The sequence below is a fragment of the Synechococcus sp. F70.1 genome, assembly GCF_047502745.1.
In the GTDB taxonomy this organism is placed as follows: domain Bacteria; phylum Cyanobacteriota; class Cyanobacteriia; order Thermostichales; family Thermostichaceae; genus Thermostichus.
Window position 1 is genome coordinate 1 of sequence record NZ_JANSJL010000078.1, and the last position, 45290, is coordinate 45290.

48 protein-coding genes and 1 tRNA gene are annotated in these 45290 nt (G+C 60.9%); 28 read left to right on the top strand and 21 right to left on the bottom strand.

The window, feature by feature from the left end:
• The 3 genes from NW860_RS07960 to NW860_RS07970 form a co-directional block, all read left to right on the top strand.
• Nucleotides 1-198, top strand: a 198-nt coding sequence (locus NW860_RS07960; protein ID WP_414513500.1) for a hypothetical protein, incomplete at its 5' end; no start/stop codon positions are given.
• 168 nt (nucleotides 199-366) lie between these two features.
• A complete protein-coding gene (gene rpsN / locus NW860_RS07965; protein ID WP_414361099.1) occupies nucleotides 367-672 on the top strand; it encodes a 30S ribosomal protein S14 in 306 nt (101 codons plus the stop codon).
• Between the two features lie 74 nt (nucleotides 673-746).
• Entirely contained in the window at nucleotides 747-1379 is a 633-nt protein-coding gene (locus tag NW860_RS07970; protein ID WP_414395020.1) for a ribonuclease D, read from the top strand.
• 15 nt (nucleotides 1380-1394) lie between these two features.
• On the opposite strand, the gene ald is transcribed toward NW860_RS07970, so the two are convergent.
• Nucleotides 1395-2486, bottom strand: a complete 1092-nt coding sequence (gene ald, locus NW860_RS07975) for an alanine dehydrogenase (protein WP_414406311.1) — start codon at nucleotides 2484-2486, stop codon at nucleotides 1395-1397.
• A 75-nt stretch (nucleotides 2487-2561) separates the two neighbouring features.
• Between ald and NW860_RS07980 the strand changes: the two genes are divergently transcribed.
• The gene (locus tag NW860_RS07980; protein ID WP_414513503.1) at nucleotides 2562-4445 is read left to right on the top strand and encodes an AMP-dependent synthetase/ligase; all 1884 of its coding nucleotides are present in this window, start codon (nucleotides 2562-2564) and stop codon (nucleotides 4443-4445) included.
• A 10-nt stretch (nucleotides 4446-4455) separates the two neighbouring features.
• Here NW860_RS07980 and NW860_RS07985 read toward each other — a convergent pair whose 3' ends face one another.
• Nucleotides 4456-4776, bottom strand: a complete 321-nt coding sequence (locus NW860_RS07985; protein ID WP_414513505.1) for a hypothetical protein — start codon at nucleotides 4774-4776, stop codon at nucleotides 4456-4458.
• Nucleotides 4777-4968: 192 nt separating this feature from the next.
• On the opposite strand from NW860_RS07985, the gene NW860_RS07990 reads away from it, so the two are divergent.
• Complete coding sequence (locus NW860_RS07990; RefSeq protein ID WP_414513507.1) at nucleotides 4969-6306, top strand: (Fe-S)-binding protein; 1338 nt, start codon at nucleotides 4969-4971, stop codon at nucleotides 6304-6306.
• Here NW860_RS07990 and NW860_RS07995 read toward each other — a convergent pair whose 3' ends face one another.
• Together NW860_RS07995 and dnaK are read right to left on the bottom strand one after the other, a co-directional pair.
• Nucleotides 6307-7251 carry a DnaJ C-terminal domain-containing protein gene (locus NW860_RS07995; RefSeq protein ID WP_414412439.1) on the bottom strand — a complete coding sequence of 315 codons (945 nt, stop codon included), beginning with the start codon at nucleotides 7249-7251 and terminating at the stop codon, nucleotides 6307-6309.
• A 140-nt stretch (nucleotides 7252-7391) separates the two neighbouring features.
• The gene (gene dnaK, locus NW860_RS08000) at nucleotides 7392-9284 is read right to left on the bottom strand and encodes a molecular chaperone DnaK (RefSeq protein WP_414409726.1); all 1893 of its coding nucleotides are present in this window, start codon (nucleotides 9282-9284) and stop codon (nucleotides 7392-7394) included.
• Between the two features lie 630 nt (nucleotides 9285-9914).
• Here dnaK and speA point away from each other — a divergent pair.
• Nucleotides 9915-11840, top strand: coding sequence for a biosynthetic arginine decarboxylase (gene speA / locus NW860_RS08005; RefSeq protein WP_414405228.1), 1926 nt, complete (start codon nucleotides 9915-9917; stop codon nucleotides 11838-11840).
• Nucleotides 11841-12087: 247 nt separating this feature from the next.
• Here the strand turns inward: speA and NW860_RS08010 are convergent, their stop codons facing one another.
• From NW860_RS08010 to NW860_RS08020, 3 genes are all read right to left on the bottom strand, one after another.
• Nucleotides 12088-12333, bottom strand: a complete 246-nt coding sequence (locus tag NW860_RS08010) for a GlsB/YeaQ/YmgE family stress response membrane protein (RefSeq protein WP_414513510.1) — start codon at nucleotides 12331-12333, stop codon at nucleotides 12088-12090.
• Between the two features lie 340 nt (nucleotides 12334-12673).
• Nucleotides 12674-13978 carry a metallophosphoesterase family protein gene (locus NW860_RS08015; protein WP_414405229.1) on the bottom strand — a complete coding sequence of 435 codons (1305 nt, stop codon included), beginning with the start codon at nucleotides 13976-13978 and terminating at the stop codon, nucleotides 12674-12676.
• Nucleotides 13979-14018: 40 nt separating this feature from the next.
• Entirely contained in the window at nucleotides 14019-14342 is a 324-nt protein-coding gene (locus tag NW860_RS08020; RefSeq protein ID WP_414412443.1) for an RNA recognition motif domain-containing protein, read from the bottom strand.
• A gap of 295 nt (nucleotides 14343-14637) precedes the next feature.
• Here NW860_RS08020 and NW860_RS08025 point away from each other — a divergent pair, with 295 nt between their 5' ends.
• The 4 genes from NW860_RS08025 to def all read left to right on the top strand — a co-directional run bounded on the left by NW860_RS08025 (nucleotide 14638) and on the right by def (nucleotide 16142).
• The gene (locus NW860_RS08025) at nucleotides 14638-14814 is read left to right on the top strand and encodes an NblA/ycf18 family protein (RefSeq protein WP_414395003.1); all 177 of its coding nucleotides are present in this window, start codon (nucleotides 14638-14640) and stop codon (nucleotides 14812-14814) included.
• A gap of 6 nt (nucleotides 14815-14820) precedes the next feature.
• Nucleotides 14821-15135, top strand: coding sequence for a DUF2499 domain-containing protein (locus tag NW860_RS08030; protein ID WP_414395001.1), 315 nt, complete (start codon nucleotides 14821-14823; stop codon nucleotides 15133-15135).
• A gap of 3 nt (nucleotides 15136-15138) precedes the next feature.
• Nucleotides 15139-15444: a DUF3593 domain-containing protein gene (locus NW860_RS08035; RefSeq protein ID WP_414412444.1), complete on the top strand. Its 306-nt coding sequence runs from the start codon at nucleotides 15139-15141 to the stop codon at nucleotides 15442-15444.
• A gap of 101 nt (nucleotides 15445-15545) precedes the next feature.
• Nucleotides 15546-16142, top strand: coding sequence for a peptide deformylase (def, locus tag NW860_RS08040; RefSeq protein WP_414409728.1), 597 nt, complete (start codon nucleotides 15546-15548; stop codon nucleotides 16140-16142).
• 1 nt (nucleotide 16143) lies between these two features.
• On the opposite strand, the gene NW860_RS08045 is transcribed toward def, so the two are convergent.
• Nucleotides 16144-16497, bottom strand: coding sequence for a hypothetical protein (locus tag NW860_RS08045; protein WP_414394997.1), 354 nt, complete (start codon nucleotides 16495-16497; stop codon nucleotides 16144-16146).
• Nucleotides 16498-16591: 94 nt separating this feature from the next.
• On the opposite strand from NW860_RS08045, the gene cbiD reads away from it, so the two are divergent.
• The 3 genes from cbiD to fmt all read left to right on the top strand — a co-directional run bounded on the left by cbiD (nucleotide 16592) and on the right by fmt (nucleotide 19511).
• Nucleotides 16592-17719 (top strand): cobalt-precorrin-5B (C(1))-methyltransferase CbiD, encoded by a 1128-nt coding sequence (cbiD, locus tag NW860_RS08050; RefSeq protein ID WP_414513514.1) that lies wholly within the window; start codon nucleotides 16592-16594, stop codon nucleotides 17717-17719.
• A gap of 64 nt (nucleotides 17720-17783) precedes the next feature.
• Nucleotides 17784-18494 carry a hypothetical protein gene (locus NW860_RS08055; RefSeq protein ID WP_414412367.1) on the top strand — a complete coding sequence of 237 codons (711 nt, stop codon included), beginning with the start codon at nucleotides 17784-17786 and terminating at the stop codon, nucleotides 18492-18494.
• 24 nt (nucleotides 18495-18518) lie between these two features.
• Entirely contained in the window at nucleotides 18519-19511 is a 993-nt protein-coding gene (gene fmt, locus NW860_RS08060; protein WP_414513516.1) for a methionyl-tRNA formyltransferase, read from the top strand.
• A gap of 17 nt (nucleotides 19512-19528) precedes the next feature.
• Here the strand turns inward: fmt and radC are convergent, their stop codons facing one another.
• Together radC and NW860_RS08070 are read right to left on the bottom strand one after the other, a co-directional pair.
• On the bottom strand, nucleotides 19529-20260 hold the full coding sequence (radC, locus tag NW860_RS08065) for a RadC family protein (RefSeq protein ID WP_414395154.1): 732 nt from the start codon (nucleotides 20258-20260) through the stop codon (nucleotides 19529-19531).
• A 303-nt stretch (nucleotides 20261-20563) separates the two neighbouring features.
• The gene (locus tag NW860_RS08070; protein WP_414394991.1) at nucleotides 20564-20722 is read right to left on the bottom strand and encodes a hypothetical protein; all 159 of its coding nucleotides are present in this window, start codon (nucleotides 20720-20722) and stop codon (nucleotides 20564-20566) included.
• A 180-nt stretch (nucleotides 20723-20902) separates the two neighbouring features.
• Between NW860_RS08070 and NW860_RS08075 the strand changes: the two genes are divergently transcribed.
• Complete coding sequence (locus NW860_RS08075) at nucleotides 20903-21340, top strand: pentapeptide repeat-containing protein (protein ID WP_414394990.1); 438 nt, start codon at nucleotides 20903-20905, stop codon at nucleotides 21338-21340.
• Nucleotides 21341-21545: 205 nt separating this feature from the next.
• Here the strand turns inward: NW860_RS08075 and NW860_RS08080 are convergent, their stop codons facing one another.
• Nucleotides 21546-22607, bottom strand: a complete 1062-nt coding sequence (locus tag NW860_RS08080; RefSeq protein WP_414513519.1) for a CIA30 family protein — start codon at nucleotides 22605-22607, stop codon at nucleotides 21546-21548.
• 147 nt (nucleotides 22608-22754) lie between these two features.
• Nucleotides 22755-23924, bottom strand: a complete 1170-nt coding sequence (locus NW860_RS08085) for a lipid-A-disaccharide synthase-related protein (protein WP_414513521.1) — start codon at nucleotides 23922-23924, stop codon at nucleotides 22755-22757.
• A 95-nt stretch (nucleotides 23925-24019) separates the two neighbouring features.
• On the opposite strand from NW860_RS08085, the gene NW860_RS08090 reads away from it, so the two are divergent.
• The 7 genes from NW860_RS08090 (at nucleotide 24020) to NW860_RS08120 (ending at nucleotide 31131) form a co-directional block, all read left to right on the top strand.
• A complete protein-coding gene (locus tag NW860_RS08090; RefSeq protein WP_414513523.1) occupies nucleotides 24020-24325 on the top strand; it encodes a hypothetical protein in 306 nt (101 codons plus the stop codon).
• 63 nt (nucleotides 24326-24388) lie between these two features.
• The gene (locus NW860_RS08095; RefSeq protein WP_414513525.1) at nucleotides 24389-25435 is read left to right on the top strand and encodes a thiamine phosphate synthase; all 1047 of its coding nucleotides are present in this window, start codon (nucleotides 24389-24391) and stop codon (nucleotides 25433-25435) included.
• A 154-nt stretch (nucleotides 25436-25589) separates the two neighbouring features.
• A complete protein-coding gene (locus NW860_RS08100; RefSeq protein WP_414405306.1) occupies nucleotides 25590-27113 on the top strand; it encodes an AAA family ATPase in 1524 nt (507 codons plus the stop codon).
• 131 nt (nucleotides 27114-27244) lie between these two features.
• Nucleotides 27245-29317 (top strand): NAD(P)/FAD-dependent oxidoreductase, encoded by a 2073-nt coding sequence (locus NW860_RS08105; RefSeq protein WP_414513527.1) that lies wholly within the window; start codon nucleotides 27245-27247, stop codon nucleotides 29315-29317.
• Nucleotides 29318-29386: 69 nt separating this feature from the next.
• Complete coding sequence (locus tag NW860_RS08110) at nucleotides 29387-29728, top strand: histidine triad nucleotide-binding protein (protein WP_414394984.1); 342 nt, start codon at nucleotides 29387-29389, stop codon at nucleotides 29726-29728.
• A gap of 292 nt (nucleotides 29729-30020) precedes the next feature.
• Entirely contained in the window at nucleotides 30021-30671 is a 651-nt protein-coding gene (locus tag NW860_RS08115) for a precorrin-8X methylmutase (protein ID WP_414395151.1), read from the top strand.
• Between the two features lie 148 nt (nucleotides 30672-30819).
• Entirely contained in the window at nucleotides 30820-31131 is a 312-nt protein-coding gene (locus tag NW860_RS08120; protein WP_414513529.1) for a hypothetical protein, read from the top strand.
• Nucleotides 31132-31134: 3 nt separating this feature from the next.
• Here the strand turns inward: NW860_RS08120 and NW860_RS08125 are convergent, their stop codons facing one another.
• Together NW860_RS08125 and hflX are read right to left on the bottom strand one after the other, a co-directional pair.
• Nucleotides 31135-32865 (bottom strand): diflavin flavoprotein, encoded by a 1731-nt coding sequence (locus NW860_RS08125; protein ID WP_414513531.1) that lies wholly within the window; start codon nucleotides 32863-32865, stop codon nucleotides 31135-31137.
• Nucleotides 32866-32975: 110 nt separating this feature from the next.
• Complete coding sequence (gene hflX, locus NW860_RS08130) at nucleotides 32976-34724, bottom strand: GTPase HflX (protein ID WP_414513533.1); 1749 nt, start codon at nucleotides 34722-34724, stop codon at nucleotides 32976-32978.
• Nucleotides 34725-34935: 211 nt separating this feature from the next.
• On the opposite strand from hflX, the gene NW860_RS08135 reads away from it, so the two are divergent.
• Nucleotides 34936-35196: a glycoside hydrolase 100 family protein gene (locus NW860_RS08135; RefSeq protein WP_414409739.1), complete on the top strand. Its 261-nt coding sequence runs from the start codon at nucleotides 34936-34938 to the stop codon at nucleotides 35194-35196.
• Nucleotides 35153-36427 (top strand): amidohydrolase family protein, encoded by a 1275-nt coding sequence (locus NW860_RS08140; protein WP_414513536.1) that lies wholly within the window; start codon nucleotides 35153-35155, stop codon nucleotides 36425-36427. Before NW860_RS08135 ends, NW860_RS08140 begins: the two co-directional genes overlap by 44 nt.
• Nucleotides 36428-36429: 2 nt before the next feature.
• Here NW860_RS08140 and NW860_RS08145 read toward each other — a convergent pair whose 3' ends face one another.
• Genes NW860_RS08145 through NW860_RS08160 form a run of 4 tightly spaced genes read right to left on the bottom strand, consistent with a single transcriptional unit; the run spans nucleotide 36430 to nucleotide 38699 of the window.
• Nucleotides 36430-36888, bottom strand: coding sequence for an FxLYD domain-containing protein (locus NW860_RS08145; protein WP_414405246.1), 459 nt, complete (start codon nucleotides 36886-36888; stop codon nucleotides 36430-36432).
• A gap of 25 nt (nucleotides 36889-36913) precedes the next feature.
• The gene (locus tag NW860_RS08150; RefSeq protein WP_414513538.1) at nucleotides 36914-37528 is read right to left on the bottom strand and encodes a 5-formyltetrahydrofolate cyclo-ligase; all 615 of its coding nucleotides are present in this window, start codon (nucleotides 37526-37528) and stop codon (nucleotides 36914-36916) included.
• Between the two features lie 13 nt (nucleotides 37529-37541).
• Nucleotides 37542-38015, bottom strand: coding sequence for an FKBP-type peptidyl-prolyl cis-trans isomerase (locus tag NW860_RS08155; protein ID WP_414513540.1), 474 nt, complete (start codon nucleotides 38013-38015; stop codon nucleotides 37542-37544).
• Between the two features lie 42 nt (nucleotides 38016-38057).
• On the bottom strand, nucleotides 38058-38699 hold the full coding sequence (locus NW860_RS08160) for a hypothetical protein (protein WP_414513542.1): 642 nt from the start codon (nucleotides 38697-38699) through the stop codon (nucleotides 38058-38060).
• A gap of 56 nt (nucleotides 38700-38755) precedes the next feature.
• Here NW860_RS08160 and cobJ point away from each other — a divergent pair, with 56 nt between their 5' ends.
• From cobJ to NW860_RS08180, 4 genes are all read left to right on the top strand, one after another.
• A complete protein-coding gene (gene cobJ / locus NW860_RS08165; RefSeq protein ID WP_414513544.1) occupies nucleotides 38756-40627 on the top strand; it encodes a precorrin-3B C(17)-methyltransferase in 1872 nt (623 codons plus the stop codon).
• Between the two features lie 186 nt (nucleotides 40628-40813).
• A tRNA-Cys gene (locus NW860_RS08170) sits at nucleotides 40814-40885 on the top strand.
• 30 nt (nucleotides 40886-40915) lie between these two features.
• Nucleotides 40916-42076, top strand: a complete 1161-nt coding sequence (locus NW860_RS08175; RefSeq protein WP_414405250.1) for a pyridoxal-phosphate-dependent aminotransferase family protein — start codon at nucleotides 40916-40918, stop codon at nucleotides 42074-42076.
• 142 nt (nucleotides 42077-42218) lie between these two features.
• Nucleotides 42219-42887: a PHP domain-containing protein gene (locus NW860_RS08180; protein WP_414513547.1), complete on the top strand. Its 669-nt coding sequence runs from the start codon at nucleotides 42219-42221 to the stop codon at nucleotides 42885-42887.
• A 10-nt stretch (nucleotides 42888-42897) separates the two neighbouring features.
• On the opposite strand, the gene NW860_RS08185 is transcribed toward NW860_RS08180, so the two are convergent.
• Nucleotides 42898-43947 carry a potassium channel family protein gene (locus NW860_RS08185; RefSeq protein WP_414513549.1) on the bottom strand — a complete coding sequence of 350 codons (1050 nt, stop codon included), beginning with the start codon at nucleotides 43945-43947 and terminating at the stop codon, nucleotides 42898-42900.
• A gap of 34 nt (nucleotides 43948-43981) precedes the next feature.
• On the opposite strand from NW860_RS08185, the gene NW860_RS08190 reads away from it, so the two are divergent.
• On the top strand, nucleotides 43982-44206 hold the full coding sequence (locus NW860_RS08190) for a DUF2997 domain-containing protein (RefSeq protein ID WP_414405253.1): 225 nt from the start codon (nucleotides 43982-43984) through the stop codon (nucleotides 44204-44206).
• 17 nt (nucleotides 44207-44223) lie between these two features.
• Here NW860_RS08190 and NW860_RS08195 read toward each other — a convergent pair whose 3' ends face one another.
• Both NW860_RS08195 and petE read right to left on the bottom strand, forming a co-directional pair.
• A complete protein-coding gene (locus NW860_RS08195; protein ID WP_414405254.1) occupies nucleotides 44224-44451 on the bottom strand; it encodes a hypothetical protein in 228 nt (75 codons plus the stop codon).
• Nucleotides 44452-44635: 184 nt separating this feature from the next.
• On the bottom strand, nucleotides 44636-45046 hold the full coding sequence (gene petE / locus NW860_RS08200; protein WP_414394956.1) for a plastocyanin: 411 nt from the start codon (nucleotides 45044-45046) through the stop codon (nucleotides 44636-44638).
• Between the last annotated feature and the right edge of the window lie 244 nt (nucleotides 45047-45290).

A 45290-nucleotide genomic window follows, 5' to 3' on the forward strand; every position in this document is an offset into this window, starting at 1 on the left:
GGCACACCGGCTAAAGACGGAGCCAACTTTAGCCCAGGCAAAACGCCTACTCAAGAAGATGTACCGGCTAGCCTACTCGCTCAGCCCATCTACGTCGAGGCAGAAGGTTGGTTATGCCACAAAGTGGCCAATTGTCCGGCGAATCAAAGACTAGAGGAGAACCTCGCCCGCAGTACTAGCTCCATCCCTGCTAGGTAATGGCGTAGCATCCGCCAGCGCTTCGTGGCCAGCAGCAGCGGTGGCTTGCAAGCACCACGCAGGCGGCAATACTAGCGTGCCCCTAACCCATAGGCAGGCTCCCCTTGCTGCCAGTTGCCTCTGCTCGTTATCCTAGTAGAGCTGAAAAATTGGGGAAACAGGTGAGCCGTGGCTAAAAAAAGCATGATCGAGCGGGAGAAAAAGCGCCAGCGCTTGGTTGAAAAGTATCGCGAAAAGCGCCAGCAATTGAAGGCAGCGCTGGCTGATCCCAACCTCGACCAGGCCACCCGCATGGAGCTGCATGCCCAACTGCAAAAGCTGCCGCGCTCCAGCTCGCCCACCCGCCTGCGTAACCGCTGCTGGAAAACGGGCCGTCCCCGCGGTTACTTCCGGGATTTTGGCCTCTGCCGCCACAGCCTGAGGGAGATGGCTCACCGCGGCCTGCTACCCGGCGTGGTCAAAGCCAGCTGGTAGCCCAGATGGGCTGGAGGCTGCTGGCAACTGCTCTGGAAAGGCAAGCACCTTCTCTGCCCTGAGGGGAGCTCCCCGTGGCCCTGAAGCCCTTCCAGATTTGCGACGACGATCTTACCTCCGACCTGGTCAAAGCCCTGGCCGGAGAAGCCTACCTGGCGGTGGACACAGAGACGATGGGCTTGATCCCGCAGCGGGATCGACTCTGTGTTGTGCAACTTGCCAACGCTGCCGGTGAGGTGGTGCTGCTGCGGTTTAGCCGCGGCGTCAGGCAGGCCCCTCTCCTAGCCAAGCTGCTGACGGATCCCGGCATCGAGAAGATTTTCCACTATGCCCGTTTTGACCTGGCCATGCTGCGCTACCACCTGGGGATCCAAGTCTGGCCGGTCTTCTGCACCAAGATTGCTAGCAAACTGGCTCGCACCTACACCAGCAAGCACAGCCTCAAAGATGTGGTGAGCGAGCTGTGCGGGGTCGAGTTGAACAAGGCAGCCCAGAGCTCCGACTGGGGAGCTGTCCATGCCCTCTCGGCGGAGCAGTTGGAGTACGCAGCCAACGACGTCCGCTACTTGATCCCGGTGCGCCACAAGTTGGCCCAGATGCTGCAGCGAGAGGAGCGCTGGGAACTGGCGCAGCGTTGCTTCCAGCACCTTCCCACCCTCGTCGAGCTGGATCTGCTGGGGTATAGCAACGTCTTCGAGCACCAGTAGTGGCAGCCTCTAAAGCTAGTTGGCCAAGTCGGGGAAAGTAGCCCGCACGGCGGGGTGGATGAGCTTGCCGGAGCGAATGTTAAGCCCTTTGGCCAAAGCTAGATCTTGTTCCAGGGCAGCGGCCAGGCCAAGGTTGGCCAGCTTGAGAATGTAGGGGAGCGTGGCATTGACCAAGGCTTGGGTTGAGGTCCAGGGGACAGCCCCTGGCATGTTGGGAACGCCGTAGTGCAACACGCCGTAGGCTTCGTAAACCGGCTGGGCATGGGTGGTGGCCCTAGTGGTGGCAATGCAGCCTCCCTGATCCACCGCGACGTCCACAATTAGGGATCGGGGCCGCATCTGGGCCACCAGCTCCTCCCTCACCAAAATTGGCGCCCGCCTGCCCGGCACTAACACCGCTCCCACCACGAGATCGGCCTTGCGAACGCACTCCTCGATGGTTTGGGGGGTGCTGTAGAGCAACTCCACTCGCGATCCAAAGATGAGCTCCAGCTCGTTGAGCCGCTGCAGGTTAATGTCCAAAATCTGCACCTGCGCTCCCAGGCCAACGGCCACTTTGGCCGCCTCTGTACCCACGGTTCCTCCGCCCAAAATCACCACTCGTCCCGGTGGCACACCTGGGATCCCGCCCAGCAGTACGCCTCGCCCCCCCGCTTGGCGGGTGAGGTAGTGGGCACCAAATTGCACCGAGAGCCGCCCGGCAATCATGCTCATGGGCATCAAAAGAGGCAGGGAGCCATCGGCCAGCTCCACTGTCTCGTAAGCCAGGCAGGTGGCCCCCGAACGCAGGAGGGCTTGGGTGAGCTCGCGGCTAGCCGCCAAGTGCAAGTAGGTAAATAGGATCAGATCCGGATGGAGCAGCGGATACTCTGCAGGCAGGGGCTCTTTCACCTTCACCACCAACTGCTGCTGGTAGATCTCCTCAGGAGTGGCAGCCAGCCTGGCCCCCGCCTTCTCATAGTCCTCGTCAGTAAAGCCGGCTCCCTGGCCCGCTTGAGTTTCCACCCACACCTGGTGCCCCTGCTCAGTCAAGACCCGCACCGCCGCTGGTGTTAGGCCGACGCGGAATTCCTGCTCTTTAATCTCCCTGGGCACGCCAATGCGCATAGGGATCCCTGGAGGACTGCCTTCGAGTTTGTGCGCGCTCTGTTAAAGTGTAAGCGTGATTTACGGCCCGGATCTATGACCGTTGTCTCCGCTGCTGCTACACCCGCTGCCCCGGAGACGACTCTACTCAACGTCTGGCAAGTCCTAGCCGAGAAGTTTGCTGACCAGCCTGCCCTCAGGGATCCCCATGCCCAGCCGGTCTTTGAGATTTCCTATGGGGAACTGTTCCGCCGCATTCAGACGCTGGCTGCTGGCTTACAGGCTTTGGGCATTCGCCCTGGGGATCGGGTAGCCATTTTTGCCGACAATTCCCCCCGCTGGCTGATGGCGGATCTGGCCACGCTGTTTACAGGAGCAGTCAATGTGCCGCGCAGCGCCGTAGCGGATCCAGCGGAGCTGGGCTACATTTTGCGTCATTCTGGGAGCACCGCTTTGATTGCCCAGGATGTGAAGACGCTGGCACGGGTTCGGTCAGTTGTGGAGGAGCTGGGTCTAGAGCGGCTGCTGCTGCTTTCGGACGAAGAAGAGCCAGGAGTAGTGAATTTTTCTCAGTGGCTGCAAACAGGGCGAGAACACCGCTACGAGCCCCCCAAGTTGGAGCGATCCCAGTTGGCCACCATCATCTACACTTCCGGCACCTCCGGTCAGCCCAAGGGGGTGATGCTCAGCCACGGCAACCTCATGCACCAGGTGGAGAACTTGGGCGCGGTCGTACAGCCCCAACCGGGGAACAAGGTGTTGAGCATTCTGCCCACTTGGCACTCTTATGAGCGGGCTTGCGAGTATTTTCTCCTTAGTCGCGCCTGCACGCTGGTCTATACCAGCCCCCGCTTTATCAAACAAGATTTTCAACAGGAGCAGCCCCACTATTTGGTGGCAGTGCCGCGCATTTGGGAAACCGTTTATGAAGGGATCCAGCGGCAATTCAAAGAGAAAAGCCCCCTCCTGCAGTGGCTAATCCGTGCTCTGATGGCTGTCAGTGAAAGCCATGTGCTCTCTGGACGGATAGCTCGCAACCAGTCAATTTTGCATTACGGAGTCAGCCCCTGGGTGCGCCTACGGGCTCGCTTGCAACATTGGCTGCTCTGGCCCCTGCATCGGCTGGCCGATTGGCTCATCTACCGCAAGGTGCGACAAGCACTAGGCCCCAATTTTCAACATGCTATTAGCGGCGGCGCATCCCTACCTGCCTATCTGGATCTGTTCTATGAAGTTGTTGGGATTTCCATCTTGAATGGCTACGGCCTCACGGAAACCTCGCCAGTGCTATGCGCGCGGCGTCCTGACAACAACGTACGCGGTACGGCTGGCCCACCGCTGCCAGGGACGGAGTTTCGCATTGTCGATCCGGAAACCCGGCAGCCCTTGCCCCCTGGCCAAAAGGGGTTGATCCTGGCCCGTGGCCCGCAGGTGATGATGGGCTACTACAACAACCCCGAAGCCACCGCTAAAGTTCTCAGCTCTGATGGCTGGTTTGAAACCGGGGATCTAGGCTGGCTCACTCCCGACGGCCAACTGGTGATCACCGGCAGGGCCAAGGATGTCATTGTCTTGCGCAACGGCGAGAACATTGAGCCACAGCCACTGGAAGATGCCTGCCTGCAATCTCCCTACATCAGCCAGATTGTGATCGTCGGGCAAGACCAAAAAAAATTGGCTGCCCTCATCTACCCCAACCTCGACGCCCTCAAGGCCTGGGCTGCTGAGCAAGGGATCCCTACTGCCGAGACCGAGCTGCTCGTTCACCCGCAGGTGCGCCGCTTCATCTTGCAAGAAGTACGCCGCCGCATCCAAGAGCGCCCTGGCTATCGGCCCGACGAGCAAGTTGCTGACTTTCGCTTCTTGCCAGAGCCCTTGAGTGTGGAAAACGGCCTCATGACCCAGACGCTGAAAATTAAGCGCAACCCTGTGGCGGAGCGCTACGCTCACCTCATCGAGGAGATGTACCGATCGAAGTAGAGCCAGCCTTCTAGGTTTGGGATCCCCGTTTCTGCTCCAGGTAGCGCCGGAAGGTCTCCGGCAGGATTGCCCCCCGGTAGGCCCCACAGTAGTAGAGGGTGAGCACCGCCTTGTAGGCCCAGTCGGTCGGCACCACGTCCGGGAAGGGGCTGGGCAGCGTATCGGCTTGGTTGGCGGCGCAGGCTTGCAAAATCCGCTCCGTGGTGAGCTGTTCTGCCAAGTCCGGAGGGAGCTCCCGCAGGTTAGCCTGGGCCAGAGCCGCTCCCGGCAGGCCCAAGCTGGCGAGGGTCGCCGCCCAAAAAGCGCGAGTGAAGAGGTGTTGCCAGTTCATGGCTCTCAAAGGGAAGAGTTGACAAGTGCTTTCTCTAGGGTAGTACGAGCCAGAAGAGCGCCTGGATGGGAGTAAACTCCCTCAGATCCCGCTTCTGGCATTAAGATGCAGGAAAGGGAGAGTGGGATCGCAAGCTGCCAATGGTCTCCCTGCATGGCCATGTAGAGCTGAGAGCGCGATAGGTCGAAGCCAATGAGTTTATCGCAAGGGCCGGGTTTTGATGGGGTGGATCCCCCGGATCCGAAGCTGATCGATGCCTGTGTGCATTGTGGGTTTTGCCTGACCACCTGCCCCAGCTATCGCGTCCTCGGCAAGGAGACGGATTCGCCGCGGGGCCGCATCTACCAGATGGACGCCCTCAATCAGGGCCAAATCTCTCTCTCAGCGGCAGTGGTTTCCCACTTCGACACGTGCCTGGGCTGTTTGGCCTGTGTAACGGCTTGCCCCTCGGGGGTGCGCTACGACCGGCTGATTGCCGCTACCCGACCTCAGATTGAGCGCAACTACCGCCGCAACCTCTGGGATCGACTGTACCGCCAGTTGATTTTTTTCCTCTTCCCCTATCCGGAGCGGCTGCGACCGCTGCTCTGGCCCCTCTGGCTCTACCAAAAGATGGGGATCGGCGCCTGGATCCGCAAGGGGCTGGAAAAAATCTCCCCACGGCTAGCGGCCATGGAATCGCTGCTGCCCCCTTTGCAGGTGGAGCACCTTTTGCCCAAGCGCTATCCGGAGCGGATCCCGGCGGTGGACGAGCGCCGCTTTCGCGTGGGGCTGATTCTTGGCTGTGTGCAGCGCCTGTTTGCCCCCCAGGTAAATGAGGCCAGCATGCGCGTCTTAACCCACAATGGCTGTGAGGTGGTGATCCCACCTGCCCAGGGCTGTTGCGGAGCCTTGCCCCACCACCAAGGGCAATTGCAGCAGGCGAAAACTCTGGCCCGCCAGATGGTGGATGCTTTTGCTGTCTACGACTTGGATGCCATTCTCATCACTGCCTCTGGCTGCGGGCATACGCTGAAGGAGTACGGCCACATCCTGGGTAAGGATCCCCACTACCAAGAGAAAGCAGCCCAGTTTGCGGCCAAAGTCAAGGACATCCAGGAGTTTCTTGCTCAGGTGGGGTTGACCGCTCCTCTCCATCCGCTGCAGCCGGATCCCTTGGTGCTGGTCTATCAGGATGCCTGTCACATGCTACACGGGCAGCGCCTTAGCCAGGAGCCGCGCCAACTGCTGCGGCAGATCCCGGGCCTGGAGCTGCGGGATCCCGTCGATGCTGCCCTCTGCTGTGGCAGCTCCGGCGTCTACAACCTGCTGCAACCCGAGGTGGCGGACGAGCTGGGATCCCAAAAGGTGGCCAACCTCCTCAACACCGGCGCCCAGGGGATTGTCTCCGCCAACATCGGCTGCCGCTTGCAAATCCAAAAGCACCTGCGCCTGCAAGGCCAGGCTGGGATCCCCATCTACCACCCCATGGAGCTCTTGGACCGGGCTCTCCAACCGCCCACTCCAGAGCTAGCCAAGGCAACTGCCTAGCTAGAGCTTGAGAGCGGCGCGGGGATCGTAGGACTGGATGCGCTGCAGCTTTTCGTAGAGCTCTCGTTCCTCCTCCGAAAGCCGCGTGGGCAAATAGATCTGAACTACCGCGTAGAAGTCGCCCCGCTCCCCGTTGCCCTTGGGAAAGCCCCGCTCTGCCAAGCGCAGCTTCCGCCCTGGTTGCGTCCCTGGCGGGATGCGTAGCTTCACCAGCCCGTCTAGCGTGGGCACCTCCACCTGGGCGCCTAAGACCGCCTCGCTGGGACTAAGCGGCAGGTCGCAGTAGACGTCAAACCCCTCTAGGCGGTAGAAGGGATGCTCCTTCAGCTCGATCTTGAGGTAGAGATCGCCAGCACCCCCGTTGGGTTTGGGGTGGCCCTGGCCGCGCAGGCGAATTCGCTTGCCCGGCGTGATTCCCGGTGGGATGCTCACCTCAAGCACGCGATCCCCGCCCACCCGCAGGCGGCGCTTTCCCCCCTCAAACGCTTCCGGGATGGAAAGGTGGAGGGTGGCCTCCGCGTCGTAGTTGGCATTGGCCGAAGGACTGCTGCGGTCTTTGCCAGAGCTGCGCACTCGCCCTAGCAGTTGATCGATAAAATCCTGAAAGTCTTCAAACTGGTCGAAATCGACGCCCCCTCCCCCCAAGCCAAAGTCCTCGCCAAAGGAGCTTTCGCCAAAGGGGCTGCTGTAGGTCTCTCGCCGGTAGCGAAAGCCACCCTGCTGGTGGTACTGGCTGAATTGGTCGTACTGCCTGCGCTTGCTGGGATCGGAGAGAACCTCGTAGGCTTCGTTGATGTCTTTAAACTTTTCCTCAGCAGTTTTGTCGTTGGGGTTGACGTCTGGGTGGTATTTCCGCGCCAAGCGACGATAGGCCTGCTTGATCTCCTCAGCAGTGGCTGTCTTGCTAACCCCCAGAATTTTGTAGTAGTCCTTGAAGCTTTGCATGGAGGCATCCGCAGGCAGAGGGCTACCAACCCCGAAGAAGGAAGGAGGCGGGCTAGTGACCCTTGCCCATCCCCTCCCTCCTCCTGTTGAAACTGGCACCAGAAGCAGGATCCCTCCTTCCTAGAGGGATCCCGCAGGGGTTACTTGGCCTCAGTGAAATCGGCGTCGATGACGTCATCGCTGCCGCCGGCAGTCTTCCCTGCGCTAGCAGTGGAGCTAGAGGAAGCGCCAGCTTGCTGATAGAGCTCGCTGCTCATGGCGTAGAGAGCCTCCTGCAGCTCCCGCTCCTTGCTTTGGATGGCGCTGTCGTCATCGCGCTGGATGGCCTCCCGCAGCTCCCGCACCAGGGTCTCAATTTGGCTGCGCTTGCTGGAGGAGATCTTGTCTCCCAGCTCCTTCAACTGCCGCTCGGCCTGGTAGGCCAGAGAGTCGGCCTTGTTGCGGCGCTCGATTTTCTCGCGGCGAGCGCGGTCTTCGGCGGCGTATTTTTCCGCCTCGGCAATCATCCGCTCCACCTCTTTGCTATCGAGCGTGGAGGCGCCGGTGATGGAGATGCTCTGCTCCTTGCCGCTCCCCCTGTCTCTAGCCGTTACCTTGAGGATGCCGTTGGCGTCGATATCAAAGGTCACCTCAATTTGGGGCACACCGCGAGGAGCGGGTGGGATCCCTTCCAGCCTAAAGCGGCCCAGCGATTTGTTGTCGCGAGCCAACTCCCGCTCCCCTTGGACCACGTGGATTTCCACCGAGGTCTGCCCATCTTCCGCTGTGGAGAAGATCTCCGACTTGCGGGTGGGAATGGTGGTGTTGCGCGGGATCAGCTTGGTGGCGATACCGCCCAGGGTTTCCACCCCCAGCGACAGGGGAGTGACATCCAAGAGCAGCACGTCTTTCACCTCGCCCGCCAGCACCGCGGCTTGGATGGCAGCGCCGACAGCCACCACCTCGTCGGGGTTGACGGTTTGGTTGGGCTCCTTGCCCAGCAGTTCCCTCACCAACCGCTGTACCGCCGGAATGCGGGTGGAACCGCCCACCAGCACCACTTCGTTGATGTCAGCCTTGGTGAGCTTAGCATCCCGCAGGGCCTGCTCCACCGGACCTTTGCAGCGCTCTAGCAGGTCGGCGCAGAGGTGCTCAAAGTGGGCGCGCGAGAGCTTTAGCTCCAGGTGCTTCGGACCGTCGGCAGTGGCAGTGATGAAGGGCAGGTTGATGGTGGTCTCCAAGACGCTGGACAGCTCAATCTTGGCTTTCTCAGCAGCTTCTGTTAGCCGCTGCAGGGCCTGTCGGTCTTGCCGCAGGTCGATCCCTTCCATGCGCTTGAACTCTTCGGCCATCCAGTCGACGATCTTCTTGTCGAAGTCGTCGCCGCCCAGTTGCGTGTCGCCGCTAGTGGCTTTCACCTCAAAGACCCCATCTCCTACCTCGAGAATGGAGACGTCGAAGGTACCACCGCCCAGGTCAAAGACAAGGATGGTCTCGTTGGTGCGCTTATCCAAGCCGTAGGCCAAGGAAGCCGCGGTCGGCTCGTTGATGATGCGCAGCACCTCCAAGCCAGCAATGCGGCCTGCATCTTTGGTGGCCTGCCGCTGGGAGTCATTAAAGTAGGCAGGCACGGTAATAACGGCTTGGGTGACCTGTTGACCCAGGTAGCGGCTGGCATCTTCGACCAGCTTGCGCAGCACCATGGCCGAGATTTCCTCGGGGGCAAATTCCTTGTTCATGCGGGGTGAGTACAACTTGACATTGCCCCGTTCATCCCGCCGCACCTGGTAGGGAACCCTCCTGGCCTCGGCGCCCACCTCGTCGTACTTGCGCCCGATAAACCGCTTGACGGAGTAAAAGGTGTTCTCGGGGTTGAGCACTGCCTGGCGACGAGCCATCTGACCCACCAGGCGCTCCCCATCCTTGGTAAAGGCAACTACCGAGGGTGTGGTGCGGCTCCCCTCGGCATTAGCAATAACCGTGGGGACACCCCCCTCCATTACGGCGACAACCGAGTTGGTTGTGCCCAGATCAATTCCTACAACTTTTCCCATCGGCTCCTTCTTCTCCTCTTTGTGTGTACAGGACTTCGGTTACCGCCGCCAGCCCATCCGCTTGTGGGGTAGCTTGGGCAGCCAACTTGCGAAAATCTGGCAAAGGCTTAGCCATTTCCTGAGCCGATCTTAACCAGGTGGTTGGCAACGCTAGGGCGAGAATGCCGCCCATTTCTGGGGGTTGAAAAGCCGACCTGTTACGGATCTCCGTACCTGCGGGGTTGGGGAGTCGAAGCTTCGGGAGTGGGGAGAAAAACTCATCCAGGGCCGCCACCGCAAGAGTTGCAGGCCCAGACCAACTTCACGTCGCCAATCACCCCTTTGCTGAGGAGCAGCCAGGCGTTCGTGCCCTTCCCCGCAGGGTTACAGCGGGGATCCATCGAGGCAAAAAAGAGCATTAGTGAGAAAGACTAAGAAAAACAGCAAAAGAAAGAGAAAGAGAGAGCTTGCCGCTAGAGCCTTTTTCAAGGAGCTCTCAAGCCCAAAGCCTTATCTGGCAAGGCTTAGGCGGTTTCCGGCACAGCCTCCCTGCTTGGGAAAAATCTTGACGCCTTCTGAAATAGAGCAATATATTGTGGATTCTGTGCGGAAATCCTGCGCTGTTCACATCTCGATATCTGGGGGACTGCTATGCCGACTTTGACTCGTTCTCCCTGGACACTGCGAGACAGCGAAAAGCTCTATCGCATCTGCTACTGGGGAGAGCCCTACTTCCGTATCAACGCCGCTGGTCATGTGGAGGTAACCCCACAGGGCCTACAGCAGCAGGAACCGGGCATTGACCTGTACCACCTGGTGAAGGATCTGGTGGCGCGGGGTTTGCAGTTGCCGTTGTTAATTCGCTTTCCCGAGATTGTGGCCGACCGCATGCGGCAGCTTTGCCAGAGCTTTCAGCAGGCCATTGAGCGCTTTGGCTACCCCAATGTCTATCGGGGGGTTTACCCGGTCAAGGTGAACCAGCAGCGCCACCTGGTGGAAGAGGTGGTGAAGCACGGCCGCGCCTACCATTTTGGCCTGGAAGCGGGATCGAAGCCGGAGCTGTTGATCGCCCTAGCTCTGCTGGACACTCCCGGGGCTTTGCTAATCTGCAATGGCTACAAAGACCGCGACTTTATGGAAACGGCCCTCTTGGCCCAGCGGCTGGGGCGCACGCCCATCATCGTCCTGGAGCGGCTGCAGGAGCTGGAGCTGGTGCTGCAGGCTGCCGAGCACCTGGGCATTGATCCCATGCTGGGGGTGCGGGCCAAGCTTTCTACCCAAGGCAGCGGGCGCTGGGGCACCTCGGCCGGGGATCGGGCCAAGTTTGGCCTTACAGCGACGGAGATTTTGCAGGTGGTGGAACGGCTGCGGGAAGTCGGCAAGCTGCACTGTCTGCGCCTATTGCACTACCACATCGGCTCGCAGATCTCGATGGCGAGTGTGCACGGGCGGGCTGTGCGGGAGGCCAGCCAGATCTACATTGAACTCGTCAAGCTGGGAGCGCCGATGGGCTACCTGGATATCGGCGGCGGCTTAGGGGTTGACTACGACGGATCCCAGTCCGCCAGTCATTTCTCCCAGAGCTATAGCGTCGAGGACTACGCCGCCACCGTGGTGCAGACAGTGCTGACCACCCTGCAGCCGCATGGGATCCGGCCACCGGTGCTGGTTACCGAAAGCGGGCGGGCCTTGATGTCCCACCAGTCGGTGTTGGTCTTTGACGTGCAGGATGTCAATGTGGCTAGCCCCTACCCCATGCCTACCCACCTCACCTCCAATGCAGAGGTGATCCAGAAGCTAAACCAGCTCTACTACGAGATCCGGCCCGATACCCTAGTGGCCGATTATCGCCGCTGCCAGGAGCTAAAAGAAGCTGCCCTGCGCCAGTTCATCGAGGGATCCCTCAGCTTGCAGGAGCGGGCCGAGGTGGAGCGGCTGTTTTGGAACTGCTCCGACAAGATCTGCACCTTGGCCTACGAGCAGTACCAGGCAGGACAGCCCGTGGCTGTAGATCTTCTGGAGCTGGACGAGATGCTGGCCAGCATCTACTACGGCAATTTCTCCCTGTTCCAGTCCCTGCCGGATAGCTGGGCCATCGGCCAGGTCTTTCCCATCATGCCCATCCACCGTCTGGACGAGGAGCCGCGCCAATGGGCTACCTTGGCGGATCTAACCTGCGACAGCGACGGCAAGATCAACCGCTTCTTTGGCGAAGACGGCCAAATCACCTCGGTCTTGCCGCTGCATGATCCCGACGGGCAGCCCTACCTGCTGGGGGTGTTCTTGGGAGGTGCCTACCAGGAGATCCTGGGGGATCTGCACAACCTCTTTGGCGACACCAACGCGGTGCATGTCCGCACCCGTCCTGGCGGCTATCACGTCTCCCAAGTGATCAAGGGAGACACGATTGCTGAGGTGCTGAGCTGGGTGCAATACACCAGCGAAGACCTGGTGGAAGCCCTGCACCACGCCACTGAAGCCGCGCTACAAAGGGGGCAGATCACTCTAGAGCAGGCTAGGGCGCTGCAGCAGCACTTTGAAGACAACCTGCGGGCCTACACTTACCTGCACCGCTAGCTGCCCCTCTGCTATCCCGGCTTTAGCTCGTGGGGGTGTAGGGGTAGCTGAGATCTGTGCTGTACTCAGCGCCGGGAGTAGGTCACGGAAAGGGTGGGCTCTATAGCCCCCTTTTTCTCATTGGACAGCTGCCGGCCTGAGCAGAGGTGCTCCTTACCCGGCAATCTGAACCAGACACGGGTTTGATCCACAGCCACCCAAGAAAGCAGGGTCACGCCAGCTATCCCTGCCCGCTGGCAACGTACTCTCAAGCCCGGCGAAGAAGGTTGACCAACGCCAACAAAACCAAAGCCCCAACGGTTGCCATCAACAATTTCCCCAGCAGACCTGTAGCCCATAAGCCGAGCAAGTTGAAAAGGTATTCTCCCACAACTGCTCCGCAAATGCCGACAATGATGTTACCAATCAGGCCAAAACCGTAGCCGCGCTGGATAGACCCTGCCAGCCAACCGGCAATTGCCCCGATCACTAGAGATCTCAGTACGCTTTCCATGCCCTTTGCTCCTTCTTTTCTCGAGACAAATCCACTCTACCTCCAGCTTCTTTCGAAGTCGAGACAGAGCCTGGCAGCGACATGATAACTACAGGGATCCCTTGCTTTCCACGGCTCCCCAGCTCTACAAAAGGAAAGACTGGCAGGGTGAGATCTGCCAGCCTAGGTTAGTTCCCTGGAAGTGAGCTGAGAGCGTCGTTGCCAACGACTTCAACCCAGTTCCAGTCTCTGCCGTTTCCCCCCCTCCCGAAGTGATCCGGATCACGCGGCAAAGGTTCTTTAGAAGCGGCCCTGCTCCCCCCCTCTGACCGACAAAGGTCAAAGCAATGGAGGCAGAGCCCTAGAACAAAGGCAATTGCTGCTCTTCCCAGTCGGCGGGGCTTGGAGGATCCACCTCCTCCTCGTTGGCATTCCCTTCCGGCAAGGGATCTGCTGCTTCCGCCAGCAACTGACGGGCAGCCGCCAGCAACTCGTTGCGCAAAGGGGCCAGATCGCTGCGGTCAGCTAGATACTGCTCCAGAGCCGTCAGGGGCTCTAGATGTCTGGGATCCAAGCCCGGCAAGCGGATGCGGCCAGGGCTGACCACTTCTGGGGCAATGGTGTAGCTGAAGGCAGGGGCAAGGGCTTGGTGCAGAGCCCGCTCGTCAATGCCATCGAGCTGGTCGGGGCGAAGGCGGTAGATGAGGCGTAGGATGGAGCCGGCTACAGGGGCCTTGGCAATGGCCTCCAGGAGTTTGGCTTGCACTTCTTGGGGGGGATAGGGGGTGAGATCGAGGCGGATGGTGTGAAAGGCGCGGGCGGGCAAGGGCAAAAATTCGTAGCTTGCTCCTGTGGCCGTAACCTCTGCCACTACGCAACCTTTTTCCTCTTTTTCCTCCCCGAAGTCCACCCGCTCGATGCTGCCGGGATAGATCACCAAGGGATCCCGACAGAGCACCTGGTGGCAGTGCACATGCCCCAAAGCCACGTACTGGTAAGCTGGCCGCGCCAGCAACCAGAGGGGCACCGTCAGGCCTTTGCCTACCGAAAGATGCCGCTCGGCCCCGTGGCGGGCTGTATCTACCATTACATGGGCTAGTAAAATTGCCGGGATCCCGGGCCGTAACCTGCGGGCCTCCCCTTCCAGCGCCAGATCCAAGCGCTGTAGCAGCTTCTGGGTCAGCCCTTCAGGGTCAAGGCCCAAGCCCTCTTGGCGGGCCAGTAGGGTGGAGCGGTTTAGCCAAGGCAGGGTGGTCACCTGGACTGGGCCGCTGCGAGTTTCAATCCAATGGGTCTGCAGCCGATCCCCGACGACAAACCCCGCCACCCCTAAGGCCCGGTAGATGGCTAGGCTGTTGCCCTCCTGGCCCTGTCCGTATTGGTCGTGGTTACCCACCAAGAGAACGGTCGGGATGCCGGCATCAGCCAACCGGCGAAACTGCTGGGCAAAGAGTTCTTGGTGCCGAGGGGGCGGCGTCGCATCGGGAAAGGCATCTCCCCCAAACAGAACTAAGTCCACAGCTAGATCGAGGGCAAGGTCAATGCACCGCTGCAAGGAAGCCACAAAATCCTCCAAGCGGGTGTTCAGTCCCGTGGCCGGGTTGATGGAGCCGTAGGCTAGACCACTGCCCAAATGGACATCGGAAAAATGCAACAGCCTCACCATCTCAGCCGCCCTTCTCTAAATTCCAGGCCCAGCCTGGGATCTAAGTCTCTCGGCGCGGCCGGGCCCACTCTAGTCGCAAGGGCCGACCCATAAATTCCTGACCGTTGGCAACGTTAATGGCTTCTTCTTCCTCCGCCTTGGTGGCCAACTCCACAAATGCAAAACCCCTTGTCTGGCCGGTTTCTCGGTCTCTCGGGATCGTAACTGACTTAACGTTCCACCGCTGCTGGAAGAAGGCTTTGAGCTCTTCAGTTGAAGCTTTATAGTTTAGGTTTCCCACAAAAATGGTCATAGCAATGTAAGAAGGCAAGGCACAGGTCAGGAGGAGCAGCAGCCCCAGCTCAAGGTACTTCACTTCTACCATGGCGCCTTGCTCGCTTGCCCAAAATAACAAGACGTAAAGGGATCCCTGCTCAAAAAGCTTCGCATCTCCCTATCCGAAATGCGCCCTCGTCAAATCTGTAGAACTGGACTTTTTCTGCTACTTCGTTGAGATCTCCCTCCCCCACCTAGCTACCAGGACTTGGCATCTTATTGCAGCTTGTTAAGGGAGATTGTTAAGATATGTGTTATCCTGACTGCGTCGCGCGTCAAGGGCAGGTTTGGAATAGCCCAAAGCAAGTCTCTGACCTACCCCCAAGCCTCTCGAGGTGACGATAATGGAGGAAACGCCAGGTCTTTCTTTGGAACAAGAATTTCGCCAGCGGGCTTTTGAGATGCTGGTGGCTCGCATGAGTCCCGAGCAAGCTAAGGACATCCTGGTCAAGCTGCACAAGCAAATGCTGCTGCAGGAGGCCACCTATCGCCAGTTGCTGCGCCAGTTCCTCAACGCCTAGGGGTGTATGCATGCCCTTTCATTTCCCACCTGGTGGATTCACGTGGCCAGCGTCTTGGAGTGGCTGGCGGCCATCGTTTGGGTGTGGCAGTTTGGGGAGCGAACGGGGCGCCCCGAATGGCGAAGCCTGAGCTGGGCGATGCTGCCGGCGCTGGTGGGAGCCATGTGTGCCATTACCTGGCACTGGTTTGACAACGACCCCAACTTGGAGGGGCTGGTGACTGCTCAGGCTGGGTTTACCCTGCTGGGCAACTGTACGCTGGCGTGGGCAGCCTACCGCATTTGGCGAGCCGAGCAGGCGGAGGAACGAGATCCCAGCTAAGCAATGAACAGCTTGTTTGCTCTCTCTCTGTTTCCCTACTTGCTCTTTTTGTTCTTCCTGTCGCGGCTGCGCCGGATCCCGCGCTTGGCGTTGGCGGGCTTTTGGCTGCTGCTGCTTTTTGTTGCCGTCAGCATCCCAGCAGGGTTGTACGCCCAGAAGCACTACGGCACTTCTTTAGCCAATGTGGATCCCCTCCATGGAGGGGCAGAGGCTTTTCTCACTCTCTCCAACATTTTGGTGGCCTTGGGCTTCAAGCAAGCCCTTGACCAGAAGGCCCAGGGATCCCCGAACAGCCCTGAGCAGTCGTGAGTCCTCAGGCCTAACTTCCAGGCGTCCCCGGGGTTTGAGCAAGTGTAGAATGAGGGGACCAGCTAGACAAGCTGATGTTTGTTTTGTAAGAGACCTGCCCGATGGTGGCCACGCTTTCTGTCCCCAAAGTTAAACTCAAAAACCCACCGCTGCGCATCTATCGCATGGGGGACAAGGTGCTGCGGCAACCGGCCAAGCGGATTAGCCAAGTCAACGACGAGATCCGCCAATTGGCGCGCGATATGCTGCAGACCATGTACAGCGCTGATGGCATTGGTCTGGCAGCGCCACAGGTGGGCGTTCCCAAGCGCTTGATTGTGGTGGACATCTATCCCGACAAGCCAGAAGTGCCGCCGCTGGTACTGATTAATCCGGAGATCCGCGAGTACCTTGGCGAAACGGTGGCTGCTCAGGAGGGTTGCCTAAGCATTCCAGGCGTCTTCTGTGAGGTTCTACGCGCCCAGGGAGTGGTGGTGTCGTTTAAGGACGAAAGCGGACGGCCCCGCACAATCCAAGCCGATGACTTGCTAGCGCGAGTCATCCAACACGAAATCGATCATCTCAACGGTGTGCTGTTTGTTGATTACGTGGAAAACGAACTGCTGCTGGATCAGGAGCTGCGCAAGCATGGCTTCCAGATGCAGGATGTGCAACGCAGAGCTAATCCCCTTGCCGCTCCTGCCCTGAAACCTCGCTAGGTTATTTGCGCAGGCGCTGGGCCAAGAGCTGCTCCTCCAGGGCGGCAATGCGGTTGTAAGCAGCAGTTAGCTGCGCGCTCAAGCGCTGGATCTGAGCCTCAGGGGCAAGATCATAGGTCGGCTGGCGGTTGCCGACTACAGGCGGATCCTCCTCCAGCAAAAAGTTATGGCTCCCATCTCCAACCAAGTCGGCGTTTAGGGTGCTATAGCAGGAGGAGGCGGGCACAGCTTTTTTGGCCTCTTGCCGCGCCAGCAGGGCAGCGGCCACCTGCTCTGGCAGCCGTTCAATGGCAGCTTTTAGCTCCTGAATTTGCCCCTCCAGACGCTCAAAATAGTGCTGCAAGGTTTCGCTCATAGCTGCCACGCTCTTAACTCTTTACTCCCATTGAAAGAGACAGGTTTCTATCCCTCCCTCCCTTCGCGCAGATCATTTAACGATTGAACAAAAAATGCAGGATTCCCTCCCCTCCTCCCCTCAGCGAGGTTACACCTTGCCCGTGTTTGCAGTGGCTGCTGCCAAGGCAGCCTTTCATCACCTCCTCAAGATTCCCTTGCCCCAGGAGGGTGGTTGTCCCGTCGTGGCAGTGCAGGTGGAGCCTGAGGTGGGATCGGTCAGGATCCCGGTGGAGCAGGTGGCCACGTTGTCGGAGAACACCGCTTTAGCCATCACCCGCTCGGATCCCGGCCCTCACCTGGATCTCACCCGCAACACGCCGGTCTGGGGGTGGGTGGCTCTGGAGGAAAAAGATCCCACCGCTCCCCCTTTGCTTCTAGAAGCTGGCGAGGGGCTAGGGCGACACACTGACGGCAGCCCAGCCATCTATGCCTACGCCCGGCATCTGTTTGAGGTCAACCTTTTGGCAGGGATCCCGGAGGGTTATCGCCTGCGGGTGCGCATCATCTTGCCGGAAGGCAAGCTGCTGGCAGAACGCACCTCCAATGCTGCTTTCGGGGTGCTGGAGGGGCTAGCCCTAGTGGGGACGCGGGCGGAGGTGGAGCCCTCTGCCAGTGCCGAAAGTCTGGAGCAAGCCCGGCAAGAGCTGCAACAGAAGCTAGAGCAGCACAGGCAGCTGGCCTTTTGCCTAGGCAGCCACGGGCAACAGGTAGCCCTGCGGCAAGGGATCCCGGCAGAGCAAATCCTGCGGGTAGCCAATTGGGTAGGGCCGCTGCTGGTGGAGGCGGCGCTGCGGGGGGCGGAGGCCGTTCACTTGATTGGCTACCACGGCAAACTCATCAAGCTAGCAGGCGGCATCTTCACCACCTCCAGCCATGTGGCCGATGCCCGCCTGGAGATTCTGGTGGCAGCCTTGATCCGCTGTGGGGGAGCAGCCGAGCAGGCGCGACGGCTGTTGGAGCTGGGAACGGTGGAAGCAGCAGTGCAGTACCTGGAAAGCCTGGGTTGGGCAGAGCCGGTGCTGCAGGCCCTGGCTTGCCGAATCTGCGAGCGGGCAACAGCCTATGTGCAAAAGTACGCCGGCCGATCCCTAGCGTTGGCGGTAACGTTGTTTGATCGACAAGGGCAAGTTTGCGTGCAGGCGGGGCAGGGACTTAAACCTCAGCCTGCTCAAACCCTCTAGTGGTTTTCAGCAACTCTAGGCGCTGAGCTAGGTTGGATCCGAAGCTACCCAGGGATCTCCACCAGTGGCTACTTCTTCTGCAGCTTCTCCCCAGCCTCCTCTGTCGGAGAGGGTGGCGCGCCTGCAGGCAGCCCTGAGTGCCCTAGGGTTGAGCTCTCTCCAAGTCCAGGCGCGTCTTTCCGGCCACCGCTTGTTGCTGCGTTTAGAAGGGGAGCCCCTCCCGGATCCGGACTGGCTGCTGGAGAGCCTCCTGCCAACCCTAGAGGAAATGGCGCTGAGCTACCGGCAGCGCCAGGTGGAGCTGTTCGGCTTTCCTTCCAACGAAGGGATCCCGGAATGGCACCGCGAGTGGCGCTACCAGCCGCCGCCCAACCCCAACAGCCCCTTGTACCGTGCCCGGCAGGGGGATGAAGAGGCCCTCCAGGAGGTGCTCAACTACTTGCTCCACCCAGAAGGAATCCGCGCTCGGGTTCACCTGCATCCCAAGCTGGGCTGGCTGCAGATTAACTTGCAGGCTGCAGAGGCGCCGGATCCGGCCTGGGCCAAGGATTTTGTGCGGCGGGTTCTAACGCGCTTAGAATTGACCTTTGTGCAACGGCTGCGGCTTTCTGGGCAAAAGCTAAGCTCTTTCTTTCCAAGCTGGAGCCAGGAATTCGATCTCAAACAGCCCACCTTTTGGCAGGCTCCCCCAGCCAGGCTTTCTCCCTTTCCTTCTCCAGCAGCCGACGCTGCCGATGGCGAGCCCCCTCGGCCTTCCCCCGCCGCCCTAGACTAAAGGGCAGGGTTCAGGGGGTTGGCCATGCGGGTTGTCTTCTTTGGCACGCCGGAGTTTGCCCTACCTTCGCTCCAGGCTCTCCTGCAGCCGCCGTCTCCTTTTGAAGTAGTGGGATTGGTCTGCCAGCCGGATCGGCCCCAGGGACGAGGACAAAGGGTGCTTCCTCCGCCCACGAAGGTCCTTGCCCAAGCCCAGGGGATCCCCGTGTGGCAACCTGTCCGTTTGCGGCGGGATGCAGAGGTGCTGGCGGCGCTGGCGGCGCTGGCTGCCGATGTGTTTGTGGTGGTGGCCTATGGCCAAATCCTGCCACCGGCGGTGCTGCAGATGCCCCGGCTGGGCTGCGTCAATGTCCACGCCTCCCTCCTGCCGGCCTACCGCGGCGCTGCCCCCATCCAGTGGGCTATTGCCAACGGCGAGACCGAGACCGGCGTCACCACCATGCTCATGGACGAGGGCCTGGATACAGGAGCCATCTTGCTGCAGGCCAAGCTGCCCATCGGGCCGGAGCAGACCGGCTTGGAGCTAGCCTCCCAACTAGCCCAACTGGGAGCAAGCCTGCTGGTGGAGACGCTGCTGAAGTTGGAAAAAGGAGAGCTGACCCCCATTCCTCAGGATGACTCGCGGGCCACCTACGCCCCCCTGCTCAAAAAACAGGACTTCCAGCTCGATTGGCGGCGCTCGGCCCAGGCTTTGCACAATCAAATCCGCGCCTTTTCCCCCAACTGCTTTACTGGCTTGCAGGGGCAGCGGATTAAGATTGTCCGCTCCGCCTCTCCTCAGTTGCACCCGCCACCTAATCCTCTTCCCCAGGGCAGCCCTGGAGAAGTCGTGGGACTGGCCAAGGGAGAAGGGGTGTACGTGGCTACCGGCGAGGGATCCCTCCTGATCCGGCGGGCCCAGCTGCCTGGCAGAAAAGAACAGTCGGCTTGGGATCTGGTCAACGGCGGCCAGCTCAGGGTGGGCATGCGCTTTGAGCCACTTTTGGAGACCGATAGTTCCTCTCCCCAGGCAGAGTAGGTCAGGGGGGTGGGGGTTTATTCTGGCTGGGGAAACTCCTGCCAGAGGTTGGTGTGTTGGCGCAGGCTGAGGAACTGACCGCCGCCCAGGATGAGGTGATCCAAAACGGGGATCTGCAGCAGTTGTCCCGCCTGCAGCAGTTGCCGCGTGAGAGCCAGATCCTCGGGGCTGGGATCCAAGCTGCCAGAGGGGTGGTTGTGGGCCACCAGGATGCGGCTAGCTCCCTGCTTGATGGCGCTGCGGAAGGTTTCCCGGGGGTGGGTGAGGGTTTCCGTGGCGGTTCCCCGCGTTACGATCTGCTGGCCGATGAGGCGGTGCTTGATATCCAGGTGCAGGACGGCAAAGTGCTCTTGGGCCTCCCACATCAGGTCGGCGCTCAGGGCCATGGCCGCCTGTTCTGGCGATTCAATCACCGTCAGCTCGGGTGGTCGGGCCAAAAAGATCCGCCGCCCCAGCTCGATGGCCGCCAGTACCGTTGCCGCCTTGGCCGGGCCGATGCCCTCAATTTGAAGCAGCTCCCCGGCCTCCACCTGGCGCAACTGGGCAAGGGGATCTCCTTGCGCTTCCAGTTTTTTGAGGAGCAATTGGGCTAGGCCCAAGGCAGAGAGCTTGCCCGGCCCCTGGCCTGTGTTGAGCAAAATGGCCAGCAGCTCGGCGTGGGAGAGGCTTTTGGCCCCCTGGCTGAGCAGTCGCTCGCGCGGGCGATCCCGAAGGGGAAGGTCACTGATACGCAGCACGTACTGGCCCATATTCTTCAACAGCCAAAAGGGGCTGCTACAGGCTGGGATCCCAGGTTACCAGGCAATCGGGCACCTACGCCGTGCTTGCCAGCCCCTCCCTCAAGGAACCCGCAGCGGATCTCAAAGATAGGGTACAAACGAGCGCAGCCCATAGGGGCCAACCCTTCCTGAAAAAAAGTGGACGGCTCCCCCCTGAGTATGCTGCAACAACCGCCAGCACCAGGATCAAGGTAGGGCCACAGGTGAAGAAGGGTTACAAGATAGCTCCTAGGAAAGGGGAAAGGACAGAACCGTCACAAAGAGGAAGCCAACTCAAAACGGGATCCCTTGAATCCACCGCAACGCCGCACGCAGCTTGGCCAGGAGAGCGGTGGCCACCCAGTCCGCCACCTGGACGCCTGCCAGATCCCTGCCAACAATAAGGACACGGGGCTGCCGCGTCTGGTAAGGAGATAGAAGGTCTACCTCCACACTCCCCCAGCGCGTAGCGCTAACGGGTATCCCGGCGGGCTAGCTAACGTCTCACGAGGAGACAGTACGGTGATGGAAAACTTCGATCCTGTTTTAGGCGGACAAGGGCCTGGCGGATTCGATCCGGTCATAGGTGGCCTGGTGGGTGTTTGACAAGCCCTGGCCAGTCCGGATCCTCAAGTGAGAATCCGAGCTCTCAAAGATGCTCTCCAACATGGGGAAGAAGGGGCCCAGCTTCTCCTGAAAGCACTGCAGGAGGACAAGGAGTGGGAGGTAAAGTTCGCTGCTTGGGAGACGTTCCTGAAATCCGACAATCTCCACCACGTGCAGGCAGCAAAGGCATATCAGATCCCCCTACGTCAGGTTGGGGATATTCGAGGAAAGTATATAGCTGGCGAGCGAGACTTTCGCTGGGCTGACTTGAGGAAGGCTAACCTGAAGAAGGCTGACCTGAGCGGGGCTAACCTGATCGGGGCCAAGCTGAGCGGGGCCAACCTGGAGGAGGCCAACCTGAGCGGGGCCGAATTGTTCGGGACCGACTTGAGGGGAGCTGAACTGACAGGTCCTCAGCTCAGAGGGGCCAACCTAAAAGGTGCCAAGCTCGATTCTGAGATTTGACGAGCACAATTCTTCCCGATGGGACGCGCCATCCTTGACTTCGTAGCCCCAAGGTCTGTGGGGTCTCGAAGAGGTCGGAAAGCGGGATCCTCCCAGCCAGGGCAATAGCAGCCAGGACGCCCAGAGCCCTCCACCCCTGACCGAGATGCCCGATCCAACGAGCCTCGTCGGCAGCCCAAAGGGATCCCCGGCAGCGGGTCAAAGCTTAGCCGGGGAAAGCTTCTAAAGGCACCACCCGGCCCACACTTTCGGGCGAGCGCAAAAGGCGCAGCAGGTGAGCGGCTAAGGTAGATCCCTCGATCCCGGCGGGAATTTCCACCCCACACCAGCGGCTGGAGCTCTCCTGCAGGGCTGTCACCCACGCGGGCGACAGGGATCCCTGGGCCACCCCAATCAGTTGCGGCAGGGGGTCGCTGCGGTAAAGCCCAATCCAGCGCAGGCCCAGTTGGAAGGGCCCAGGCCGAAAACGAGGGTTAGGGCTGCCGTCCGCTTCAAACTTGCTCAGCATCAGCTGCAGCGAATAGATCTGGCGGGTATTCAAGGGGGGAGCGGCAACCCGGCGGGCGCGAAAGGTGGGCACCATCTCGGCAAAGGGAACCTGGACGGTCTGCTCCTCCTCGGGGGTGGTGTCGAAGGCGTAGGCGTAGGCTGGGCTATCCCAGCCGCCTTGATCCCTGAGCAAAACCTTGTAGCGCTGTCCATCACCCCGCAGCCGCAGCTCCAGGCCAGCAAACCCTGAGGCGTCCAAGGGAGGCTGCCAATTGCGCGTGCGCGTGGAAACAAAGCCGCCGAAGTTGGCCGTGGAAACCTGGCCCGTAAACAGCAGCTCGCCCTCTCCCCAGAGCAGTTGGCTCTGGCTCACCCCACCCATTACCACATCGTCCAAGATGCCCCAGAACTGGTTTAACTGGGGGTTGGGCTGGCGGAAGTCAAAGAGCATCTGTTCCGTTTGGCCGCTGCGGCGCAGCCGTTCCAGGTGGGCCCTGGCCACCTCTGGCGCTCCCAGCCCTAAGATCACCCTGGCTGTCACCCAGTCCTGGCTCTGCCCTACCTCCGCCCCTTGCTGGCGCAACGCCTCTGTCAAACCTTCGGGCAGGCCATCGCCCAAAAGAACCAGAGGAAGGGAAGTGGCTGGCGTCAGAGAAGGAGGCATAAAGGGAACTTCTGGGCTTTGAAAGCCATTCTGAAGCCAGCGCCAGAAGCTGGCAAAGGGTAGCACCTCGTAGTAGGTGAGGGTGTTCCAAAATCGCCCTAAGTCCCAGGTCATCTCTAGCTGCTCCAAAACGCCCTCCAAGTAGGCAGAACCGGCTACCTACCCAAGGGATCCCCTTCTCCAGCGTAGGCAAAGGGGCAACAGTGCGGCAGCAATTGGGGCAAGCTGAGCGGGACTCAGTAGCCTTGAGACCGCCACAGATTAGTCCCGGGGACCGGCAAGCAGGGCTGCGATCTGGTCGGCAATGCGCTGGGTGGCCCCAGGGGACCCCATGCGCCGTTGCCCGTGGGCCCGCAGTTGGGCGGCGTAATCGGGATCCCTGGCTAGGCGGTCCAGAATTTGGCAGAGCACGGCAGGGGCCCGCTGGGGAGAAGTGAGGTGGACAGCAGGTCCAAGAAGGCGGGTCTGGGCTTCGGCAAAGCGCGGGGTAAATTGTGGCCCCTCTCCTGGCAGGGTGACCACTGGCTTTCCTAGGCCGACGCATTGTTCCGTGGCCGTCCCTGCCATGGCCAACACCGCCGTAGCTCGGTGGGCACAGGTGCCGAAATCTCCCCACACCAGCAGCAGGTCGCGGCGCCGAGACGGGATCTTCTTCTGAAGGGGATCCCGCTCCAGGTTGGGGCTGAGGGCTGCATAGACTTGGATTTCCGGCGGCAGTTGCTCTACCACCTGCATCATCAAGGCCCAGTTGCGGTAGGCTTCCGGAGGACGGGATCCCGGCAGCAACAGCACCGCAGGCCGGCTGGGATCCAAAGGCAATTCCCCCCGCGGCTCTAGGTCGTCCATCATCGGGTTGCCCAGGTAGAAGGCCCTTAGGCCCCGTTGCTGCAGGCTAGTTGCCGTCAGCTCATCCCGCAGAAAAGAACCCAGGCAGCGCCTGTGGGCCATCAGCCAGCGCTCCCAGGGCAAGTAATCGGAAGCCGGCTGGCCCAGCCAAGGGCGGCGGTAGGGCCCCCGCTCGTCCCGCCAGTAGTAGTCCGACTTGGCCGTACCCACGAAAACGTAGGGGATCCCGCTCCACCAGGCCATGGCTAGGGGCACAATGTCTCCCACGGCTAGCACCAGCTCCACCTGCTTGGCTAGGCGGCGCACCAGAGCCAGTTGCTGCCTCGTCAGGCCCAACAAGCCAGCGCGCAGATCCCGCCACAGCTGCCGCCAATCCTGGTAGATAAATCCCCCCGAAGGCATTACCTGGGTCAGGGGCAGCAGCGGGATCCCTCGCCGTCGATACGCCACCCCTTCCCCCACAATCGGCAGGGCCTGCACTGGGATCCCTCGTTGGGTGAGGGCTGAGGCAATGCGGCTGGCCACCTCATCTTCTCCGTGGCCATTGCTCAGGCACAGCACCCGCGCCAGATTTTGGGAGTTCATTGCTGGGGGAGGTTGTTGTCTCCAGCCAGACTAAACGAGCCTACCAAAGCCTACCGAATTAAAATAGGGCCAATCTGAGAGAGAAAGCCGGGGCGATGATCCGAAATGAGCGACAGCGAGCCGAGTTTATTGCAGCGGTGGAAGCCTTGCGCCTGGAAGGGCCCTACTTCGTCGAGACCCGTCTTAGCCGTCAGCGGGGTCCTTTTTGGCGGGCGGTGAAGGATGTGGCCGCCGGCCAGCCCTGGTGGGAGATCCGCTACTTTCCTGCCTGTGAGCGCTACGCTTGGGCCTACCTGCCGGAAGGGATCGGCCCCCGTGAGTTTGCCTGGGGACACACGCCCCAGCAGGCTTTCCTCAACGCCCTTTGGCAACAGCCTGCCTCCTCTTCGGACAAGGGCTAGCCCAGGTGCCGGAGAGACTATTCCAGTTTAGAGTAAGGATTAAAACTCCCACGCGCAGGGGACATGAAACCACAAGCCGTCGCCCGGATTCTCGATGCCAACCTTGACCGCGCTCGCGAAGGGCTCCGGGTATTGGAGGAGTGGTTTCGCTTTGGCCTGGAGAACGGCGAGCTGGCTAGCGAGTGCAAAGCTATGCGCCAGGCCCTAGCCCGTTGGCACAGTAACCCACTGCGGTTGGCCCGCGACACCCCTGCTGACCCCGGCACCCAGCTCTCCCACCCCCAGGAGGAGGAGCGGCGGGATCTCAGCCACCTGTTGCAAGCCAATTGCAGCCGCGTGCAGGAGGCGCTGCGGGTGCTGGAAGAATACGGCAAGCTGGCCGAATCCCAGCAGTGGGTGGCCCCTGGCCTGGCCAAGCTGGCCAAAGACATGCGCTACCACCTCTACGTTCTTGAAAGTGAGCTGTTGGGCAGATCCCTGCGCCGACGGCTGTTGGCAGCCCGTCTTTACCTGGTCACCAGCCCGGTGCCCCACTGGCTGGAAGTAGTGGAAAAGGCGCTGCGGGGCGGGGTGACCTTGGTCCAGTACCGCCGCAAGAACCTGGCCGACAGGGAGATGCTCTGGGATCTCAAACAGCTGCGGCAACTGTGCGACCGCTACCAGGCGTTGATGATTGTCAACGACCGGGTGGACTTGGCCTTGGTCAGCCAGGCGGATGGGGTACACCTGGGCCAGACGGATTTGCCAGTTGCCCAAGCCCGACAACTGCTGGGATCCCAACGCCTGATTGGCCTGTCCACCACCAACGCTGAAGAGTTGGCCCAAGCCCTCGCCAGCGACGTGGATTACATTGGCGTCGGCCCTGTCTACGCTACCCCCACCAAGGCGGAAAAACCGCCTGCGGGCCTGGAGTACGTGCGCCTGGCTGCCGAGAAGGCCTCTCTGCCCTGGTTTGCCATTGGCGGCATCGATCTCCACAACCTGCCGGAGGTGCTGCAGGCAGGCGCCAGTCGCGTAGCCGTGGTGCGGGCCCTGATGGAGGCGGCGGATCCCACCCAGACCGCCCGTGCCATGCTGGCCGAGTTGCAAGGGATCCCTGCTCTATCTTGAAAGAGAAAAAGCCTACTTGTTCATTCCCCTGATGGCAGAGTTGGCAAAAGAACTCAGAGAGCTCACGGATCGCAACCAGAAAAGCAGCGGCGATCCCAGCCTAAGTGGGATTGCCACTGAGGTGCAAGGGGAGCTGATCCAGGAGCTGGATCTGATGATCCGGGCCCGCTACCCCCTGATCTACCTGGTCTCCCCGGAAGAGGAGCCGGCCGATGCCGTGCTCGTGCAGGTAGCCAAAAGAACCGATCCGCCGCGGCGGCTGCTGTTTTGGGACGTGGTACGGGGCTGGCAGGATAGCGGCGAAGACCGGGGTTCCCTCATGGCCGCCCTGGGTCGGGTGTGGCGCTCAGCTCCCCAGGAAGACACCCTGTTTGTGCTGCGGGATCCGCACTTTGTGTTGCGCAACGCCACCAGCGACAAAAACGCCCCCATCCTGCGGGAGCTGAAAAACCTTAGCCGCGAGCTCAAGCGCACCCGCAAGACCTTGATCCTGCTCAGCCATACTCTGGAGGTGCCCAGCGACCTAGCCGAGGAGGTCACCGTTGTCGATATTCCCCTGCCCAACAGCGAAGAGATTAGCCGCCTCATCCAGCTCTATGTAGCTCCCGAAAAACTTAAGCTCAGCCCCTTGGGTCGCGAGCAACTGGTCAAAGCCTGTCAGGGGCTAAGCCGAGAGCGCATCCGCCGCGTTTTGGCCCGCGCCCTGGCCGCCAAGCAGGAGGTCAACGAGGCCGATATCGACCTGGTGTTGGAGGAGAAGAAGCAGGCCATCCGCCAGACGGGCATTCTGGAGTTTTTCACCGCCCGCGAGACCCTGAAAAATGTGGGTGGGCTGGACAACCTCAAGGCTTGGGTGCGGGTGCGCCAGGAAGCCTTTACCGAAGAGGCGCGGCGCTACGGCCTGCCCAACCCCAAGGGGGTGCTGCTGGTGGGGATCCAGGGCACCGGCAAGTCCCTCTCGGCCAAGACCATCGCCAACGAGTGGCGGCTGCCCCTGTTGCGGCTGGATGTTGGGCGGCTGTTTGCTGGGATTGTTGGCGAGTCGGAAAGCCGCGTGCGCCAGATGATCCAACTGGCGGAGGCCATGGCCCCCTGTGTGCTCTGGATTGACGAAATTGACAAGGCCTTTGGCAACATCACCAGCGGCGCCGACGGGGACTCGGGCACCAGCCGCCGGGTGTTCGGCAGCCTCATTACCTGGATGCAGGAGAAAACCAGCCCGGTCTTCATCGTGGCCACTGCCAACAATGTGCCCCTCTTGCCGCCGGAGCTGTTGCGCAAGGGCCGCTTCGACGAGATCTTTTTCCTTAACCTACCCACCCACGCTGAGCGCAAGGAGATCTTCCGGGTACATCTGCAGCGGCTGCGCCCCAACCGCCTGCGGGAATTCGACCTAGATGCTCTAGCAGCCGCAGCTCAGAATTTCAGCGGCGCCGAGATCGAGCAGGCTATCGTGGACGCCATGTACAACGCCTTTGGGGGCAGCGGCAGCGGCGCTCGGCGAGACTTCACCCAGGAAGACATCCTGCAGGCCATCCGCGAAACCGTGCCCTTGGCCTCCATTGCCCGCGAGCAGATCGAAAGCCTGAAGTGCTGGGCTGCCCAAGCCGGCGCTAGAGTTGCCTCTCAAGATGCTCAGGTGCTGCAGGAGATGAAGCAATGTTTTGCGGCTTCGTAGAGCCCCTAGGCGGGGGTTGAGGCCCTGGAGTCGGCTCCCACCAAGCGGCTTACTGAGGCATTGGGAACCTAAGCGCTCCTCCCCTCGTGTCACAATGGGTAAAGATTGGCTTCTTTTTGTGTCTTGGCCCTGTGCTCAAGCCTCTGTACTACCGCGAGATCCCTTGCCCAGAGACCGCTCAAGTGCTGCGCTGGCTGCAGGAGCACCTGCCTTTGCCTACGGGCAGCCAAAAGGTGCTGACTTCTACTGGCCTGCGCCTACAGGGATCTGGAGCGGAGCTGGCCGTTTTCCTCTGGTCGGGGCTAAACACCACCTATCTCAAGATCTTCCAGTGGTCAGAGCGGCCTTTTCCCCAGCAGGGCCGCTGGCTAAAGGAAGTGGAAAAGGCTATCCAAAGCCAGTTTCCCCACCGCTACCCGCAGTTGCCCCCTATCGATCTCAGCCAGGGATCCATCTTTGAGCAACTGGAGCCCTTTTACCCGCAGACGGTAAAGTATTTCCGCCGCATCCCCAACGGCGAGTTTGACCTGCAGCGGGTTTACTGGTGGGAGAGGCGCTGGCGGGAGGAGGTACAGTCCCCTCCTACTCAGCGGCCAGCGGTGCTGTTGCGTCAGCCTGCCCCCCAACCTGCACCCTTGGAGTGGGACTTGGTGGTGGTGGGCGGAGCCCTGGGAGCCATCTACGGCGCGGCCATGGCCCGCCTGGGCTACCGCGTGGCCTTGGTGGAACGGCTTCCCTTTGGCCGCATGAATCGGGAGTGGAACATCTCGCGGCGGGAGCTGCAGACCCTGGTGGACTTCGGCCTCCTCAGCCCTGAGGAGATGGAGAGCCTGATTCTGCGGGAATACACCGATGGGTTCAACAAGTTTTTTGATGGCAACAGCCCTGTACGCGCGCCCGTCCTGCACACGCCGACGGTGCTCAACCTGGCCATCGATGCCGAAAAACTCCTGCAGCTCTGCGGCCAGATCCTAAAAGCCTGCGGCGGCGCCATCTACGAGCGCAGTGAGTTCCAGCGGGCCTATATCGAGGAGCAAGGCGTCACGGTGGTGGTTAGGGACTTAACCACTCAAGAAGAGTTCTGCCTGGGAACCCGCCTGTTGGTGGACGCCATGGGGACGGCCTCCCCCGTTGCCCAGCAGCTCTACGGCCGCCGCGCCTTTGACAGCGTTTGCCCCACGGTGGGAGCTACCATTGCAGGGGGGTTTGAGCCGGGAGTTTGGGATCCCCAGTTTGGCGACATCCTGGCCAGCCATGGAGACATCAGCCGCGGTCGACAACTGATCTGGGAACTGTTCCCTGGGCCAGGGGAGGATCTCACCTTCTACCTGTTCTACTACCACCAAGTACACCCGGAAAACCCGGGCTCCCTCTTGGAGTTGTATGAAGACTTTTTCACCATCCTGCCTGAGTACCGCCGCTGTGACCCAGAGCGCCTGCAGTGGAAGAAGGCCACCTTTGGCTATATCCCCGGACGCTTTGGCCGGCAGCCAGCTCCCGCAGAGCCCTTCGACCGTGTTCTCTTGATTGGGGATGCGGCAGCCCTACAGTCGCCCTTGAGCTTTACGGGGTTTGGATCCCTGGTGCGCAACTGCCCCCGCCTTTGTGACCTACTGGACACAGCCCTGCGCCATGATCTGCTCAAAGCGGCCGACCTAGCCCAGATCCGCGCCTATCAGGGCAACTCGGCGGTGACCTGGCTGTTTTCCCGCGGCATGATGGTGCCCACCGGTAAGGTACTGCCGCCCGAGCGCATCAACGCCATCCTCAACAGCTTCTTTGGCATTCTCACTACCGAGCCGCCAGAGGTGGTGGACGACTTTATCAAAGACCGGGCTGGCTGGCTGGCCTTTAACCGCATGGCTATCAAGGCAGCTCTGCGGAACCCACGGCTGCTGCTGTGGATTTGGGAGGCAGTGGGGGCGGAAGGCTTTGCCCAGTGGCTACCCACCTATTTCAGCTACACCGGCCTGGCCTTGCTCTCGGCCTTGCTGGGGGGCTGGTTCCCCAAGCTGCTGCGGCGCCTGCAGCTCTGGCTGGAGCCTCGCTACCCGCGCCTCTGGCTGCGCTGCCTAAGCTGGAGCTACACCCTCACTTACGGTGTCGGCCGGCCGCGCCTCGAGTTCCACCTTCCTGCTCCTAGTTCTTCTGCTAAGCCAAGCGTCCAAAATCCGATACCGAGCTGGATAGAAGAAAGAGTCTAGCTCATGCAGCCACGGCAGTTTAGAGTCACAAACAGGTAGGCTAAGGGCAGAACTTGTTTGTCACCACCCATGAGCGACACGGTTTTCAGCAAGATCATCCGTAGGGAGATCCCCGCCCAAATCGTCTACGAAGACGAGAGGGCAATTGCTTTCAAAGACATTGCTCCCCAGGCCCCTGTCCACATCCTGGTGGTGCCCAAGGAGCCCATTCCCCGGATTTCCCAGGCCAAACCTGAGCATGAGGCGCTGTTGGGGCACCTACTGTTGACAGCCCAACGGGTGGCTGCTGCAGCTGGCCTAGACAAAGGCTACCGCTTGGTCATCAACGACGGAGAAGACGGTGGCCAAACTGTCTTTCATCTCCACATTCACGTTCTCGGCGGTCGACCCATGGGCTGGCCTCCCGGCTAGACGACGGTTTTGCCGCCAATGGGGGGCTTTATAGAGCGCTCCGCGCTGCCAGGGCGAGAAGGTGCAGACGTGTCAACCGGTGTCGAACGCGCTTGGGCAAGCGCTGTAGAGGGCAAATTTTGCCAACTGCGGGCATCGGCTGGCAGAGACTTTACCCAAGGGCACTTAGCGGGGCTGGGGAGACAAGCACCTCTAGCTCTGTGGAGGCCCCGCCTTTAAGCAGGAGGCAGGGGAGGACGTCAAAGATACAATGCTGCTGTTAAGGGTAGCCGGCGGGCGAGGTCTAAAGCCGATGGAGTGGCATGTCACCGATGCGGAAAGCCTGATGATTATCGACCAAGAGGTGGGCAAGCATGGGCTTTCTCCTGCCGAATACGAGGTGGTGCGTCGGGTAATTTACGCTACCGCAGACTTCGAGTATCTCCACCTCATCCGGTTTGCCAACGAGGCTCTGCAAGCAGGGGCGGCAGCCCTGGCAGCGCGCACCACCATCGTGGTGGACGAGCCAATGGTGCAGGTGGGCATTGCGCGGGCTGTGCAGAACACCTTTTCCAACCCCATCTACTGCGGCAGCGAAGCTGTCACCCGCCCCCAGAAGGACAAGACCCGCTCTGCCTGGGGCCTGCAGACCCTGGCTCAGCGCTACCCGGAGGCCATCTTTGTCATCGGCCAGTCCCAGACTGCCCTCACCACCCTAGTGCAACTGATTACAGCGAAGGAAGTAGCCCCCGCCCTCGTGATCGCGACGCCGGCTGGGTTTGTGAACGTGGTGAAAGCCAAGCAGGAGCTGGCCGATTCGATGGTACCCCACATCCGCACCGAGGGACGTAAAGGCGGCCCCGCTGTAGCAGCGGCGGTGTTGGATGGACTTCTGGATCTGGCTTGGCAGGCCTACACGCAACCTGGCCGTGGGGATCGCCCAGGTAAATCTAGCCCTGGATAAGCCAAGATCACAAACGCCCTGGGATCTTGGTCACACCTTTCTAGGTTTCGTCTTGGCAAGCTGGGAGCTGCCTTCTTGGAGTGCAGCAGGGCGCCTAGTTATGCAACATTTCCGGCATTTCACTGGTTTTTGGAGGATCAGTTGCCTTTTGGCTGTAGCGTTTGGGCTGAGAGGGTGGGCCTATCCCGAGCAGGTGGCCGCTTTGCCCCTGTCTTCCCTCGCCGCCTCCCTGGATCTCAGCTTGGAGGAAGCCCAGCTCAACCCCTACCAGCGCTGGCAACAGCAGCATGCACCTTCTGCCCTTCCCTCTGCGGGTAGCAGCTTCTACCGCCTAGCCCAACAAGCAGAGCAAGAAGCCCCAAAGCTGCCTTTTCCGCTCAAGGCAGAGGGGATTCCCTTGGGACAAGACAGCTCTTTTGTCTTGCATCCCAGCGGTCTAGGGTATCGGCTGTCTTATTGACGATCAGTAGTGATTCCCCACCTTTCGGTGGTGCACCGCAGTGAGGCCCTCAGGACTGGAGACCCGTCCTGCCTCAAGGATGCTGTAGACCACCCAGTGGTCACTGGTTTCTAGGCGGCTGGCCACGCGGCACTCCAGGTAGGCCAAGGCATCGGCAAGGATAGGGGATCCGTTGGCGGCAGGGTAGGTCTTGACGCCAGCAAAGCGGTCGGCCCCTGGAGGAAACCGCTTGAGAAAGTGGCGCATCAAGGACTGGTGATGGCCCTCCTGCAGCACGTTGAGGACAAAGGTGTCTCCCACTTGCAGGAAAGACTCGATGGCCCGATCCTTGGCCACCGCAACGCTGATCCCCGGCGGATCAGAGCTGGCCTGGGCTACCCAGGAGGCAAGCATGGCGCTAGTGGCCTGCCCTTTGCGGGCGGTGAGGATGTAAAGGCCATTGCTGATGCGACCCAGAGCGCGATCCAGGTCAGCATCTAGAGCTTTCATTTGCTGAATGCTGCGATCCCGGGTCAGCCATTGCCCTAGGTCGGTGCCAGCCTCTTCCGCCAGCTGCAGCAGGGTTTCGTTCACAGGCTGCTTGAGGAGGATGGGCGGAAACACTTCCTTGGCACCCAGCTCCTGCAAAGTGTTGCGGCAGAGGTAGACCGACTCGTCGTCTTCTCCCCCCGACTCAAACAGGCCAAAGCCCTGCTTGCCGTGGGCAGCAGCCAGGAGAGTTTTCAGCAGCATCTGCGTGGTGGCTGCCTCGGGCCCCGATTGGGGGGGCATGCCGATCACCACACCGGCAGCCAAGCTGGTTAGCTCCCGCACCTCATGGGCATCCAGCAGCCGCAGATCCGCCAGCTCTACGGCAACGCCGGTTTTTTGGATCCCGCGGGCAATGGCTTGAGCCAGCGTTTCCGCCTGGCCATATCCCGACAGGTAAAAGACAGCCACCAGCCGTTCGGCTTTGGCCTGCTCTAGACTCCAGCGGCGGTAGTGCTCTACCCACTTAGACAAGTGATGCCGCAGTAGGGGGCCGTGGCCGGTGGCGATGGCCGCAATGGGAGGTAGGGCTTCCATGCGCTTGAGAGCCGAGAGCACGGAGCGGGCGTTGGGCGCCATGAGGCAGTCGTAGTAGAGCTTAAAGTCGGCCTGCAGCAGGTGGGGATGCTCATCCCAAGCCAAGTCGTCGCAGTAGTGCATCCCAAAGACGTCGCAGGTGTAGAGGATCTGGGTGCCGTGGTCGTAGGTGAGGATGGTGTCGGGCCAGTGCAGGTTGGGAGCCGAGATGAACTCCAGGACATGCCCCTTGCCCAGATCCAGGCGATCCCCCTGCTTCACCACCAGGTGCCGGAAGGGCCGATGCACCAGGTTTTCTAGAAACTGCACGGCCACTTTAGAGGCCACCACCGTCAGCTGGGGCGCCAGCTCCAACAGGTCCCCCACTAGGCCGCTGTGATCTGGCTCGGTGTGGCTGACCACCAGGTAGTCGATTGTGGCGGGATCCAGGAGGCCTCGCAGCAGATCCAAGTACAACTGCCGAAACTTCTCGTGGGAGGTGTCAATGAGGGCCACCTTCTCGCCGCGGATCAAAAAGGAGTTATAGGTGGTGCCATTTTCCAGGGCAAACTCGATGTCAAACCGATCCCGATCCCAGTCCTGGGAGCGGATGGCAAGGGTATCGGCGCCAATAGGCAGCGTCTGCAGTGTGAGATGCGCCGAGCGCGGTGCAACTGCCATAGCGGCCATGTCCTCCCCCTCTGCCAGACGGCAACTTGGCGTGTAACTGAACCTAGTTGCAATGTAACTGAATGTTGAGGCAGGGGGAAGGGAGAGGACAGCCGGCAAGTTTGGATTTTCTAATGGAATGCTTTAGGGAAGGGATCTGCCGCCAAGGAGCTGGAACCAAAGGCAGCCGCAAACTGGGCCAAGGTGTGGCGCAACTGATCCAGGTTTTGGCCAGTGGCAGCGGAAACAAACAAAGCCTTGGGGTAGAGCAGGCGGACATCTTCCACCCACTCGGGATCCAGGCGGTCAATTTTGTTGAACACCAATTGTCGGGGACCGGTGGTCAGGGGCATCTGGTCCAGCAATTTTTCCACCGCCTCGATTTGCCCTTCCCAGTTGGGGTGGGAGAGATCCACCACATGCAGCAGGGCATCGGCCTCCGTCACCTCCTCCAGCGTGGCCTGGAATGCCTCTACCAATTGCTCAGGCAGCTCAGTTAAAAATCCCACGGTGTCGGTCAAGAGCACCGCCTGCTGGCCGGGCAGCTCCAGCCGCCGCGTGGTGGGATCCAGGGTGGCAAAGAGTTGGTCAGCCACGTAGACCTGGGCGTGGGTGAGGGCGTTGAGAAGGGTAGATTTACCAGCGTTGGTGTAGCCCACCAGGGCCACCACAGGAATTTGGGATCCCTCCCGCCGTTGGCGCAGCCGCTGGCGGTGGCGGCGCAGCTCTTCCACTTCCTGCCGCAGCTTGCTGATGCGCCGCTGGATGGCCCGCCGCTCCGTTTCCAACTGGGTTTCCCCCGGCCCCCGCGTGCCAATTCCACCCCCCAACCGCGACATGGTGCGACCGCGACCAGCCAAGCGGGGCAGCAGATACTGCAGTTGTGCCAGCTCCACTTGCAACTTCCCGGCCCGGGTTCTGGCCCGCTGGGCAAAGATATCCAGGATCACCTCGCTGCGATCCACCACTCGCACCCCCAGGGTCTCCTCTAGGTTGCGCACCTGGCTGGGGGTGAGCTCGCGGTCGAACACAACCAGGTTGGCCCCCAAATCCTGCACCAGCAAGGCCAACTCCTGGACTTTACCCGAGCCGATGACCGTGGCGGAATCGGGGCTCTCCCGCCGCTGCCAGATGGTCTGGAGCACCTGTCCGCCGGCGCTCTCCACCAAGCGGCCCAGTTCCGCCAAGGCGTCCATGAGATCCTCGTAGCTTTGGCCCGGCCCCTGCAGCCCCACTAGGATGGCCCGCTCTTGCTTGGGATCCACCTGGCGGGCGGTTGCTTGGCGCCGAAAGCCATCTTCTAGCTCCGTCACCAGCTCCTGCAGATCTTGTTCTGCCAGGGTCCCCAACGGCAAAGGCTCAGAAACCTGCCAGCGGCGCCCTTCCTCCGGCACCAGATGGGCCAGGTAGGCGCACTTGACAAAGCCCGTGGCCCCCCCGCCGCGGCGCAGCCGTCCCTCTAGGGGAGAGACCGAGAGGGTAATGAGGGCATCCAGCCGCTGGAGGGCCATAGCTGTCAGCGCTTTTTGGCTAGGACCCCCTGGGCCCACTTGGGTGGTGATGCAGCGGATCCCGGACAGGCGCTCCGCCCCCTGGCGCGGCAGCTCCCAAGCCGGGATCTGCGTTTCAAAAGGGGATCCCAGCCCCACGCGAATCACTTGGCCCCGCCGATTGAGGTAGACACTGATGGGCTGGCTTTCCAGATCTTGAGTGAGGGCTCCCAGCCTTTGGGCAAACTCCACCGTCACCAGCCGATTGGGGGGCAGTCGCAGTTGGTAAAGACGTTGCAGTTGCTTGCGCTGATAGGGTTTTAGCCCCTTGGCCTGGGCAAGGCTCAAACCAAGGTCGGTCTGCTGGCGAGAGGCGCTAACCCTGGGCATAGGGACGAGGAAATACCCGAAAACAGGCTTTTATCTACCATACACGCTTTGTCCGAGCCGCCTGGGAGGGAGAGCCGCCGGCCCAGGGCCAATGGGAGCGTGGCGACGGGGCCCCAGATCCTCTGCAAAGGTTAACTACCAGGACAAGCCGAACGGCGCGTTGGCGGCAATCCCCCAGAAGGCTCGTGCCTATGTAGACGGCTAACTGAAGGTGGTGGGATCCAGCCCCGACCTCAACCATCACGAGGTGTTTATCCGCAACAAGGTGCCGGTGATGGCCTTCTTGTTGCTGCATGGGCGGTCAGACATCGTGCGCCGCTTCCTGGACTCCTGCCTTACCTGCCCAAGCTGGAATCCCTGTATCGAGCTTGCCATTGAGGTAGCTACCGCTGGCGAGAAAATGGTCAAGCCGGGTTTGGAAGAGGTGGATGGATTGGATTTTGCGCCGGGCCAATTTGCCAGATGGCCGTAAGGGAATCGACATCGGCATCGAGGGGGAGCGCATCGTTGCCCTGGAGGCAAATCTGCAGGCTACTGCTCCCCAGGAGATCGATGTGAGCGGCCGCTTGGTGTCGCCCCCCTTTGTGGATGCCCACTTTCACCTGGATGCTGCCCTCACCTACGGGATCCCGCGTGTCAACCAATCGGGCACCTTGCTGGAAGGGATCGCCCTCTGGGGAGAGTTGAAGCCACTGCTCACTCCGGAGGCGGTCATCGAGCGGGCTCTAACCTACTGCGACTGGGCAGTGGCGCGCGGGATCCTAGCCATCCGCGCCCATGTGGACGTGTGCGATCCCAACTTGTTGGCGGTGCGGGCCTTGCTGGAGGTCAAGCAAAAAGTATCCCCCTACCTGGATTTGCAACTGGTGGCCTTTCCCCAAGATGGCTACTACCGCTCGCCGGGGGCGGTGCAGCTTTTGGAGAAGGCTCTGGATTTGGGGGTGGAGGTGGTGGGTGGGATCCCCCACTTCGAGCGGACGATGGCCGAAGGAGCTGCTTCAGTGCGGGCTCTGTGCGAGATTGCAGCCGCGCGGGGCCTGCGGGTGGATCTGCACTGCGACGAAACAGACGACCCCCTCTCCCGCCACGTCGAGACCTTGGCTTATGAGACGCTGCGGCTGGGTCTGCAGGGTCGAGTGACGGCCTCCCACCTCACCTCGATGCACTCGATGGACAACGCCTACGTGAGCAAGCTAATCCCCCTAATGGCCGAGGCAGAGCTGGGAGTGGTCGCCAACCCGCTGGTCAACCTGGTGCTACAGGGCCGCCAGGACACCTACCCCAAGCGGCGGGGGCTGACGCGAGTGCCGGAGCTGATGGCCGCCGGGCTGACGGTGGCTTTTGGCCAGGACTGTGTGATGGATCCCTGGTACCCTCTGGGCAGCGGCAACATGCTGGAAGTGGCCCACATGGCCGTCCACGCTGCCCAGATGACAGGCTATGAGCAGATGCGGCAGTGCTTCCTAGCGGTAACCGAAAACCCAGCCCGCCTGCTGGGCCTGGAGGGCTACGGGCTCCAGCCTGGCTGCCGCGCCGATTTGGTGGTGCTCCAAGCTGCCGATGTCGTCGAAGCCATTCGCCTCAAGCCACCCTGTCTGTATGTTTTCCGCCGGGGCCGCCTCATTGCCCAAACCCCGCCGGTGGTTGCCCAGCTCCATCTTCCAGGGCGCCCAGCCCAGGTGGAGTTTACCCGTCAGCTTTAAGGCTAACGGCGCACGGTGCCGCTGAAGCCGCTGGCCTTAAATTGCTCCAGGGTCAAGGGCAGGGGGCTGGTCACGGGCACGGAGATGCGAATGGAGAAGGGGCTTTCCCCAGGAGGAACTTCGGCAATTGCCCCCAGGCGGGTGCGCTCCGGCAGAACTTCGTTGCCGTTGGCATCATAGAGGCGACCAAAGACGTCGGCATTCAGCACGGTATTCTTGGAGCGGTTGACAACTGTGCCCTCGATAAACAGGCACCTGGCCGGTATGGGGTTGCCGTTGCTGGTTACCAGGTTGGTGTATTCAGGGGTATCGGGGCAGGAGGTGACGTGGAGATCCTTAAGTTGCAGCGGGATCTTCCCAAAACCCGCTAGGAGCGCCGCCAAGACCACCCAAGCCAGACTCCAAGCAAGGGAAGAGAACCTTTGGGCTAGACGCTGCCTGTGCTCCCAAACTTGGCTCATGCTCTCTCCTCCAAGGCCTACCCCCTTAGTCTAGGGGATTCCTTGCTGGGTAAAACCCCTCTTCGGTTTGGATCCCGTCCAGGCGCTGATCCCAGGGATCGCAGGGGAGGGGCTGCTCCAGCAGACAGGCCTGCGGGACAATGCCCCACTTGGGCACGGTGGGATTTGGTAGGGAGGCCAGAAACCGGTCATAGTATCCTCCTCCGTAGCCTAAGCGCCTCCCCCAGCGATCGCAGGCCAGGGCAGGCACGAGGATTAAATCCGCCTCGCCCGGGTCGACAACGGGGCTGGTGGAGGAGGGTTCCAGCAAACCCCAGCGGTTGGGGACTAGCTCAGCCGGATTGTAGCGGTGCCAGCGCAACTGCCGCTGGGGCAAGCAGCGAGGGATCCCCCACTGCTTCTCTGGAAAAAGGACAAATAGGGATCCCAGATCCACCTCTGAGCCGAAAGCCACATAAGCCAGGATGGTTTTGGCGGCCAGGATTTGGGAACAAGAGGCCAAATGAGCCACGATCTTTTGGCTGATAAGAGCTCGATCCAACCCCTGCCGTAGCTGGCGAAAGTGCTGGCGCAGATAGGCTTTCGCTGAGGCAGGATCTGCTGTAGCGGCAGGAAGCTGAGGGAGAGAAAGTTGCTGCACAGGCCCAACGAGATTACTGGATGGCCAGCAACTCCACCTCAAAGTCTAGGGTGGCGTTGGGAGGGATCACGCCGCCAGCACCGCGGCTGCCGTAGGCCAACTCCGGCGGGATGCGCAAGTACCGCTTACCCCCCACGCGCATCGTGGCCAGACCTTCTTCCCAGCCAGGGATCACCTGCCCTGCCCCGTAGGTAAAGGTAAAGGGTTGATTGCGCTTGTAGGAGCTATCGAAGACCGTACCATCCTGAAGTTTGCCCACGTAGTTCACCACCACCTTTTGCCCTGGCTGCGGGGAAGGCCCTGTCCCTTCCACAACGTCGTAGTACTGCAAGCCTGACTCGGTAGTGATGAAATCCTTGGCTTGGGATGGGGCGGTAACTGCCGGATTGTCTTTGGCTCGAGACAGAGCTGTTGCTGGCAGTCCAACCCCTGCCCACAGGCAAAGCAAGGCCAAGCCCACCAGCAGCACCCGTTGCGTTGCTTTCATCGGCGTTTCCTTAGCTGTTGCTGTTATGGTACCAGGATTGCCTCAGCTCCTCAGCTCGGCAAATTCGATGATTTGGCCTTGCGGATCCCGCACCCAGAAAACCAAGGGCTTCTCGGAGCGGACACTGTTGCGGATCCCTTGTTTGTTAATCCGCCTCAGGAGGGCCTTGAGGGCCTCCCGCTCATAGCTGGCGTGGCGATAGCGAGCGCTGCCGCTGCGGCCTGCCGTTGTCCCGTAGGTTGACAAAGGCCTGGAGGATGTAGCCGCATAGGGATCCGTAGAGCCAGGGATCACGTGCAGCTGCACTGCGTCAGAGAGCTGGTACCAAAGGCCAGAGGTATCGAGGGTTTTCGAGGCGGGCTGGCCCTTGGCGTCAAGGCGGGAGCCAAGGCCAAGATCCCCCGGGAAGTAGACGGAGCCCAGGCTAGAGCTGACGACGCTTTGCTCATAGCCGTAGTAGTACTGCAGCGGCAGCTCCGCCTCCGGCAGCTTCAACACCTTCTCGTAGAACCCCCTTGCCTGCTCCAGATCGGGCACGATGATGGTGTAGACCCGCGGTGCGCCGCTCAAAAATGTCCACATCGCCCCGCCATAGGCTGAAAGCAGTAAGAACATTAGCCCCTTTGTGGAAAGCAAAGCCTCCAGCGGAATGAGGGGCAGCAGCAGTCCAAGGGGGCCCAACATCAGCACTGTCCGTGGGTGACTCTATAGTCCAGTATAGGACTCTCCCCTCCCAGGTGATGAAGCTTGCCCTGTTTGCCCCTACTCCCCGCGGTCGCCAGTTGGCCCAGCCTTTGCTGTCGCTGCTGCCGGAGGAGTGGATCTGCTGGAGCAAGGCCAACTCCCAAGGAGAGCCCCTGCCTCCGCCCTGGCAAGCTTACGGGGATCCCCTACCCGGATCCCTAGCGGCAGCAGTGGCCCAGAGCTGGCCGCAGGTGCAGGGCTGTATCTTTGTCTTGCCCGTTGGGTCGGTGGTGCGGCTCATTGCTCCCCTCTTGCAGGACAAATACCGGGATCCGGCGGTGGTGGTAGTGGACGAAGCTGGCCGCTGGGCCATCAGCCTCTGTGGCGGACATGTGGGGGGAGCTGATGCCTTGGCGCGGCGGGTGGCGGCTGCTTTGGGAGCCGAGCCCGTCCTCACCTCCGCCTCGGAGGGGCTGGGGATCCCGCCTGTGGATTTGCTGGGGGATCCCTACGGTTGGCGGCGGGGCGCTGGCGATTGGAACGAGGTGGCTGCTGCTTTGGCGCGAGGAGAGCCAGTGGCTGTTGAGCAAACCTGTGGCACGCAGCTCTGGCGGCGGGCTTGGCCGGCAGATCACCCTCTCTTGAGCACTGCTCCTAGCCAGGCGGTGGCCCAGATCCGGATCAGCGAGTATTCAACTTCTTTGGACAAGAACAAGATCCCCACCGTTCACTGGCATCCGCGGGTGCTGTGGGTGGGGGTGGGCTGCGAGCGGGGCACTAGCCGCGCCTGGCTAGAGGGATCCCTGCGGCGCCTGTTGCAGAGCCAGGGGCTGGCTTTCGAGGCCATTGCCGGCTTGGCGACCCTAGAGCTGAAACGGGATGAGGCAGGACTTGTGGAGCTGGCCCAAGCCTACGGCTGGCCCATTCAGTTTTTCTCGGCCGAGGCCCTGGCGAGGATGCCAGTTCCCCACCCTTCGGAGGCGGTGCAACAGGCGGTGGGCACCCCTTCGGTGGCAGAGGCGGCTGCCCTTTTGGCGGCCCAGCGCTGCTCAGGGGATAGCGATCCAGCCCCAGCGAGAGCTACTCTCCTCTGCCCCAAGCAGGTCTTTGCCTCCGAAAGCGAGGGAGCTTGTACCCTAGCCATTGCCCGCGCTGCCCGAGAGTATTCGCCTCGCGCCGGGCACCTGTGGCTGATTGGCACCGGCCCTGGGGATCCCGCCCAATTGACGCTGGCTGCCCGGCTGGCTTTGGCCCAAGCCGACGCGGTAATCGGCTACCAGCTCTACCTGGACTTGGTGGCGCCCCTCCTGCGCCCCGGCCAGATTTGCGAAGCCTTTCCCATCACGCAGGAGGTGCAGCGAGCGCAGCGAGCCATTGCCCTGGCCCAGCAGGGGCTGCAGGTGGCGGTGATCTCTTCGGGAGATGCGGGGATCTACGGCATGGCCGGTCTGGTGCTGGAGTGCCTGGCCCGTGCTGGTTGGGATGGGATCCGCCCCTCTCTGGAGGTGCTGCCAGGGATCTCTGCGCTTCAGGCTGCTGCTGCCCGGCTAGGGGCACCCCTGATGCAGGACTTTTGCGCCATCTCCCTCTCGGATCGGCTCACTCCCTGGCCGGCCATCGAGCAACGCCTGCAGGCCGCTGCCCGGACTGACTTTGTGGTAGCTCTGTATAACCCTCGCTCGCCGCAGCGCTTGGATCCCTTTCTCAAGGCGCTGCAGATCTTTCGCCGAGCCCGCTCTGCCCGTACTCCGGTGGCAGTGGCCCGCAACCTCTACCGCCCCGGCGAGACCCTCCACCTCACCACGCTGGGGGAGGTAGATCCCGAGGCGGTGGATATGTTCACCCTGGTCTTGATCGGCAACTCGCAGACCTTTCGCTACGGCAGGTGGCTAATCACCCCCCGCGGCTACCCTTTGGGCAAAACTTAAAACACCCTGAGATGCCGAGGATTCAACTGCAGCCGTCGGGGAAGCTCGAGCCGCCTTTTGGTTTGGCAACGTTTTCGGGCAGTTGCCGGCGAAAATAAGTATGGCCGAACCGAGAGCTGCTACCATTGACGGCGGCAAGTGGAAGAGGGATCCCCTTTTCGGATTACGATAATCTATGAGCAGTAGGGTGGCGTAGCCAAGTGGTAAGGCAGAGGTCTGCAAAACCTCTATGCGCCAGTTCGAATCTGGCCGCCACCTCTTGAAGCTGACCTCCCCAGCGGGACACGCATGAAAGACAAGTTAATGTTGATGATCCCGGGCCCCACTCCCGTTCCCGAGAGTGCGCTGCTGGCCATGGCGCGGGGGCCCATCGAGCACCGCAGCAAAGAGTTCACCGCCATTCTGGAAGAGGTGACGGATGGGCTGCGCTGGCTGCACCAGACTACTTCGGATGTGTTTGTCTTTGCCTCCAGCGGCACCGGGGCGATGGAAGCCGGGATCCTCAACACCCTCAGCCCTGGGGATCGCGTCTTGGTAGGGGTCAACGGCAAGTTTGGCGAGCGCTGGGCCGAGATGTCGGAGCAATTCGGTCTGCAGTGTGAGCGGATAGAAACCCCCTGGGGCGTGCCCTATCCCGTCGAAGTCTTCCAGGAGAAGCTGGCTGCTGACCGGGAGAAGACCATCAAGGCGGTCATCCTCACCCATTCAGAAACCTCTAGCGGCGTGGCCAACGATGTGCAGGCCATTGCGGCTGCCGCCCGCGAGCATGGGGAAGCCTTGGTAATTGTGGATGCCGTCACCAGTTTGGGAGCCATGCCGGTGCCCATGGACGAGTGGGGCTTGGATGTGGTGGCCTCTGGATCCCAAAAGGGCTACATGATCCCGCCAGGGCTGGGGTTTGTAGCTGTTAGCCCGCGGGCCATGGCTGCTGCCGAGCGCTCTCGCTTTCCCAAGTACTACTGGAGCTTTAAGCTTGCCCAAAAGGCCCTGCGCCAAGGCACCACTCCCTTTACGCCGGCAGTGAACCTGTTCTACGCCCTACAGGTTACCCTGCGCCTAATGCGGGCCGAAGGATTGGAGGCCATCTACCGCCGCCATGCCCGCTTGGCCCAGGCCACCCGCGCCGGTGTCAAGGCCCTGGGGCTGAAGCTTTTGGTCAACCCCGAGTCAGCAGCCAGCCCCTCGGTAACAGCCGTGCTGGCTCCGGAAGGGATCAACGCCGACACCCTCCGCAGCACCCTGAAGAAACACTTCGACATTGCCCTTGCTGCTGGCCAAGATCACCTCAAGGGCAAGATCTTCCGCATCGGCCACCTGGGCTTCGTGAGCGAGCGCGATATTCTCACAACCCTGGCTGCTCTGGAATCGACCCTGCACACCCTGGGCTACAGCGACTTCTCTCCTGGAGCAGCTCTCAAAGCTGCCGAAGAGATCTTGGCCAACCCCTAGGGATCCCTGGCCCATTCTGTAGCTCTTGACACCTAGCGACCCTCCCTTGCCCTGGCTAGAATGGGTGAACCTGCTTAACAAAAGATAAAACTCCAAAGTTTACTTCTCTGGAGAGATGCCTGGTTGAGACTCAAGGGCTGTCATGCTGATTAGTTTGCAACGGGATCCCTGTCAAACTGCTTCGGCAGCAGAGTTGCGGCGAGTGCTGCAAGGGATCGGCCCCCTTTCTTGTCCCTGGCAGTACAACTTTCACCTGCACACCCGCTGTTCGGATGGGCAAATGGATCCGGTGGAACTGGCGGAGCAGGCGCGCCGGCATGGCCTCCAGGGCCTGGCCATCACCGATCACCACACCCTGAAGGGTTACCAACAGGCCCGCGCCCACCTGGATCGCCCCGGTGATCCCATCCTCTGGTCGGGGATCGAGATTACAGCCAACTTGCTGGGCTGCGAGGTGCATATTCTTGGCTACGGGTTTGATCCTGCCGACCCCGCTTTGGATCCCTACATCCAAGGCGAGCAAGTGCCCGGCCTAGGTGCTGCTGAGGCCATTGGGGCCATTCAAGCAGCAGGAGGGTTGGCGGTATTGGCCCATCCCTTTCGCTACTGGCTGCCTGCAGAAGTCCTCGTCCCGGCAGCAGCGGCCCTAGGAATCGACGGCCTCGAAGTCTACTACGCCTACAAGAATCCGGAACCTTGGGCTCCCAGCCCAGAAGAGACGGCGATCGGGGAGGAGTTGGCCCAGACCTACGGACTCTTGAAAACCTGTGGCACCGATTCCCACGGTTCCAGCATCCTCAGGCGTATTTAGCCGGCTCCACCTAGGGGCGGGGATAGAGCAACTGACCCAGGCGGCGCAACTGCTCGGCCGTGCCCATACACAGCAGCAGATCCCCTGGCTGCAGCAAGGTGTCGCTGGTGGGTCCGCCAATAAGCTGGCCATCGGCTCGCCGAATCGCCACCACCAAAGCGCCAGATCGGGCTCGCAATTTGGCTTCCCCCAAGGTTTGGCCAACATAGGGGCATTCTTGAGCCACCAGCTCGTACTCCTCTAGGTAAAAGGTACGATCCCGACCGGACAGGATCCCATCCACAAAGTCCACCACGCGGGGGCGCAAGGCAGCTGCTGCCATCCGCTTTCCGCCCGTAATGAAGGGGGAAATAGCGTGGGTGACACCTGCCCGCTGCAGCTTTTGCAAAGCCTCTTCCGTGTTGGCGCGGGCAACGGTGCGGATGCGAGGGTTCAGGGTGCGGGCCGACAGCACCACATAGAGGTTCTCGGCATCGGTGGAGAGTGCGGCGATCAGCCCCTCGGCCTGCTGCACCCGCGCTGCCAGCAAGGTGTCATCGAGGGTGCTGTCTCCCTGGAGAGCGATGTATCCCAGCTCTTGCGCCACCTGAATAGCTTCGGCAGATTGATCGATCACCAAAAACGGCACCCCCTCTGCCTGCAACTCTTGGGCCACCTGCCGCCCAATACGCCCAAAACCGCAAACGATGTAGTGGTTGTTCAGCGCTTCCATTTGTCTCTTCCACTTCCGCCGCCGGATCCCTTCCTGAAAATGCCCTTGGATGAGGGCCTCCGTAAAGCGATTCACCATAAACCCGATGCTCAAGACCCCCATCAGGATCAAGGCCGCTGTGAACAAGCGTCCCCGATCCCCAAGCGGCCTCACCTCCATAAAGCCTACAGTGGTTAGGGTGATGACGCTCATGTAAAAGGCTTCCACCCACGGCCACTGCTCCACCCAGTGGTACCAGAGAGTGCCGATGAGGACCACGCCCAGCAGCGCCCCCACACCCAATCTCAGATCGCGGCGGATGCCGGGATCTCTTTTGGCAGCTTGCAAGGGGGGACGCACTGAGGCCATAGAGCCAATACAATGGGGAGGAGGAAAAGGGTTGTTGAGCAGGCAGATGCCCGAGTACGTCAAGATCGAGTATCGGATCGACAAAAACGGACAGGTAACGGAGACCGTGCTAAACGGCAACGGCTCCAGTTGTACGCTAGCGACTGCGGAGCTGGAAGCAGCTCTTGGAACGGTGCAAAAACGAGAGCTGCTGCCTGAGTTTCATCAGCCGGCAGAAACTGAGATAGAATCACGGGTTTCTTTGCAACAAACCTGCTGAGTCCCACCTCTACCTGCTCATTTTCTCTTCTTGCCCCTCTTGCCGGCGTTGGCAGCCCGCGCCGCTTCAACTGCTCCTTGGAACAGCCAAACGGCTAGGGGAGCGGCCACGATCAAGATGATGCTAGTGGGGCCAACGCCAAAGTCCGGCTCACCAGAAGCCAACTCGAAGATTGAGCCCACAGCGGCAATGGCGCTGACGCAGGAAACCGCTAGGAGCAGGTAGCTTTTGACAGGGGTGGTCATGGGGAACCCGTCTGGAGACTACAGTTAGGGGCTAGGGCCTGTCCAGCCTAAGAGCAAGCTGGCTAGACTTCTCTTCGCAAAAAAGCCCCCTCATCTTTGAGAGGGCTAGCTTTTTTTCTATACTACTACGGGTAGGGCTCTGCCCCAGCAGGCCGAAGTCGGGGTTGCTAGCCTACGGTTCGATTTACCCCTTGACAATGATCTTGCCAACCATTCCGGCTCCCCGATGGGGCGTGCAGTAGTAGGTGTACTCGCCCGGCGGGACATCGACAAAGGCCGTCTCGACCACTTGGCTGGGAGCAGTGAGCAGGGCCTTGTGGGAGAGCTTGGCTGCCAGGGCCGCATCGCCACCGGGTACTTTGTCGAAAACGATGTTGTGGGGATAGACCTTGTTGTTGACCCACCGAACAGTATCCCCTTGCTGGATGGTGAGGACAGGGGGATCGTAAATGAGCTGGGCCTTATCGGAGCCCATTTTGACCGTGTAGGTTTCAGCAGCAGCAGGGTTGGACAAAAACGCCCCTGCAGCCATCCCGAGCACAAGGGTGAGGAGAACAAGCTGTAGACGCTTTGCCAGGTTAAAAACAAACAACATGGATCTCTCTCAAAACGTAACAGCACCTACTCTTCTGCTGCTTGGCCACCGCTTTCCAAGCTGTGAAGCGTGCCTGGTCATGCAGGAGGAGTGACAGCTCTATCTTAACCCAACTTGAGGCATCTTTAAGCATGGAAAGCATCTTTTTTGCCAGAACCAGAATCAGTTAAACTACGCGGTGGGACATCCCGGGTCTGCTCGCTGACGGCTCTTGCGAAAGCTCCCCGTTAAAGCGAGAAGCCCA

Excerpts from the sequence above, each read along its gene's own strand:
- ald (WP_414406311.1), bottom strand. The coding sequence starts at position 2,486 with ATGCGCATTGGCGTGCCCAGGGAGATTAAAGAGCAGGAATTCCGCGTC.
- NW860_RS07980 (WP_414513503.1), top strand. The coding sequence starts at position 2,562 with ATGACCGTTGTCTCCGCTGCTGCTACACCCGCTGCCCCGGAGACGACT.
- NW860_RS07985 (WP_414513505.1), bottom strand. The coding sequence starts at position 4,776 with ATGAACTGGCAACACCTCTTCACTCGCGCTTTTTGGGCGGCGACCCTC.
- NW860_RS07990 (WP_414513507.1), top strand. The coding sequence starts at position 4,969 with ATGAGTTTATCGCAAGGGCCGGGTTTTGATGGGGTGGATCCCCCGGAT.
- NW860_RS07995 (WP_414412439.1), bottom strand. The coding sequence starts at position 7,251 with ATGCAAAGCTTCAAGGACTACTACAAAATTCTGGGGGTTAGCAAGACA.
- dnaK (WP_414409726.1), bottom strand. The coding sequence starts at position 9,284 with ATGGGAAAAGTTGTAGGAATTGATCTGGGCACAACCAACTCGGTTGTC.
- speA (WP_414405228.1), top strand. The coding sequence starts at position 9,915 with ATGCCGACTTTGACTCGTTCTCCCTGGACACTGCGAGACAGCGAAAAG.
- NW860_RS08010 (WP_414513510.1), bottom strand. The coding sequence starts at position 12,333 with ATGGAAAGCGTACTGAGATCTCTAGTGATCGGGGCAATTGCCGGTTGG.
- NW860_RS08015 (WP_414405229.1), bottom strand. The coding sequence starts at position 13,978 with ATGGTGAGGCTGTTGCATTTTTCCGATGTCCATTTGGGCAGTGGTCTA.
- NW860_RS08020 (WP_414412443.1), bottom strand. The coding sequence starts at position 14,342 with ATGGTAGAAGTGAAGTACCTTGAGCTGGGGCTGCTGCTCCTCCTGACC.
- NW860_RS08025 (WP_414395003.1), top strand. The coding sequence starts at position 14,638 with ATGGAGGAAACGCCAGGTCTTTCTTTGGAACAAGAATTTCGCCAGCGG.
- NW860_RS08030 (WP_414395001.1), top strand. The coding sequence starts at position 14,821 with ATGCATGCCCTTTCATTTCCCACCTGGTGGATTCACGTGGCCAGCGTC.
- NW860_RS08035 (WP_414412444.1), top strand. The coding sequence starts at position 15,139 with ATGAACAGCTTGTTTGCTCTCTCTCTGTTTCCCTACTTGCTCTTTTTG.
- def (WP_414409728.1), top strand. The coding sequence starts at position 15,546 with ATGGTGGCCACGCTTTCTGTCCCCAAAGTTAAACTCAAAAACCCACCG.
- NW860_RS08045 (WP_414394997.1), bottom strand. The coding sequence starts at position 16,497 with ATGAGCGAAACCTTGCAGCACTATTTTGAGCGTCTGGAGGGGCAAATT.
- cbiD (WP_414513514.1), top strand. The coding sequence starts at position 16,592 with ATGCAGGATTCCCTCCCCTCCTCCCCTCAGCGAGGTTACACCTTGCCC.
- fmt (WP_414513516.1), top strand. The coding sequence starts at position 18,519 with ATGCGGGTTGTCTTCTTTGGCACGCCGGAGTTTGCCCTACCTTCGCTC.
- radC (WP_414395154.1), bottom strand. The coding sequence starts at position 20,260 with ATGGGCCAGTACGTGCTGCGTATCAGTGACCTTCCCCTTCGGGATCGC.
- NW860_RS08080 (WP_414513519.1), bottom strand. The coding sequence starts at position 22,607 with ATGACCTGGGACTTAGGGCGATTTTGGAACACCCTCACCTACTACGAG.
- NW860_RS08085 (WP_414513521.1), bottom strand. The coding sequence starts at position 23,924 with ATGAACTCCCAAAATCTGGCGCGGGTGCTGTGCCTGAGCAATGGCCAC.
- NW860_RS08090 (WP_414513523.1), top strand. The coding sequence starts at position 24,020 with ATGATCCGAAATGAGCGACAGCGAGCCGAGTTTATTGCAGCGGTGGAA.
- NW860_RS08095 (WP_414513525.1), top strand. The coding sequence starts at position 24,389 with ATGAAACCACAAGCCGTCGCCCGGATTCTCGATGCCAACCTTGACCGC.
- NW860_RS08100 (WP_414405306.1), top strand. The coding sequence starts at position 25,590 with ATGATCCGGGCCCGCTACCCCCTGATCTACCTGGTCTCCCCGGAAGAG.
- NW860_RS08110 (WP_414394984.1), top strand. The coding sequence starts at position 29,387 with ATGAGCGACACGGTTTTCAGCAAGATCATCCGTAGGGAGATCCCCGCC.
- NW860_RS08115 (WP_414395151.1), top strand. The coding sequence starts at position 30,021 with ATGGAGTGGCATGTCACCGATGCGGAAAGCCTGATGATTATCGACCAA.
- NW860_RS08125 (WP_414513531.1), bottom strand. The coding sequence starts at position 32,865 with ATGGCCGCTATGGCAGTTGCACCGCGCTCGGCGCATCTCACACTGCAG.
- hflX (WP_414513533.1), bottom strand. The coding sequence starts at position 34,724 with ATGCCCAGGGTTAGCGCCTCTCGCCAGCAGACCGACCTTGGTTTGAGC.
- NW860_RS08140 (WP_414513536.1), top strand. The coding sequence starts at position 35,153 with ATGGATTGGATTTTGCGCCGGGCCAATTTGCCAGATGGCCGTAAGGGA.
- NW860_RS08145 (WP_414405246.1), bottom strand. The coding sequence starts at position 36,888 with ATGAGCCAAGTTTGGGAGCACAGGCAGCGTCTAGCCCAAAGGTTCTCT.
- NW860_RS08155 (WP_414513540.1), bottom strand. The coding sequence starts at position 38,015 with ATGAAAGCAACGCAACGGGTGCTGCTGGTGGGCTTGGCCTTGCTTTGC.
- NW860_RS08160 (WP_414513542.1), bottom strand. The coding sequence starts at position 38,699 with ATGTTGGGCCCCCTTGGACTGCTGCTGCCCCTCATTCCGCTGGAGGCT.
- cobJ (WP_414513544.1), top strand. The coding sequence starts at position 38,756 with ATGAAGCTTGCCCTGTTTGCCCCTACTCCCCGCGGTCGCCAGTTGGCC.
- NW860_RS08175 (WP_414405250.1), top strand. The coding sequence starts at position 40,916 with ATGAAAGACAAGTTAATGTTGATGATCCCGGGCCCCACTCCCGTTCCC.
- NW860_RS08180 (WP_414513547.1), top strand. The coding sequence starts at position 42,219 with ATGCTGATTAGTTTGCAACGGGATCCCTGTCAAACTGCTTCGGCAGCA.
- NW860_RS08185 (WP_414513549.1), bottom strand. The coding sequence starts at position 43,947 with ATGGCCTCAGTGCGTCCCCCCTTGCAAGCTGCCAAAAGAGATCCCGGC.
- NW860_RS08195 (WP_414405254.1), bottom strand. The coding sequence starts at position 44,451 with ATGACCACCCCTGTCAAAAGCTACCTGCTCCTAGCGGTTTCCTGCGTC.
- petE (WP_414394956.1), bottom strand. The coding sequence starts at position 45,046 with ATGTTGTTTGTTTTTAACCTGGCAAAGCGTCTACAGCTTGTTCTCCTC.